52 protein-coding genes and 1 riboswitch (2 of these 53 cut by a window edge) are annotated in these 55,840 nt (G+C 65.8%); of the genes, 27 read left to right on the forward strand and 25 right to left on the reverse strand.

Translation table 11 applies throughout. The features are described 5' to 3' along the window. Nucleotides 1–934, forward strand: the 3' portion of a protein-coding gene (locus tag HOP59_RS04580) for a GMC family oxidoreductase (RefSeq protein WP_234252993.1). Its footprint begins 698 nt before the window's first position; 934 of the gene's 1,632 nt are visible here — the last part of the coding sequence; its start codon lies off the left edge, out of view; it ends in the stop codon at nt 932–934. A gap of 79 nt (nt 935–1,013) precedes the next feature. Here the strand turns inward: HOP59_RS04580 and pta are convergent, their stop codons facing one another. After that, nucleotides 1,014–3,188: a phosphate acetyltransferase gene (gene pta / locus HOP59_RS04585; protein WP_234252994.1), complete on the reverse strand. Its 2,175-nt coding sequence runs from the start codon at nt 3,186–3,188 to the stop codon at nt 1,014–1,016. After that, on the reverse strand, nt 3,185–4,363 hold the full coding sequence (locus HOP59_RS04590; RefSeq protein WP_234252995.1) for an acetate/propionate family kinase: 1,179 nt from the start codon (nt 4,361–4,363) through the stop codon (nt 3,185–3,187). Before HOP59_RS04590 ends, pta begins: the two co-directional genes overlap by 4 nt. A gap of 160 nt (nt 4,364–4,523) precedes the next feature. Here HOP59_RS04590 and HOP59_RS04595 point away from each other — a divergent pair, with 160 nt between their 5' ends. Further along, entirely contained in the window at nt 4,524–5,459 is a 936-nt protein-coding gene (locus tag HOP59_RS04595) for an EamA family transporter (protein ID WP_234252996.1), read from the forward strand. A 120-nt stretch (nt 5,460–5,579) separates the two neighbouring features. Then, nucleotides 5,580–6,203: a porin family protein gene (locus HOP59_RS04600; RefSeq protein ID WP_234252997.1), complete on the forward strand. Its 624-nt coding sequence runs from the start codon at nt 5,580–5,582 to the stop codon at nt 6,201–6,203. Between the two features lie 88 nt (nt 6,204–6,291). Here the strand turns inward: HOP59_RS04600 and HOP59_RS04605 are convergent, their stop codons facing one another. The 7 genes from HOP59_RS04605 to HOP59_RS04635 all read right to left on the reverse strand — a co-directional run bounded on the left by HOP59_RS04605 (nt 6,292) and on the right by HOP59_RS04635 (nt 15,771). Next, a complete protein-coding gene (locus HOP59_RS04605; RefSeq protein WP_234252998.1) occupies nt 6,292–7,542 on the reverse strand; it encodes a PDDEXK family nuclease in 1,251 nt (416 codons plus the stop codon). A gap of 129 nt (nt 7,543–7,671) precedes the next feature. Continuing rightward, a complete protein-coding gene (gene thiC, locus HOP59_RS04610; RefSeq protein WP_010629369.1) occupies nt 7,672–9,561 on the reverse strand; it encodes a phosphomethylpyrimidine synthase ThiC in 1,890 nt (629 codons plus the stop codon). A 41-nt stretch (nt 9,562–9,602) separates the two neighbouring features. Next, nucleotides 9,603–10,271: a thiaminase II gene (gene tenA, locus HOP59_RS04615; protein ID WP_010629368.1), complete on the reverse strand. Its 669-nt coding sequence runs from the start codon at nt 10,269–10,271 to the stop codon at nt 9,603–9,605. A 79-nt stretch (nt 10,272–10,350) separates the two neighbouring features. Further along, a riboswitch (TPP riboswitch) is annotated at nt 10,351–10,484 on the reverse strand. A 66-nt stretch (nt 10,485–10,550) separates the two neighbouring features. Then, the gene (locus HOP59_RS04620) at nt 10,551–13,946 is read right to left on the reverse strand and encodes a hypothetical protein (RefSeq protein WP_234252999.1); all 3,396 of its coding nucleotides are present in this window, start codon (nt 13,944–13,946) and stop codon (nt 10,551–10,553) included. Between the two features lie 57 nt (nt 13,947–14,003). Next, the gene (locus tag HOP59_RS04625; RefSeq protein WP_234253000.1) at nt 14,004–14,933 is read right to left on the reverse strand and encodes a lysophospholipid acyltransferase family protein; all 930 of its coding nucleotides are present in this window, start codon (nt 14,931–14,933) and stop codon (nt 14,004–14,006) included. Nucleotides 14,934–14,936: 3 nt separating this feature from the next. Next, nucleotides 14,937–15,311 carry a DUF4870 family protein gene (locus HOP59_RS04630; protein ID WP_234253001.1) on the reverse strand — a complete coding sequence of 125 codons (375 nt, stop codon included), beginning with the start codon at nt 15,309–15,311 and terminating at the stop codon, nt 14,937–14,939. A gap of 67 nt (nt 15,312–15,378) precedes the next feature. Continuing rightward, the gene (locus tag HOP59_RS04635; RefSeq protein ID WP_010629364.1) at nt 15,379–15,771 is read right to left on the reverse strand and encodes a VOC family protein; all 393 of its coding nucleotides are present in this window, start codon (nt 15,769–15,771) and stop codon (nt 15,379–15,381) included. Nucleotides 15,772–15,825: 54 nt separating this feature from the next. Here HOP59_RS04635 and HOP59_RS04640 point away from each other — a divergent pair, with 54 nt between their 5' ends. The 6 genes from HOP59_RS04640 (at nt 15,826) to HOP59_RS04665 (ending at nt 23,639) form a co-directional block, all read left to right on the forward strand. Further along, nucleotides 15,826–16,461 (forward strand): class I SAM-dependent methyltransferase, encoded by a 636-nt coding sequence (locus tag HOP59_RS04640; RefSeq protein ID WP_234253002.1) that lies wholly within the window; start codon nt 15,826–15,828, stop codon nt 16,459–16,461. Nucleotides 16,462–16,700: 239 nt separating this feature from the next. Beyond that, the gene (locus HOP59_RS04645; RefSeq protein ID WP_234253003.1) at nt 16,701–18,110 is read left to right on the forward strand and encodes an MFS transporter; all 1,410 of its coding nucleotides are present in this window, start codon (nt 16,701–16,703) and stop codon (nt 18,108–18,110) included. 159 nt (nt 18,111–18,269) lie between these two features. Further along, the gene (locus tag HOP59_RS04650) at nt 18,270–20,051 is read left to right on the forward strand and encodes an acyl-CoA dehydrogenase (protein WP_234253004.1); all 1,782 of its coding nucleotides are present in this window, start codon (nt 18,270–18,272) and stop codon (nt 20,049–20,051) included. Between the two features lie 81 nt (nt 20,052–20,132). Further along, nucleotides 20,133–21,764 (forward strand): acyl-CoA synthetase, encoded by a 1,632-nt coding sequence (locus HOP59_RS04655; protein ID WP_234253005.1) that lies wholly within the window; start codon nt 20,133–20,135, stop codon nt 21,762–21,764. Nucleotides 21,765–21,778: 14 nt separating this feature from the next. Beyond that, nucleotides 21,779–22,627 (forward strand): 3-hydroxybutyryl-CoA dehydrogenase, encoded by an 849-nt coding sequence (locus HOP59_RS04660; RefSeq protein WP_234253006.1) that lies wholly within the window; start codon nt 21,779–21,781, stop codon nt 22,625–22,627. A 238-nt stretch (nt 22,628–22,865) separates the two neighbouring features. Beyond that, the gene (locus tag HOP59_RS04665; protein WP_010629358.1) at nt 22,866–23,639 is read left to right on the forward strand and encodes an enoyl-CoA hydratase-related protein; all 774 of its coding nucleotides are present in this window, start codon (nt 22,866–22,868) and stop codon (nt 23,637–23,639) included. Between the two features lie 75 nt (nt 23,640–23,714). On the opposite strand, the gene HOP59_RS04670 is transcribed toward HOP59_RS04665, so the two are convergent. The 3 genes from HOP59_RS04670 to HOP59_RS04680 all read right to left on the reverse strand — a co-directional run bounded on the left by HOP59_RS04670 (nt 23,715) and on the right by HOP59_RS04680 (nt 25,435). Further along, nucleotides 23,715–24,596 carry a DMT family transporter gene (locus HOP59_RS04670; protein ID WP_010629357.1) on the reverse strand — a complete coding sequence of 294 codons (882 nt, stop codon included), beginning with the start codon at nt 24,594–24,596 and terminating at the stop codon, nt 23,715–23,717. Nucleotides 24,597–24,717: 121 nt separating this feature from the next. Beyond that, nucleotides 24,718–25,089, reverse strand: a complete 372-nt coding sequence (locus HOP59_RS04675; protein ID WP_010629356.1) for a Rieske (2Fe-2S) protein — start codon at nt 25,087–25,089, stop codon at nt 24,718–24,720. Between the two features lie 73 nt (nt 25,090–25,162). After that, nucleotides 25,163–25,435: a DUF5666 domain-containing protein gene (locus HOP59_RS04680; RefSeq protein ID WP_010629355.1), complete on the reverse strand. Its 273-nt coding sequence runs from the start codon at nt 25,433–25,435 to the stop codon at nt 25,163–25,165. A 109-nt stretch (nt 25,436–25,544) separates the two neighbouring features. On the opposite strand from HOP59_RS04680, the gene HOP59_RS04685 reads away from it, so the two are divergent. Beyond that, nucleotides 25,545–26,384, forward strand: coding sequence for an MOSC domain-containing protein (locus tag HOP59_RS04685; protein WP_234253007.1), 840 nt, complete (start codon nt 25,545–25,547; stop codon nt 26,382–26,384). A gap of 284 nt (nt 26,385–26,668) precedes the next feature. Continuing rightward, a complete protein-coding gene (locus tag HOP59_RS04690) occupies nt 26,669–27,109 on the forward strand; it encodes a YtoQ family protein (RefSeq protein ID WP_234253008.1) in 441 nt (146 codons plus the stop codon). Nucleotides 27,110–27,166: 57 nt separating this feature from the next. Here the strand turns inward: HOP59_RS04690 and HOP59_RS04695 are convergent, their stop codons facing one another. The 6 genes from HOP59_RS04695 to HOP59_RS04720 all read right to left on the reverse strand — a co-directional run bounded on the left by HOP59_RS04695 (nt 27,167) and on the right by HOP59_RS04720 (nt 31,548). Next, entirely contained in the window at nt 27,167–27,610 is a 444-nt protein-coding gene (locus tag HOP59_RS04695) for a DUF411 domain-containing protein (protein WP_234253009.1), read from the reverse strand. Further along, complete coding sequence (locus tag HOP59_RS04700) at nt 27,607–27,759, reverse strand: hypothetical protein (protein WP_234253010.1); 153 nt, start codon at nt 27,757–27,759, stop codon at nt 27,607–27,609. The genes HOP59_RS04695 and HOP59_RS04700 overlap by 4 nt, the downstream gene beginning before the upstream one ends. Nucleotides 27,760–27,791: 32 nt before the next feature. Beyond that, nucleotides 27,792–28,058 carry a hypothetical protein gene (locus tag HOP59_RS04705; RefSeq protein ID WP_234253011.1) on the reverse strand — a complete coding sequence of 89 codons (267 nt, stop codon included), beginning with the start codon at nt 28,056–28,058 and terminating at the stop codon, nt 27,792–27,794. Then, nucleotides 28,055–30,334 carry a heavy metal translocating P-type ATPase gene (locus HOP59_RS04710; protein WP_234253012.1) on the reverse strand — a complete coding sequence of 760 codons (2,280 nt, stop codon included), beginning with the start codon at nt 30,332–30,334 and terminating at the stop codon, nt 28,055–28,057. The genes HOP59_RS04705 and HOP59_RS04710 overlap by 4 nt, the downstream gene beginning before the upstream one ends. Nucleotides 30,335–30,404: 70 nt before the next feature. Beyond that, entirely contained in the window at nt 30,405–31,040 is a 636-nt protein-coding gene (locus HOP59_RS04715) for a Spy/CpxP family protein refolding chaperone (protein ID WP_234253013.1), read from the reverse strand. Nucleotides 31,041–31,149: 109 nt separating this feature from the next. Continuing rightward, nucleotides 31,150–31,548, reverse strand: a complete 399-nt coding sequence (locus HOP59_RS04720; protein WP_234253014.1) for a hypothetical protein — start codon at nt 31,546–31,548, stop codon at nt 31,150–31,152. Between the two features lie 703 nt (nt 31,549–32,251). Between HOP59_RS04720 and lgt the strand changes: the two genes are divergently transcribed. From lgt to HOP59_RS04735, 3 genes are all read left to right on the forward strand, one after another. Beyond that, the gene (gene lgt, locus HOP59_RS04725; RefSeq protein WP_234253015.1) at nt 32,252–33,067 is read left to right on the forward strand and encodes a prolipoprotein diacylglyceryl transferase; all 816 of its coding nucleotides are present in this window, start codon (nt 32,252–32,254) and stop codon (nt 33,065–33,067) included. After that, the gene (gene cls / locus HOP59_RS04730) at nt 33,067–34,533 is read left to right on the forward strand and encodes a cardiolipin synthase (protein ID WP_234253016.1); all 1,467 of its coding nucleotides are present in this window, start codon (nt 33,067–33,069) and stop codon (nt 34,531–34,533) included. The genes lgt and cls overlap by 1 nt, the downstream gene beginning before the upstream one ends. A 112-nt stretch (nt 34,534–34,645) precedes the next feature. After that, nucleotides 34,646–35,722, forward strand: coding sequence for a L,D-transpeptidase family protein (locus HOP59_RS04735; protein WP_234253017.1), 1,077 nt, complete (start codon nt 34,646–34,648; stop codon nt 35,720–35,722). Between the two features lie 51 nt (nt 35,723–35,773). On the opposite strand, the gene HOP59_RS04740 is transcribed toward HOP59_RS04735, so the two are convergent. After that, complete coding sequence (locus tag HOP59_RS04740) at nt 35,774–36,535, reverse strand: c-type cytochrome (RefSeq protein WP_234253018.1); 762 nt, start codon at nt 36,533–36,535, stop codon at nt 35,774–35,776. 1,039 nt (nt 36,536–37,574) lie between these two features. On the opposite strand from HOP59_RS04740, the gene HOP59_RS04745 reads away from it, so the two are divergent. After that, complete coding sequence (locus tag HOP59_RS04745) at nt 37,575–39,218, forward strand: multicopper oxidase family protein (protein ID WP_234253019.1); 1,644 nt, start codon at nt 37,575–37,577, stop codon at nt 39,216–39,218. A gap of 57 nt (nt 39,219–39,275) precedes the next feature. Here HOP59_RS04745 and HOP59_RS23585 read toward each other — a convergent pair whose 3' ends face one another. Genes HOP59_RS23585 through HOP59_RS04765 form a run of 4 tightly spaced genes read right to left on the reverse strand, consistent with a single transcriptional unit; the run spans nt 39,276 to nt 42,825 of the window. Continuing rightward, nucleotides 39,276–39,908 carry a response regulator transcription factor gene (locus HOP59_RS23585; RefSeq protein WP_234253020.1) on the reverse strand — a complete coding sequence of 211 codons (633 nt, stop codon included), beginning with the start codon at nt 39,906–39,908 and terminating at the stop codon, nt 39,276–39,278. Continuing rightward, the gene (locus tag HOP59_RS04755; protein WP_234253021.1) at nt 39,905–41,485 is read right to left on the reverse strand and encodes a PAS domain-containing sensor histidine kinase; all 1,581 of its coding nucleotides are present in this window, start codon (nt 41,483–41,485) and stop codon (nt 39,905–39,907) included. Before HOP59_RS04755 ends, HOP59_RS23585 begins: the two co-directional genes overlap by 4 nt. Further along, a complete protein-coding gene (locus tag HOP59_RS04760; protein WP_234253022.1) occupies nt 41,485–42,144 on the reverse strand; it encodes a 2OG-Fe(II) oxygenase in 660 nt (219 codons plus the stop codon). The genes HOP59_RS04755 and HOP59_RS04760 overlap by 1 nt, the downstream gene beginning before the upstream one ends. 36 nt (nt 42,145–42,180) lie before the next feature. Beyond that, nucleotides 42,181–42,825, reverse strand: coding sequence for a CoA pyrophosphatase (locus tag HOP59_RS04765; RefSeq protein WP_234253023.1), 645 nt, complete (start codon nt 42,823–42,825; stop codon nt 42,181–42,183). A gap of 70 nt (nt 42,826–42,895) precedes the next feature. Here HOP59_RS04765 and HOP59_RS04770 point away from each other — a divergent pair, with 70 nt between their 5' ends. The 11 genes from HOP59_RS04770 (at nt 42,896) to xylB (ending at nt 54,204) form a co-directional block, all read left to right on the forward strand. Continuing rightward, nucleotides 42,896–43,453: an NUDIX hydrolase gene (locus HOP59_RS04770; protein ID WP_234253024.1), complete on the forward strand. Its 558-nt coding sequence runs from the start codon at nt 42,896–42,898 to the stop codon at nt 43,451–43,453. Nucleotides 43,454–43,523: 70 nt separating this feature from the next. Further along, nucleotides 43,524–44,483, forward strand: a complete 960-nt coding sequence (locus tag HOP59_RS04775) for a sugar-binding transcriptional regulator (RefSeq protein WP_234253025.1) — start codon at nt 43,524–43,526, stop codon at nt 44,481–44,483. 201 nt (nt 44,484–44,684) lie between these two features. Continuing rightward, nucleotides 44,685–45,989 carry an ABC transporter substrate-binding protein gene (locus HOP59_RS04780; protein ID WP_234253026.1) on the forward strand — a complete coding sequence of 435 codons (1,305 nt, stop codon included), beginning with the start codon at nt 44,685–44,687 and terminating at the stop codon, nt 45,987–45,989. Between the two features lie 69 nt (nt 45,990–46,058). Beyond that, nucleotides 46,059–46,949 carry a carbohydrate ABC transporter permease gene (locus tag HOP59_RS04785; protein WP_234253027.1) on the forward strand — a complete coding sequence of 297 codons (891 nt, stop codon included), beginning with the start codon at nt 46,059–46,061 and terminating at the stop codon, nt 46,947–46,949. Nucleotides 46,950–46,964: 15 nt separating this feature from the next. Next, nucleotides 46,965–47,870 carry a carbohydrate ABC transporter permease gene (locus HOP59_RS04790; protein ID WP_010629335.1) on the forward strand — a complete coding sequence of 302 codons (906 nt, stop codon included), beginning with the start codon at nt 46,965–46,967 and terminating at the stop codon, nt 47,868–47,870. Nucleotides 47,871–47,882: 12 nt separating this feature from the next. Next, entirely contained in the window at nt 47,883–49,025 is a 1,143-nt protein-coding gene (locus HOP59_RS04795; protein ID WP_234253028.1) for an ABC transporter ATP-binding protein, read from the forward strand. Nucleotides 49,026–49,036: 11 nt separating this feature from the next. Next, nucleotides 49,037–49,756 (forward strand): HAD family hydrolase, encoded by a 720-nt coding sequence (locus tag HOP59_RS04800; RefSeq protein WP_234253029.1) that lies wholly within the window; start codon nt 49,037–49,039, stop codon nt 49,754–49,756. Then, the gene (locus HOP59_RS04805) at nt 49,753–50,535 is read left to right on the forward strand and encodes an L-iditol 2-dehydrogenase (protein WP_234253030.1); all 783 of its coding nucleotides are present in this window, start codon (nt 49,753–49,755) and stop codon (nt 50,533–50,535) included. Before HOP59_RS04800 ends, HOP59_RS04805 begins: the two co-directional genes overlap by 4 nt. A gap of 4 nt (nt 50,536–50,539) precedes the next feature. Beyond that, entirely contained in the window at nt 50,540–51,163 is a 624-nt protein-coding gene (locus HOP59_RS04810) for a nucleoside triphosphate hydrolase (RefSeq protein ID WP_234253031.1), read from the forward strand. 66 nt (nt 51,164–51,229) lie between these two features. After that, the gene (locus HOP59_RS04815; protein ID WP_234253032.1) at nt 51,230–52,705 is read left to right on the forward strand and encodes a mannitol dehydrogenase family protein; all 1,476 of its coding nucleotides are present in this window, start codon (nt 51,230–51,232) and stop codon (nt 52,703–52,705) included. An 11-nt stretch (nt 52,706–52,716) separates the two neighbouring features. Beyond that, the gene (gene xylB, locus HOP59_RS04820; protein ID WP_234253033.1) at nt 52,717–54,204 is read left to right on the forward strand and encodes a xylulokinase; all 1,488 of its coding nucleotides are present in this window, start codon (nt 52,717–52,719) and stop codon (nt 54,202–54,204) included. A 29-nt stretch (nt 54,205–54,233) separates the two neighbouring features. Here the strand turns inward: xylB and HOP59_RS04825 are convergent, their stop codons facing one another. After that, nucleotides 54,234–54,545 (reverse strand): YqfO family protein, encoded by a 312-nt coding sequence (locus tag HOP59_RS04825; RefSeq protein WP_010629326.1) that lies wholly within the window; start codon nt 54,543–54,545, stop codon nt 54,234–54,236. Between the two features lie 205 nt (nt 54,546–54,750). Here HOP59_RS04825 and HOP59_RS04830 point away from each other — a divergent pair, with 205 nt between their 5' ends. Further along, nucleotides 54,751–55,257 (forward strand): fasciclin domain-containing protein, encoded by a 507-nt coding sequence (locus HOP59_RS04830; RefSeq protein ID WP_010629325.1) that lies wholly within the window; start codon nt 54,751–54,753, stop codon nt 55,255–55,257. Between the two features lie 67 nt (nt 55,258–55,324). On the opposite strand, the gene HOP59_RS04835 is transcribed toward HOP59_RS04830, so the two are convergent. Continuing rightward, nucleotides 55,325–55,840 carry the 3' portion of a lysophospholipid acyltransferase family protein gene (locus tag HOP59_RS04835; RefSeq protein WP_234253034.1) on the reverse strand. Its footprint extends 144 nt past the window's final position, so the window shows 516 of its 660 coding nt (coding positions 145–660); the start codon falls outside the window, past its right edge; it ends in the stop codon at nt 55,325–55,327.

Raw genomic sequence — 55,840 nt, forward strand, 5'->3', positions numbered from 1 at the left:
GAGCGTGGTAGGGGTCGAGTACGAAGAAAATGGTAGAGTGCATCAGGCTTTGACTCGTCTAGAGGTGATTCTGAGCAGTGGGGCGATAGGCTCACCACAAATCCTGCAATGCTCCGGTATCGGTAACCCTGAACATCTGCAACGTGTTGGCCTCCCTTGCCGGCATGAGCTGCCTGGTGTGGGGGAAAATCTGCAGGACCACTTGCAAGTCAGGTTGGTTTTCAAGACACGCTGTCGAACGCTGAATGACGAAGTTCGTCACCCCTTGCGTAAGCTGGCGGTAGGTGCACAGTACCTGTTCTCCCGAACCGGTCCACTGACACTCGCTGCAAGCCAAGTTTGTATCTTTACCCAGTCAAGGGAAGGCCTGGAGCGCCCTGACATCCAGTTCCACATGCAGCCTCTGAGTGCCGATAAGCCGGCTGAAGGCGTTCACCCCTTCTCGGCATTCACCTCATCGGTTTGCCAACTGCGGCCACATAGCCGCGGATACGTACGAGTCACCAGCCTAGATCCCAAGAAGTACCCTTCGATTCAGCCAAATTATCTGAGTGCTGAGGAAGATTGCCGAGTGGTCGTGAATGCTATCAAGGTGGCGCGCAAGATTGCGGCCGCCAAGCCGCTCGCAGAGGTGATCACGGAAGAATATATCCCCGGTGAGGCATATGCCTCAGACCGGGAGTTGCTGGAGGCAGCGCGCCAATACAGCCAGTCAATCTACCATCCGGCGGGTACCTGTAAGATGGGGCATGATGACCTGGCAGTAGTGGATGACGAGCTGCGTGTCCACGGCCTGAAAGGGTTGAGGGTGGTCGATGCATCTATCATGCCCACCATTGTCTCGGGCAATACCAATGCACCGACCATCATGATTGCCGAAAAGGCGGCTGACTTGATCAAGGCGGCTCAAGCTCAGCAAGCCCGAGCCTCCTGAGTATTTGCAGCCCATCGATGCCGATAGCGGTTGCCCCGGGCCGGAGAAGATCGAGCAGAGTCCTTGCCCCTACCAGTGCCTAACCGCGCTGGGCGGCCTGGATCGCCGTCAGCGCGATGGTGTAGACGATGTCGTCGACCAGGGCACCGCGTGAGAGGTCGTTGACCGGTTTGTTGAGCCCCTGCAGCATCGGCCCCACGCTGACTACCCGCGCACTGCGCTGCACCGCCTTGTAGGTGGTGTTGCCGGTGTTGAGGTCGGGGAACACGAACACCGTGGCGCGTCCCGCCACCGGCGAGTCGGGCGCCTTCTGGCGGCCCACGCTCTCGATGGCGGCGGCGTCGTACTGCAGCGGCCCGTCGATCAGCAGGTCCGGCGCCTGTTCCCGAGCCAGCCGCGTGGCCTGACGCACCTTGTCGACGTCGGCGCCGCTGCCGGACTCGCCGGTCGAATAGCTGATCATGGCCACCCGCGGCTCGATGCCGAAGGCCTGGGCGGAGCGCGCGCTCTGAATGGCGATCTCGGCCAGCGCCTCGGCGTCGGGGTCCGGGTTCACCGCGCAGTCGCCGTAGACCACCACCTGCTCCGGCAGCAGCATGAAGAAGATCGACGACACCTGGCGATAGTCGGGCGCGGTCTTGATCAGCTGAAAGGCGGGGCGCACGGTGTTGGCGGTGGTATGAACGGCGCCGGAGACCAGGCCGTCCACTTCATCGAGCTGCAGCATCATGGTACCCAGCACCACGTTGTCCTGCAGCTGATCCTCTGCGGTCAGCTCGTTCACCTTGCCGCGTCGGCGTTCCACCATGGGCGCCACGTAGCGGCTGCGAATGTGCTCGGGGTCGAGGATCTCGAGCCCTTCCGGCAGCTCGATGCCGCGGTTGCGAGCGACCTCCTCGACCTCCTCGCGGCGGGCCAGCAGAATGCAGTTGGCGATGCCGCGGCGCTGGCAGATGGCGGCGGCCTCCACGGTGCGCGGCTCGCTGCCCTCAGGCAGGATGATGCGCCGGTTGGCGCGCTGAGCCAACTTGACCAACTGATGACGGAACGCCGAGGGCGACAGCCGACGGGTGAAGCCCCGGCTCAGGTGATCCCTGAGCCATTGCAGATCCAGATGCCCGGCCACGAAGCGGGTCACCTGCTCGGCGCGCTCCAGATCGTCCATGGGAATGTCGTTGCCCATCCGGCCCAGGTTCTTGGCGGTGGTGAAGCTGTCGGTATCCACCGCCAGCACTGGCATGCCGGTCTTCAGCGCCGGGCGGCACATCTCGATCATGTTGTCGTTGGGCATGAAGCCGTTGGTCAGCAGCACGCCGGCCATGGGCACGCCGTTCATGGTGGCCAGCGCCGAGGCCAGTACGATGTCGCCACGGTCGCCGGAGGTCACGATCAGGCTGCCGGGGCGGAACACGTGCAGGGCGTTGGCGGCGCTACGGGCGCACAGGCTGGTGGAGAGCACGCGGCGGTTGGCGGCGTCGCCCTCGTGCAGGAACCTGGCGTCGAGCGCCCGTGCCACGTCGATCACCCGTGGTGCGATCAGTGCCGGGTTGTAGGGCACCACGCCGATCAGATGGAAACGGTCGGTGGCCAGCGCCGGTGAATGGCGGCGCAGTTCGTCCAGGAAGGTGTCGTCGAGCATGACGCTGCTGGTACCGGGCGCCAGCGTGGGCTCCTCGCCGCCGGGCAGGTTCTGCATGCGCATCAGGATGCAGCCCAGGGTACGCGCCGAGCCCACCCCGCCGAAGGCACTGGCATGCATGTCGAGCTGTTCGGCCAGTGCTTCGGGGGCTGCGGCGTCGCCACTGCCGACCAGAATGACTCGTGCGTTGAGCGCATGGGCCAACTGAGCGTTGAGCTGGGTGGCGTAGGTGCCATGGGCGGTGGGGACTACACCCTCCACCACGATCAGGTCGGGTGTGGTACCGTCTTGGCCGTCCATGGCCTGATCGAAGAGCTCGATGACCTGCTCCATCAGTACGTCGAGACGGTCCTGGCGCAGCAGGCGCTCCATGTCAGCCTGGGCGATGGGGGCCGGCGGGCGCAGATCGAGGGTGCTGCTCACCAGCGCGGTGGAGCGGTCGGGGCCGGGTCCGTTCAGCTCGTCCTGGCGGAACGGCTTGAGAAAGCCCGTTTTCAGGCCGATGGTATCCAGCGCCTGCATCAGGCCCAGGCTGGCGGAGGTCAGCCCGACTCCCACCGCGGTAGGCACCATCAGCAGCACCTTGGTATGTGAACGTGCGTCGTGCGGCGTCATGCAGCGGTCTCTTCCAGTCGCTGGCGGGTTTCGGTGGCGATCTGCCCCTCTTCGTCGGTGGGAATGACCCACAACTGGCGGCCGCCGGCGTCGATGCGCCCCTCCTGGCCGCGGATCGTCTCGCTGTTGACGGTGCGGTTGAGCTGTAATCCGAAGTGGGGCAGCAGAGCGATGATCTGCTCGCGTACCAGCGGCGAGTTCTCACCGATGCCGCCGGTGAAGACGAGACCGTCGAGACGGGGCAGGGCGCAGGAGAGCGCGGCCAGCGACTTGGCGACGCTATAGCAGAACACCTTGATGGCCAGTGCCGCGCCGGGATGACCTTCTGCCTCGGCGGCTTCCAGTTCGCGCACGTCGTTGGTCAGTCCCGATAGTCCCAGTAGGCCGCTGCCGCGGTTGAGGACCTCATAGATGCGCTCGATGGTCCAGCCGAGCTGGCGCGACAGGTGAGCGTGTAGGCCCGGGTCGACGTCGCCGCTACGAGTACCCATTACAAGCCCTTCCAGAGGCGTTAGCCCCATGCTGGTGTCCAGGCTCTGGCCCTTCCATACGGCACAGGTCGAGCAGCCGTTACCCAGATGGGCGGTGAGCCAACCGCCACCCTCGAGCCCGCTCAGGGCATCGGCGCGCCGACTGACATAGGCATGACTGGTGCCGTGGAAGCCGTAACGGCGTATGCCGTGGTCGCGGTAGAGAGCCTCCGGCAAGGCGTAGCGGTAGGCTCGCGGCGGCAGGCTCTGGTGAAAGGCGGTGTCGAACACTGCCACCTGGGGCAGGTCGGGAAACAGGCGGCGAGTCGCGGCAAGCCCTGTCAAATTGGCGGGGTTGTGCAGCGGGGCCAGGGTGGCAGTCTGCTCGATGGCAGCGACCACCTCGTCATCGATCAGCGTGGCGCGGGTGAAACGCTCGCCGCCGTGCACGATGCGATGGCCGACTGCCACCGGCAGGCGCCCCTCCAGCCGCCCGAGGATGGCTTCCAGTGCCTCGGTATGGTCGGCGGCGCCCAGCGACTGCTCGAATGTCTCGCCGTTGCTGTCGGTTCCCTTCAGGCGTGCATTGCTGCTACCCAGACGTTCTGCCAGCCCCGACAGGCGCGGGCGGGCAGGATCCTTGGGCACGAGGGCATACTTGATCGAAGAGGAACCGCAGTTGATGACCAGAACCGAAGTCTCCATCCGTTCTCCCGTTGGCAGGCTGTAGGCGCAGCATAGACGTAAGACTTTAGTCTATCATGTCCTGCTTCGCAGGCTTATTGTTAAGTCATTTTGCGGCAGCCTGTTGGGGCTGGGCAAGAACGCTGGCATGCTGAGCGCTTCGTCCCGACCGGAATCCGTCATGAGCACTGCGCTATCCGACCATTCAGCCTCCCACCCAGGCCTGTTGCCCCGCCATCTCGCCATTGCCATTCTGGTCGCCGTCGCGACGTTGTTTGCCAGCAATCACGTCGCGGCGCGCCTGGCTTTCGACGAGGGCACCGGCTTGCTACTGGCCGTGCTGGTGCGCTCGGCGACGGCGCTTGCCGTGCTGGTCGTGCTGTTTCTCTGGCAGCGCAAGCGCTTCTCCTTTCCGGCCGGTGCCGGGCGCTGGCAGCTGCTGGCCGGTCTGATGGTGGCCATCCAGAGTCTGTGCCTCTATGCGGCGGTGGCGCGCATCCCCGTGGTCGTGGCGCTGCTGCTGATGAACACCTTTCCCATCCAGTTGGCGCTGCTGACCTGGGCGCTGGGTGGGCCGCGGCCAACGCTGCGCGCAGCGCTGATCATGGCGGCGATTCTGGTCGGTCTGGTGGTAGTGCTCGATATTCCCGCCTGGCTGGCTGCGCCCGAAGCGCTTGGTCCGGAGTGGCTGACGGGCATCGGCTTCGGCCTGGGGGCTGCGGCCGCCTTTTCCGTGGCGCTGTGGACCACCGAGCACCATCTTGGAGAGGTGGGCAGCACCCTGCGCAGCCTGCTGACCATGCTCACGGTGTTGGTACTGATGGTCGTGGCCGGTGGACTGCAACTGGTGCCGGGCGGCATGGCTCTGCCGGCGAGTCCTGTGGGTTGGGGCGCGCTCGCTGCACTGGCTCTGCTCTACAGCGTGGCTTTCTCGGTGCTGTTCATCAGCGTGCCGCGGCTGGAAATGGCGCGCAATGCGCCGGTAATGAACGTGGAGCCGGTGGCCTCGCTGCTGCTGGGCTACCTGGTGTTGGGGCAGATGCTGTCTGGTACTCAACTGGCCGGTGGGGCGATCGTGCTGGGCGGCATCGTGGCGCTGAGTCTTTCTCCACGCTGAAGGTCGGCTCTTCGTTACGAATCGAAACTATCTGCTGCTCATCCGACTTGCATGGTCGAAAACCCTGTACCACACTGGAGGCGGTGTAAGGAAACACCGTTTCTTAATGGAGGTGCAGACATGAAACTGCTAGCCGTTCCCGCTGCAGCACTGATGGCAGGTACATTCATTTCCTCGGCCCAGGCTCAGCAGACTCAGCCTCAGCCTCAGGCCCAACCTCAAACTCAAGCTCAAACCCAGGCCCAAGCCCAGACCCAGCAGCGTACTCAGGCTCAAGGGCAGGGGCAGGCTCAGCCGCGCACCCAGCAGCAGGCTCATATGCCGATGTACCCGCAAGGCTATATCGGCGCAGATGCCATGTTCTGGGATCTCAGCAACGATGTCGGGCCTTCGGGCGATTCCGCCGGCCTGCGCCTGCGCGGTGGTGCTCAGTTCAACGAATTCTTCGGTGTCGAAGCGCATCTGGGCACGGGTGGCTCGGATGGCCCGGTCGAGCTGGATCATCTCATTGGGGCCTACGGTAAGGGTATTTTGCCGCTCTCCGATGAATTCCGCCTCTACGGCCTGGCCGGTATCACCGAGGTCGACTTCGATGTGGGGCGTGAAGACGGCCTCTCCTACGGTGCGGGTGCCGAATTCGATATCGCGCCCAACTTCTCCGTCGGCGCCGACTACATGCGCTACCTGGATCGCTCCGATCATACCTTCGATGCGGCAAGCGTCGGTTTGCGTTTCCGTTTTTAAGCCGGCCTCTTAGATGTATCGCGATAGTGACGCGCCCCGGCCCATGGCCGGGGCGCTTCCCGTCGTTCGTCCTGCCTGGCCGTAAGGCTCAGCCGCCGGGCCACCTGCCATGTTCCTTCCACTTGGCCAGCAGTGCGGGTAGGTGCTTCAGCTCTGCGCTTTCCACCACCTCGACGCGCAAGCCCTGTCGGCGCTGCAGTTCGGTAAGGCGCTGCTTGGCCTTGTCGAACTCGCCGCAGGCGAGCAGGACGCGGGTGGCCGAGAGCCCGGCGGAGTGATCGAGGATTTCATGTAGCCGCTTCAGGCCTTGCTCGAGGCAGACTTCTGCCCCAGGGCGGGCGATCAACCATTCGACGAACAGGAGCTGGTTGCGCTCGACCGCCAGGCAATCCGACACAACGGGCTCGTGATTGTGTTGAACACTCAGGTCGAGTAGGTGGGCCTCGCAGCAGGCGTGGGCCAATCCGGCCTCCTGCGTGCTGAGCCAGGTGTATTCGGTGAGCCAGCCGCCACCCAGGTAGAGGGCACCTTCCAGCGTGTCGATGACGACGCTGTGCGGATCGTCGCTCGCCCACTGCAGCAGCCGGGCCTCGCTAAGGACCTTTAACGCATCGGTGGCGGGAAAGTGCGGGGAGGCCCGCAGTCGCTGGCGTTCGCCACCGGGGCGTAATTGTGGCCCCGCACGAGGATCGGGTTCTGCCAGCACGCCATCGGTGCCATGCACCATGTCGTGCAGTTCACCGAGCAGGGCGGCCAGCCGGTCGGCATGATGAGCAAGGTAATACGTAAGGGGCTTGCGGAGCTGGCAGGCATCGCGCCAGGCGGCAGCGTCGGAGAGTGCACGCATCCGTTTGCGCCCGTTGGCCTGCAGGTAGCGGTCGACATTCAGCACCGGCTCGATGGCGATGGTATCAGGCTGCCTGTCGGTGCTGTCGCAGTCCATGCGGTAAAGCACTCCTGCCTGAGTGTCCACATACAGCCAGTCGGCCGAGCACTGCTGCATGGCCTGCTGAAACAGCAGTGCGGTCAGGGTGCCGCACTCGCCCAGGTCCAGCGTCACCGAGAGGTTCGTGGCGTCGAACTGCTCACGATAGAGGCTCTCGGCCAACTCGTTGGCATAGATGGCGCAGCGCATCGGGTCCAGAGTGGCGAGCGTTGGACACACCTCGACCTCTATTTCACCGCTCATTTCGTGACGTAGCAGGATGGCCAGGCGTTCGGCGGCCTGGGGCGATGCCTGGCACGGCACCAGCACGACCCGCTGTGGGCGCAGCTGCAGTATCGGGATCAGGCTCACTTCGGGGCGCTCGGTCACCAGCGCGACGTGCAGGTGTGACATGGGCTCGCTCCCTCCGCACTTCTCCTTGCAGATTCCTACAGGCTACATCCGAGCGTTCCCCGATGTCGCCTATGGCGGCAAAAAAACACGCCGGCCACTTGGGCCGGCGTGGGCGGAATCAACGGGGGCCTACACCTCCTTGTAGAGCTTCGCGCCTTGCTTGCGGAACTTCTCGGCCTGCTCCTCCATGCCTTTCATCACCACATCGGCATCGCCGGTGAGGCCGTGCTCGGCGGCATAGTCGCGCACCTCCTGGGTGATCTTCATGGAGCAGAACTTGGGTCCGCACATGGAGCAGAAGTGGGCCACCTTGGCGGAGTCCTTGGGCAGCGTCTCGTCGTGGTACTCGCGGGCGGTGTCCGGGTCCAGGCCGAGATTGAACTGGTCCTCCCAGCGGAACTCGAAGCGCGCCTTGGACAGGGCGTTGTCACGCCTTTGCGCTGCAGGATGCCCCTTGGCCAGATCCGCCGCATGGGCAGCGATCTTGTAGGTGATGATGCCGGTCTTGACGTCGTCCTTGTTGGGCAGGCCGAGGTGCTCCTTGGGCGTGACGTAGCACAGCATGGCGCAGCCGAACCAGCCGATCATCGCCGCGCCGATGCCGGAGGTGATGTGGTCGTAGCCGGGAGCGATGTCGGTGACCAGCGGGCCGAGGGTATAGAAGGGCGCCTCGTCGCAGTACTCCAGCTGCTTGTCCATGTTCTCCTTGACCAGGTGCATGGGCACGTGGCCGGGGCCTTCGATCATCACCTGCACGTCGTGCTTCCAGGCGATCTTGGTCAGCTCGCCCAGGGTCTTGAGCTCGGCCATCTGTGCTTCGTCGTTGGCGTCGGCGATGGAGCCGGGGCGCAGACCGTCACCCAGCGAGAAGGCGACATCGTACTGCTTGCAGATCTCGCAGATCTCCTCGAAGTGGGTGTAGAGGAAGCTCTCCTGGTGGTGGTAGAGGCACCACTTGGCCATGATCGAGCCGCCGCGGGAGACGATGCCGGTGACGCGCTTGGCGGTGAGCGGCACGTAGCGCAGCAGCACACCGGCGTGGATGGTGAAGTAGTCCACGCCCTGCTCGGCCTGCTCGATCAGGGTGTCGCGGAACACTTCCCAGGTGAGGTTCTCGGCTACGCCGTTGACCTTCTCCAGGGCCTGGTAGATCGGCACCGTACCGATCGGCACCGGCGAGTTGCGAATGATCCACTCGCGGGTCTCGTGGATGTTCTGGCCGGTGGAGAGGTCCATGATGGTGTCCGCACCCCAGCGGATGCCCCAGGTCATCTTGTCGACCTCCTCCTCGATGGAGGAGGTGACCGCCGAGTTGCCCAGGTTGCCGTTGATCTTCACCAGGAAGTTGCGGCCGATGATCATCGGCTCCGACTCCGGGTGATTGATGTTGCAGGGGATGATGGCGCGGCCGGCGGCCACCTCGGCGCGCACGAACTCAGGAGTGATCTCCTCGGGCAGGCGGGCACCGAAGCCCTGGCCGGCATGCTGATGGCCGAGGATGCGCTCCACCTCGGCGGTACCCAGGGCCTGGCGGCGCTGGTTCTCGCGAATGGCGATGAACTCCATCTCCGGCGTGACGATGCCCTGGCGGGCGTAGTGCAGCTGAGTGACGTTCTTTCCGGATTTGGCGCGGCGCGGCGTGCGGGAGAGGTCGAAGCGCAGCTGGGCCAGCGTCGGGTCGTTGGCGCGGCGCTTGCCGTACTCGCTGGTGGGGCCGTCGAGGAACTCGGTGTCACCGCGCTCTTCGATCCAGGCGCGGCGCAGCTCGGGCAGACCGCGGCGCAGGTCGATCTCGGCCTGCGGATCGGTGTAGGGGCCGGAGGTATCGTAGACCAGCAGCGGCGGGTTCTCTTCATCGACACCGGAGGTCTTGGTCGGCGACAGCGAGATCTCGCGGAAGGGTACGCGAATGTCGGGGCGCGAGCCTTCGACGTAGAGCTTGCGCGAGCCGGGCAGCGGCTGGATGGCGGCCTCGTCGACCTTGGCGGTCTCGGCGAGGAAGTGGGCGGTCTTGCTCATAAACTGGAATCCTTGATGCGTTGTTGTCGGTCAGGGGAGCGTCAGAGGCTGCGGTCGAGCCCCATCTGCCAGAAATCGATCTCGAGCCGGGTGGCATCGCGGAACACCTCGACGAGCTCGTCGAAACGTGCCGGGGTGACGTCGGCCAGGCGGTCGTCGAGCCATGCCAGTTCCGCCTGCATGGCGGCCTGGAACTCTTCGCCTTCGTACATGGCGATCCAGGCCTCAAAGGGGTTGGCGCTGCCGCGCACGGTAGCGTCCCGGGCATTGAGCCAGTTGGCGATCTCGCCGTAGCCCACCAGGCAGGGAGCCAGGGCCACGTGAAGGTCGAGCAGGTCGCCGCGGTTGCCGGTATCGAGCACGTAGCGGGTGTAAGCCATGGTGGCGCGGGCCTCGGGCAGCGCGGCCAGCTCCGCCTCGGAGATGCCCCATTCGCGGCAGTAGCCCACGTGCAGGCCGAGCTCCACATCGACGATGGCCTTGAGCCCTTCATGAGCCTGGCGCAGATCGGCCAGGGTGCGGCTCTTGTAGGCGGCCAGCGCATAGGCGCGGGCGAAGTGGATCAGGAACAGGTAGTCCTGCTGCAGATAGTGGCGAAAGGCGCCTTCATCCAGGGTGCCGGTGCCCAAGCCACGGACGAAGTCGTGCTCGATGTAGGCGCGCCAGTCGTCGTGGCAGGCGCGGGTCAGGTCGGTGAAGCGATAGCCCATCTTGCCTCCGGGTGTGAAGGGATCCGGAGCGCGGGCGAAGGGGGAAGAGTGGGTCAGGGCTGAAGCAGGAGGAACTGGTGCCTGGCCACCGCTTGATTCCTACGCCGGTACGAGCCGGATCAGGTTCAACGGGCCCCGCCGTGACGACGCGTCTGCAGCAGACATGTCGTATGGCGATCTCAGCCGGTTCCACCGGCACCCCGTCAAGCGTTGTGGCCAGTCTAGCAGGTCGGCGGCCGCTTTCCAGCCATCCGGGCCATTTGCTTCATTCCATCTGTTTTATTCCACCTGCACGTCCAGCCGTTCGAACCAAGCTTCGCTCTCAGGCAGCACCAGCTCGCTCTCGGGCAGTACCATCTCGCTGGCGGGCACCCCGCTGGCGTACCACGAGCGGGCGTTGCGCAGCTGCCAGCGGCGTCTGCCCTCGTCGATCTCGATGCCCAGCCGAAGCGGGCCATAGCGGGCGAAGGCGCGACCGGCAAGCTGGGAGTCGCGCAGAGCGAGGTTGGCCAGCAGCTCCAGGCGCTCGCCGCCCTGCACGGCGAGATTCTCCAGCCGTACGGTGTCGTCGTTCAGCATGACCCGAGCCTCGCCGTGTACCTCGCCGAGGGTGAGGCGTTCACGCAGCCAGCGTCGTTCGCGGGCGGCATCGACGAGCAGATTCACCAGCAGGCCGCTGTCGCGCATGGCCAGTTCCAGTTGGGCGTCGAGCTCCAGCGGCCGCTCCCAGCGCATGCGTCCCTCGGGCAGCTCGAGCCGCGCCCACCAGCCGTGGCTGAGACTGCCGCCGGCGTCCGCCAGGCGCACACCGTCGAGACTGAGCCGCGAGCCGGAGACGTCGAAGTCGAGACTCTCCAGGTCGCCGTCGGTGAGCCGGGTCTCCAGATGCAGAGCGCCCGCGAGAGTCTGCTCGTGCAGGGCGAGGCGGGCGTCCGGTGCATGCAGCTCCAGCCGGCCGCTGGCGCGCATGCCTTCGAGCTGCAAGTGAGTGGCGATGCGCGCCTGGCCGGCGAGCAGCTCGATGGCGCCGCCCTGGGGCAGGTAGTCGTTGAGCGCGGCGAGATCCGGCGCCACCAGGTGGGGAAGGTCGATGCGCGTACTCAGCTCGCGCAGCCCCTCGGGCAGATCGAAATGGCGTGCGCGGCTGTGAATCTCCAGCAGGCGGCCCTCGATCAAGGCGCCTTCGTCCGACTGACGGCGTAGGCCGAAGCGGGGCAGCGACAGGCTGAGCTCGGCGCCGGGGTCGTCGATCGTCACGATCAGCGAGCCGTCGCCGAAGGCCTCGTAGTGCATGAAGCGGGCGCCGAGCCGCTCGGAGTGAACGCGCAGCTGGCTGCCGGGCGTGGCTTCGCCGTCGCTGAAGCGTAGGTCGGCGCTCAGGCGTCCGCCACCCTGAATGGCCAGGCCGTGCTCGTCGGGCAGGAAGGCGTTGAGAAAGCTGAGCCGGTCGACCAAGCCGTCCAGCCGCAGCGTGCCGGAAAGCGGTCGGCGCGGCGCCTCGCTGCCGGGCCAGTCGAAGCCGCCCTGGAGACTGGCCTGACGGGCCACCAACTGGGTACGCAGGGGCTCGGCGCCGTTGGTCGCAGCATCGAGAGTCAGGCGACTACCGGAGAGGTCCAGGCGCTGGCGGGCGGGGTGGAGGTCGCGTAGCTCGAGGATCAGCTCCAGTTCCCCCTCGAACGCTTCCTGCAGCAGGCGACCACGAATGGCATCGCCCGACAGGGTGACCTGCCCTCGGGCGCGCTCCTCGTCGATCAGCAGTCGCCCATTGCTCCCGGCCTGGCCGCCGTGCAGCCGCAGCGGGGCCGTTGACGGCAGGTAAGCGTCGAGCACGCTGACGTCGGGGATGCGCGCGCCGCGCCACTCGATCTCAGCGGTGTCGGGGCGTGTGGCCTGTGAGTCCGCCTGAGCGGCGGCGGCAAGCGCGAGGTGCTCGGCTTGGAACAGCCGGCGGCCATCGCTGAGGCGGGTGAGGTCCACCTCGCCGAAGACGAGCTCCACGCTTGCCTCGGGGTGGGGCTCGCCGGAGGTCAGGGCCAGATGGGCGCGACCGTCGCCCTGGGTGTGAAAGTCGAGAAAGCGGGCGCCCAGCGCCTCGGATCGAACCTCGAGGCGGCTGCCGGGCAGCGGCTGGCCGTCGCGAACCTGGAGCGCGCCATCGAGCCGGCCGCCGCCCTGCAGGGCGAGGCCGCGCCCACCGAACAGCCCGCTGAGAAAAGGATCGAGTACGGCGAGATTGGCGACATGACCGCGCAGCTCCAGCTCCGCTTGCCATGGTGTTTCTCCATCACGCAGAGCGTCGTCGTCCAGTTCGCGCCACGCCAGCGGTGAGCGAAAGCGGGCGGTGGCCAGCGACAGGGCCGTGCTGAGCGGCTGCGCCTCGCCAGGGGCGGCCGCCTCGAGCTCGAAGCGCGTGCCGGAAACGTCCACTGCGCCGCGTTCCACGTCGAGCTCGACGATGGGCAGGTGCAGGCCGAGCCAGCCGGTCAGCGGCTGCTCGCCGAGGCGCACCGAGATGGCCTCTCCGGTGAGGTCGAAACCGCCGGCCAAGCGCTCGTCGTCATAGACGAGCCCGCCCTGTAGCCGTGCCGAACCGCCTTCCAGCGTCAGCGGTACGGGTGGCGGCAGGTAGCGCTCGAAGGCGGCGATGTCGAACGCCTCGGCGTTGCGCCAGTGCAGTTCGGCACGCCGCAGTTCGTCCGGCGGAGCGTACAGGCGCAGCACGGGGGTCTCAAGCGCCAGCCGGAACCCTTCGCCGCCGAGCAGCGGTTGGGCCGTGGTGGCGAGCGAAGCGTCGGGTGTCGCTTCGGTCATCTCGATGTCGTCGAGCTCAAGCGCCAGACGCGCGCTTTGCGCCACCTCGACCTCGACGGCGCCGGAGCCGTCGATGCGGTAGAGCGTTCCCGCTTCCAGCCAGTGGCGCTCATCGAGCCGCACGCTCAGGCGAGGGGAGTCCAGGCGCAGACGGCTGCCCGGCAGCACCTCGCCGCGCTTGATGGCGATGTCGCCGGTGAGGTCGCCGCGCCCGTCGATCTCGAGCCAGCCCAGCGCAGCAAGGTAGGGATTGAAAACGTCGTAGGCGTCACTGCGCCCGGCCAGGGCGAGGCTGCCGGAGACGAAGCGTGCCGCTTCGCTGCCGGGGTGTTCGGCCAGGATCAGCGGTGCCAGGCGCAGGTCGGCATCAAGCGTTACGCCTTCCACCAGTAGCGTATCGCCATGCAGCACGCTGCCCTCTTCCAGCTGCAGCGAGAAGCGCTCGGCGCCGATCTCGCCGGCGCGCCAATGAAAGCCGGCCAGCTTTAGGGTACCGCTGCCTGCAAGCCGGTAGGCGTCGAGGCTGGCCTGACGGATCCCCTCGGCTTCCAAGGTGCGAATGCTGACTTCACGGTCGAGCAGGGGAGTGAGGGCGAAACGCAGAGAGGCGCGTTCGGCCGCCAGCGTGAAGCGCCGCTCGGCGGTGCGGCCGGCCAGGTGCAACTGGGTGACCTCGAGGTGGCCGGGGAAGAGCGTCCAGGCACGCTCCCACTCGAGCGAGAGACGCGGCGAACGCTCGAGCTGATCGCGGCCCCAGGCGCTGGCGAGCAGGGCGTTTGCGGTGGCGAGATAGAGCGCGTAGAGCAGTGCCAGAAACAGCACGAGCCAAGTCAGCGCCTTGAGCGGCCTGGGCAGGATCATGGATGGCGTACTCGTCCTTGAGGCATTCACCCCCCTGCGTATGAACGGCGGCGGCGTTCAGTAGAGCCGAAACTCCCGGTGGTTCGGCACGCCCTGTTGTTCCTCGATCACCTTGCGGTAGCGCTTGTACTCCCACTGGTACTGGGCCGGGTCCAGGGCGATGGCGTCTTCCACGCAGGCGTTGACGCCGGTGGCCGACTGCTCCTCGTCGGTGGCGTAGACGCGCTCGTCGGCGGCGAGGAAGTGGATGGCGAAGCCGCGCCCGGGAATGCGCCGGGCCACGCCGGTGACGACCCGCGCGTCGGTGCGTGCCACCAGCTTGGGCAGCAGGGTCGCGGTGTAGGCCAGGCGATGGTAGAAGGGCGCGAACACGCCGCTGCCCCAGTTGGGCTCCTGGTCGGGCAGGATGCCCACCGCTTCACTGCGTTTGAGCGCCTTGAGCAGGGCAGCGACGCCGCGCGGATTGGTCGGCACCAGGCTTGCGCCCATGCGCTCGCGCCCTTGCCGGATCACCGCATCGAGTTCGGCGATCTTGGGCGGCTCGTACATGGCGGTGAAGGGAAAGTGACTGGAAAGCCAGAAGTTGAGCACCTCCCAGTTGCCGAAGTGCGGTGCCAGCACGATCACGCCGCGCCCCTCGGCGCGGGCTTCGTCGAGCAGTTCGCGGCCGTGGATCTCGAGAATCGAGTCCTCTACCCGCTGCGGCTCGCCCATCCAGGCGAAGCCCAGCTCGAGCATGGTGGCGGTGGAGTGGGTCAGGCTCTCCCGGGCCAGCCGGCGGCGCGTGGCGGCATCCTGTTCGGGGTAGACCTCGGCGAGATTGATCTCGGTGACCTCGCGCTCGCGCCGGCTGAAGCGATGCACCAGCGGGCCGGAAACACGTGCCAGGCGCCACAGCATGGCGGGGCGACGCCCGGCCAGGGTGCGCCACAGGGCGGCGATGGCGCGGCCTTGCAGGGTGGCGGAGGGGGGCTGCGACTCGCTCATGGTTCAGATCAGCCAGGCATCCACGTTGTCGGGCTCGCGATGCTCCTGCAGGCGCTTGATGCCCTTCACGCAGCGCACCACCAGCCATACCACGGCCAGCAGCCAGGTCACGAAGCCGATCATCACCAGGGTGAGCACGCCGGAGATGGCAAAGTAGAGCACGGAGAGCCAGAAGGTACGGATCTGGTAGCGGTAATGCTCGTCGAACCAATGGGGACCCTGGCCGCGATAGACATAGGCGATGACCACGCCGACGATGGCCGTCAGCCCACCGCTGACCACGCCGGCCAGAAGCAGGGCATAGACGACGATAGGTAGGGTGATGTCGGGAGTGCCGTTCGGTTCGATGACGTTGCGGTTATCGGGGCTGTCGTTCATGGGCCATCCAGTCAAACACGGTTTGCCCCAATGATACCGGTCACGCGCGTCATTGCCAGCGGGGCCATTATTCCAGCGTTTCTTTCAGTGGCCGGCTGAGTTCGAGCAGGTTACCGTCGGGGTCGCGCAGATAGAGCGATTCGATGGGGCCGGTGGCGCCCTGGCGTGAGACCGGGCCGAGCTCGACCTCCACGTCCAGCGCCTCGAGGTGGCGCTGGACCTCGTCCAACGGCAGCAGGCTGCGCAGGCACAGATCCAGGCTGCCCGGGGTGGGCGTGGCGGCACGCGGCTCGATGTCGGTCGCCGTCCAGTGCAGGCGCAGGGCGATGTCGCCGAGCAGCAGATCGACTCGCTCACGATCGCGATAGCGCACCTCGAGCCCGAGTACGCGAGAATAGAAATCCACGGCGCGGGAGATGTCGGTCACGGTGATGACCAGGTGGTCCAGACCTGACAGCATTGCCGGCCTCCTCGTTGTGAAGTGTTTTTTCGTCAGGCCATGAAGGATACGACGATGCCGACCTGCCCGCTATGCGCTTGCCCGCATTCGCGCCATTTTCATCGCGATGCACGACGCGACTACTACCGCTGCGACAATTGCCGGCTGGTCTTCGTGCCGCCTGAGCAGCGTCTGTCGCCCGAGCAGGAGCGGGCGGTCTACGACCAGCACCAGAACCGCCCCGACGACCCCGGCTATCGGCGTTTCCTGTCGCGCCTGTTCGAGCCGCTGCAGCACCGGCTGGCGCCGGGAGCCAGCGGCCTCGATTTCGGCGCCGGCCCCGGCCCGACGCTGTCGCTGATGTTCGAGGAGGCGGGCCACCCGATGGCGATCTACGACCCGTTCTATGCGCCCGATGCCAGCGTGCTCGAGCGCCGCTACGACTTCATCACCGCCACCGAGGTGGTGGAGCATCTGTTCGCCCCCGGGCGTGAGCTCGGGCGGCTGGCGGCGCTGCTGCCCTCGGGCGGCTGGCTCGGGCTGATGACCAAGCGGGTGACCGGCGAGGCGGCATTCGCCCGCTGGCACTACATTCTCGACCCCACGCACGTGTGCTTCTTCAGCGAGGCGAGCTTCGAGTGGCTGGCCGCGCACCTGGGCATGAGCGTCGAGTTTCCCGGCGCCGATGTGGCCCTGCTGCAGAAGAAGTAATTCGGGCTCTCTTGGCCTGTCTTGCTGTTTTTCCGATCTAGAATGGTGAATTGTTCTGGCCGAGAGGTGGGGATGGGATTAAGCGTTTGACACCGGCGCTGTCAGGCGTATGATTCGCGCCGCCCCACCCAAGCGTTGGCCGTTCGAATGCCAAACGCCAGGGCGATGGGCAGCGTTCCACGGCGTTTTCTGCCATCTTTCTCCCTTTACATTCTTCGGTTCTGTCGAGAGGCGCGCTGATGTCGCGGCAACTGCTGGCCATGGCCCTGGCTCCCCTGCTGGGTCTCTTCATCCTGGGTATCGGTAACGGCTTCCTGGCCACGCTGATCACGCTGCGGCTCGACGCTGCCGGCGAATCGCCGGTCGTGATCGGCTGGGTCTCCTCGGCCTACTTCATCGGCCTGGCGCTGGGGGCGATGTTCAACGACCGGCTGCTGTTGCGCATCGGCCATATTCGCGCCTACGGCAGCTTTGCCTCGCTGGTGGCGGTCACGGTGCTGCTGCAGGCATTGATCTTCGACCCCTGGGCCTGGTTCGGCCTGCGCCTGATCGGCGGCTGGGCCACCGTGGGGGTCTATCTGGTCATCGAGAGCTGGCTGCTCACCTCGGGCGATCAGAAGGTGCGCGGGCGCCTGCTCGCCCTCTACATGATCTCGCTGTACGCGGCCGGTGTGCTCGGTCAGCTGCTGCTCGGCGTGACCGATGCGATGGGCGAGGCCGCGCCGTTCATGGTCATCGGCATGCTGGCCTCGCTGTCGGTGCTGCCCATGGCGATGATTCCGCGGGTATCGCCGCTGATCGAGCACGCCGAGCCGCTCTCGCCGATGCGGCTGATCGTCATGACCCCCACCGGGGTGATGGGCAGCTTCGGCTCGGGCCTGGCGGTCGCTGCCGTCTACACGCTATTGCCGCTCTATCTACAGCGTATCGGCCTGACGGTGGCGCAGGTGGGGCAGATGATGGCGGTGGTGATCCTCGGCGCCATGCTGCTGCAGTATCCCCTAGGGCGCTGGTCCGACCGCCACGATCGTCAGATCGTGCTGATCATGATCGGGGCTTTCTGCACACTGATCTCGGCCGGCATGCTGCTGCTGCCGCTTACCACCTGGGTGTTGGCAGTGCTGCTGTTCTTGCTCGGCGGCGGCGTCTTCGCCCTCTATCCGGTGGCGGTGAGCCACGCCGCCGACCGGGCCCCGGCCGGGGCGCTGGTGCGCATGAGCCAGGGCCTGCTGCTGATCAACGCCATCGGCTCGACGGTCAGCCCGCCGCTGATTTCACCGGCCATGGCCTGGGTGGGCGATGCCGGCCTGTTCTGGGCCTTCGGCGCCCTGGGGCTGTTCCTGGTCGGTTTCTTCACCTGGCGCCGCAGCGTGCGCCCGGCGCCGGTACCGGTGGCGCCGTTCTCGCCCAATACGCCCATGTCGCCGGTGGGTGCCGAGCTCACCGTCACCGAGGAGCTGGTGCAGGGGGCCATCGAGCACGAGCACATGGAGGATCTCTCCAACGTGGTGCCTGAGGTGGAAGTGGCCGAGCCCCTGGTCGGCCCGCCGCCGCCGGACGAGCCGCATATCGCCTTCTATCACGGTGAGGATGACGTGGCGTACGGCGACCAGGAAAAGGAAGCGCTCGACAGCGACGCCCGACGCTGAAGCCCCGGCCACCGCCCATGACGCCCGATGCCCTCGCATCGGGCGTTTTTTTCGTGCCCGAGCGTGGGGCGCTGGTCACCAGGCTGCGACCTAGTGATAATGGCCAACGAAAAGTAGTATATCTACTATCGCCGTTATCATTTTTCCTGAGGTGTCTCCATGTTTCCCTTCGTCGCCCCCGTTCGTGACCTTCGCTTCGTGCTCGAGGAATTGCTCGAATACCGCTCCCTCGACCTGCCCGGCTTCGAGGAAGCCAGCCCCGACCTGGTCGAAGCGGTACTGGAGGAGGCGGCCAGGCTCGCCGGTGAAGTGTGGGCACCGCTCAATGCCAGCGGCGATCGCCAGGGTTGCGTACGGCGTGAGGACGGTGGCGTGACTCTGCCGGACGGCTTCGCCGAGGCCTACCAGGCTTATGCGGAAGGCGGCTGGAACGGTATCGGGGTGTCCCAGGCGCTGGGCGGCCAGGGCCTGCCCGAGGTGGTGGCGAGCAGCGTGCAGGAGATGCTCCACGGCGCCAACATGGCGCTGGGGCTGTGCCCGATGCTCACCGCCGGCGCCATCGAGGCGCTGGCCCACCACGGCAGCGATGCGCTCAAGGCGACCTACCTGCCCAAGCTGGTCGAGGGCAGCTGGACCGGCACCATGAACCTCACCGAGCCCCAGGCCGGCTCCGATCTCTCCAAGGTGCGCACGCGGGCAGTGCCCGAAGGTGACCACTACCGCCTGTACGGCCAGAAGATCTTCATTACCTGGGGCGAGCACGACGCCAGCGAGAACATCATCCACCTGGTGCTGGCGCGCAAGCCCGACGCCCCCGAGGGCAACAAGGGCATCTCGCTGTTCCTGGTGCCCAAATATCGGGTCGAGGCCGATGGCTCGCTGGGCGAGCGCAACGACGTCACCTGCGCCTCCATCGAACACAAGCTGGGCATCCACGGCTCGCCCACCTGCACCCTGAGCTTCGGCGAGAACGACGGCGCCATCGGCTACCTGGTGGGCGAGGAGGGGCGCGGCCTGAACCACATGTTCACCATGATGAACGAGGCGCGTCACAAGGTCGGCATCCAGGGCATCGGTGTGGCCGAGCGTGCCTGTCAGCATGCCTTCGCCTATGCGCTGGATCGCATACAGGGCAGGGCGCGGGGCGCCGAGGCCACCATCAGCGAGCATCTCGACGTGCGCCGCATGTTGCTCTCCATGCGCGCTCGCACCGATGCGCTGCGGGCGCTGGCACTCTACTGCGCCGCCCAGCTGGACGTGGCGCGCCACGCGGCAGACGCCGCCGAGCGCGACGCGGCCCAGGCTCGGGTCGACGTGCTGATCCCGGTGGTCAAGGCGTTCTCCACCGATCAGGCGGTGGAGATCGCCTCGCTCGGCGTGCAGGTGCACGGTGGCATGGGCTTCATCGAGGAGACCGGCGCCGCCCAGCTGCTGCGCGATGCCCGCATCGCACCGATCTACGAGGGCACCAACGGCATCCAGGCGCTCGACCTGGCCGGGCGCAAGCTCTCCCGTGACGGCGGCGCGGCGCTCGCCGAACTGATCGATGAGGTCGAAGCCACTGCCGGCGAGCTGCGCGCGAGCGCTGAGCTGGCCGCCCTGGGCGAGAGCCTGGCCGCCGGCGCCGCCGATCTACGTGCCGCCATGGCGCTGGTGCTCGAAGCGAGCCGCGACCCGCAGCGCGGCGCCGACGCCGTGCAGGCCTACGCCACGCCGTTCCTCAGCCTGGCCGGCCATGTGCTGTGCGCCTGGCAGATGGGGCGGGCCGCACTCAAGGCGCGTGCCGCCCAGGAGGGTGGCAACAGCGAACCTTTCTATCGCGCCAAGCTGGCCGCGGCGGATTTCGCCCTGCGCCAGTGGTTGCCGGTCGGTCGTGCCAACCGCAGCGTGATCGAGGCCGGCATGCAGAGTCTGGTCGACTATCAGGTCACGCTTTCCTGAGCCGTTACTCCACCGGCCGCCACATCGGCGGCCGGTGATCTGGACAGTACCTATAAGAACGATACCCACTCGGAGCCCACCATGAACGACAGCATCTTCGAACAGGACCTGCCCAAGACGCAGGCCAACCATGTGGCGCTATCGCCGCTGACCTTCATCGAGCGCAGCGCTTCCATCTACCCCGACTACCCGGCGGTGATCCACGGCGATATCCGCCGCAGCTGGCGCGAGACCTGGGCGCGCTGCCGGCGGCTCGCCTCGGCGCTGGAGAAGCGCGGTATCAAGCCTGGCGAGACGGTGGCCGCCATGCTGCCCAACGTGCCGGCGATGTTCGAGGCGCACTTCGGCGTGCCGCTGGCCGGCTGCGTGCTCAATACGCTGAATATCCGTCTCGACGCCGAAGCCATCGCCTACATGCTCGAGCACGGCGAGGCCCAGGCGGTGCTGGTCGATCCGGAGTTCACCGGGGTGATCGAAGACGCCGTCTCGCGGCTGGCGATCAAGCCGCTGGTGATCGACGTGGACGACGCCCTGTACGAGGGCGAAACACGCCATATCGGTGAGCTGGAGTACGAGGCGCTGCTGGCCGAGGGCGACCCGGAGTACGCCTACCAGCTCCCGGAGGACGAGTGGCAGGCGATCTCGCTCAACTACACCTCGGGCACCACCGGCAAGCCCAAGGGGGTGGTCTACCACCATCGCGGCGCCTATCTCAACGCGGTGAGCAACATCCTCGAGTGGGCCATGCCGCATCACCCGGTCTATCTCTGGACCCTGCCGATGTTCCACTGCAACGGCTGGTGTTTTCCCTGGACCATCGCCGCCAATGCCGGCGTCAGCGTTTGCCTGCGCAGGGTCGATCCGAAGAAGATCATGGACCTGATCGTCGACGAGAAGGTCACCCACTTCAGCGGTGCGCCGATCGTACTCAACGGCCTGGTCAACCTGCCGGCGGAGCAGAAGCGTGCTTTCGACCACCCGGTGAAGGTCACCACCGCCGGTGCCGCGCCGCCCGCCTCGGTGATCGCCGGCGTCGAGAAGCTCGGTATCGAAGTGACCCATGTCTACGGTCTCACCGAGGTCTACGGGCCGGTCACCGTGTGCGCCTGGCGCGAGGCGTGGGACGAGCTGCCGCTGGAGGAGCGGGCCAGGATCAAGGCGCGTCAGGGCGTGCGCTACCACATGCTGGAAGCGCTCTGCGTCGCCGACCCCAACACCCTGGAGCCGGTGCCCAAGGATGGCGAGACCATCGGCGAGATCCTGATGCGCGGCAACAACGTGATGAAGGGCTATCTCAAGAACGAGGCCGCCACCGAGCAGGCGCTGGAAGGCGGCTGGTACCACACCGGCGATCTCGCCGTGTGGCACCCTGACGGCTACATCGAGATCAAGGATCGCTCCAAGGACATCATCATCTCCGGTGGCGAGAACATCTCCACCATCGAGGTGGAGGATGCCATCTACTCCCATCCCGCCGTGGAGGAGGCCGCGGTGGTGGCCAAGCCCGACGAGAAGTGGGGCGAGACGCCCTGTGCCTTCGTCAAGCTCAAGGTGGGCTATGGCGAGGTCACCGAAGCCGACATCATCGAGCACTGTCGACAGCACCTGGCGCGCTTCAAAGTGCCCAAGACGGTGATCTTCACCGAGCTGCCCAAGACCTCCACCGGCAAGATCCAGAAATTCGTCCTGCGCGAAGAAGCGCGCAAGCAGTGAACGGGAGCAAGACAATGACACGACAGGCAATCGGTGTGGTTGGCGCCGGCACCATGGGGCAGGGCATCGCGCAGGTACTGGTGGCAAGCGGCTTTGCCACACGACTCTACGACGTGGCCGACGAGCAGCTGGGCCGCGCCCAGGCCGCCATCGACAAGGGCCTTGGCAGGCTGGTGGTCAAGGAGAAACTCAGCGAGGCCGAAAAGGCCGAGGCCATGGCGCGTCTGGAGACGACCACGTCGCTCGAGGCCCTGCGCGACTGCGAGGTGATCATCGAGGCCGCGCCCGAGCAGCCGGCGCTGAAGGAGAAGCTGTTTCGCGACCTGAGCCGGCTGAGCCACGATGCCATTCTCGCCTCGAACACCTCGTCGCTGTCGCTGACCCGGCTCGCCGCGGTGTGCGAGCGACCCGAGCGGGTGGTGGGCATGCACTTCTTCAATCCGGTGCCGGTGCTCAAGCTGGTCGAGGTGATCCGCGCCGAGCAGACCTCTGACGCCACCGCGGCGCGAATCGAGGAGCTGACTCGGCAGCTCGGCAAGACGCCGGTGGCCATTGCCGACTCGCCCGGGTTCGCCGTCAATCGCCTGCTGATTCCGATGATCAACGAGGCCGCCTTTCTGCTGCAGGAGGGTGCTGCCAGCGCCGAGGACATCGACCAGTCGATGCAGCTCGGCGCCGCTCACCCCATGGGGCCGCTGGCCCTGGCCGACCTGATCGGACTGGACGTCTGCCTGGCGATCATGGAGGTGCTGCAGGAGGGCTTCGGCGATCCGAAATATCGCCCCTGTCCACTGCTCAGGCGCATGGTGGCGGCCGGTTATTTGGGGCGGAAGAGTGGGCGCGGCTTCCATATATACCAGTAAGCGACGATTCACTACTGCGCTCGATATTCTGATTGCCGGCGGTCCTCGCTCTCCTCATGTAGCAGGCTACACTCCGGGAGCTGCGGTCCGGCGGCAACCAGCCTCTCTTCGCTCGTGACGTGAATCGAGCGCTTCCTTTGCGCTAATTCACTCGACTTCACCTAACAGGGGATTGCCGACCAACCAAGCGTTCGCTAGGGTTGGTCGGTATCGTTCTGACTGCAAGCAAGGAGCCCCCATGAGCGAAAAGCTGATCGAGATGGTCGACAACGCCGGCGTCGTGCGCCTGACCATCAACCGCCCCAAGGCGCTGAACGCCCTCAATAGTGCCGTACTCACCGAGCTGGAAGCGCTGCTCACCGAGCTGGAGAAGCGCAGCGACCTGCGTGCCCTGCTGATCACCGGGGCGGGTGAGAAGTCCTTCGTGGCCGGTGCAGACATCACCGAAATGCGCACCAAGACCCCGGAGGAGGCGCGCGCCTTCGCCAGTCAGGCCCTGCGTACCATCAAGCGACTGGAGACGCTCCCGGTGCCGGTGGTCGCCCTGGTGAACGGCTTTTGTCTTGGCGGCGGCTGCGAACTGGCGCTGGCCTGCGACTGGGCCGTAGCCAGCGACAACGCAATCTTCGGCCAGCCCGAGGTGCTGCTCGGGGTGATTCCCGGCTTCGGCGGCACTCAGCGCCTGCCGCGTCGGGTAGGACCGGCCATGGCGCTGGATCTGGTCACCACCGGGCGCAAGATCGATGCCCAGGAGGCCCTGCGTATCGGCCTGGTCAACCGCGTGATGCCCCAGGCCGAGCTCGAGGCCTACGCCGAGGAGCTGACCAAGCAGCTGGCCGGCAACGGCCCGCTGGCGGTGCGCAGCGCCAAGCAGGCGGTGCACGATGGCATGGATCAGGACCTCGACAGTGCACTGGCGCTGGAGACCAGCCTGTTCGCTCTTGGCTTTGCCGGCAGCGAGCAGAAGGAGGGCATGAGCGCCTTCGTCGAGAAGCGCAAGCCCAACTTCTGATTCATCAGCGGTGCAGTAACGAGAGAGCGGCAGCGTAACGACGCTGCCGCTCTCGTTCGTTTACGCCGTGTCGGTTCAGGCCAGCTCGCGGCGCCGCCAGCGAAGCATGCCGGTGGCAATGGCGGTACCTGCCAAGGTAATGGCCATGCCCACCAGCACCTGCAGGCTGAGCCGTTCGTCCAGCAGCAGGTAGCCCCACAGCAGGGCGCTCACCGGCACCAGGAAGGTGACCGTCGAGGTGGCGGTAGCGCCGGCGCTGGAGATCAGCCCGAAGTAGAGCAGGAAGGCCAGGGTGGTGCTGAAGATGGCCAGGCCCAGGGCGTTGCCCCACGCCAGGCCGCTTATCGGCTCGCTGGGCCACAGCCACAGCCCGGGGATCAGCAGAATCAGCGCCGACATGGCGGTACTGCCGGCGGCCAGCACCCGTACCGGCAAGTGCGACAGGTAGGTCTTGGAGTAGTTGGTCGCCACCCCGTAGCAGAAGGTGGCGCCTACGGCGGCCAGAATGAACCAGCCGTCGCCGCCCAGGGCGAAGTCCAGCCGGTTGGCCGAGAGCACATACACGCCGAAGAAGGCCAGCGCCAGGCCCAAGTACTGCTGACGCTGTACCGGGGTGGTGAAGAACAGGGCACCGAGCAGGGCGGTGAATATCGGCGTGGTGGCGTTGATCAACGAGGTGAAGCCGGCCTCCAGGCGAATGGTGGCCATGGCCAGCAGCACGAAGGGCAGCACATGGTTGACCAGTCCAAGCAGCAGCAGGCCGCCCTTGTTCTCCCACACCAGCTTGAGATAGCGCAGGCTGAGCAGCAGCGGAAGCAGCAGCAGCGCACCGATGCCCATGCGCACCAGGATGAGCGGTACCGGGCCGAACTCGGGTACTGCCACGCGCATGAAGATGAACGACATGCCCCATAGCGAAGAGAGCAGAATCAGGCGCAGAGAATCGGCCGGCGTCATGCAACGGTCCTTGGTGTGCTGTGGCTGAATGACGAGCGTAAACGAAACGGCCGGGTGATAGATAGCCTTCTATCCATCAATAAACATGATGGTACACATCAACGCTTACCAGCTCGCTGGCTCAACCGATGACGATCCAGCCCTCGGCATCGACGCTCACCGGCACCGGGTCGAGCGCACAATCAATACCAAAGCCGCCTGTGCCCTCACCGGTACGGGTAGAGAAGGTGGCATCGTGATTGGTGCAGCGAAGTGACTCGCCGTCCTGGCTGAGAATGCGCGAGCCGCGCTGGTCGAGTGGCAGGTACTGGTGAGGGCAGGCGTTGACATAGCCGAGCAGCACATCGTCGAGGCGCACCAGCAGCAGCGGGAAGCTCCCTTTTTCACCCTGCAGGGTCAGGCTGTGGGTAGTGCCCACCGCCAACTCGTCGTGTCGAACGAGGCGCGTGCCAAGTGCGGGTGCGCTACGATACTGTTGCCAAGCCTGGGTCATGATGGTGTCCTGAAATGCAAACGGGCCGACATTGTCGCCAATGCCGGCCCGCCTGTCAGTGCTGCGAGTGCGGTCAGTCCTCGAGCTCGATCTCCTTGGCGAGGTGACGTTCGCCGTCGTAGTCGAAATCGATCTCGACTCTTTGTCCTTCTTCGAGATCGTCGAAGCTGCTCAGGCCGTCGTCATAATCGGTATCGTCATCGGTATGGAAGACAATGCCTTGAACGGTGAGGGTGCGCGCTTCGCGATCGAGCGACTCGATCTCGCCTTCGAGATCGTTGGCATGAGCGGCTGTCGAGAAGGTCAGAAGCAGGGCGGCAGCCAACAAGGCAAGACGTTTCAGCATGGTTCCTCTCCTTGGTCCACTGAGACTTGTATCGGTTCAACTTGCGTCATCAGCTTATGCGGGGCGTCTCGCCAAGGCGAGTTAAGAAATGTTCAGCAGAGGAAGCAGAGTGAAAATCTCGAAACTCAACGTTTATCCGGTCAAGTCGCTGGGCGGTATCGGCCTGGAGCAAGCCACGCTGGGGGTGCGCGGTCTGGCCTATGACCGTCATTGGATGGTGGTCGATCAGGTGGGTCGTTTCGTCACCCAGCGGCAGCTGCCGGGCATGGCGCGAGTCTCGGTGCGTCTCGAGAGCGACTGGTTGGTGCTGGAACATCCCGAAGCGGAACCGTTGGCCATCGAGCTGGCGCATCGAGCCCGGCCGCGGCTGACCGCCTATGTGTGGGACGACGCCTGTCAGGCCCTTGACGAGGGGGCTGAGGCCAGCGACTGGCTGACGGCGGTGCTGGGCGACCTGCGCGGCAGCAGCCTGCGTCTAGTGCGCTTCGACGAGGAGCATCGCCGCCCGGTCGAGTCGCGTTATCTGCAAGGCGAGGAGGCCCATACCGCCTTCGCCGACGGCTATCCGTTCCTCATTGCCTCGCAGGCCTCTCTCGACGCTCTCAATCGGAATCTGGCACAGAAGGGGCTCGCACCGCTGCCCATGAACCGCTTCCGTCCGAACATCGTGCTCGAGGGTGCTCACGGCTTCGCCGAGGATGGCTGGAGCGAGGTGGCCGCTCATGATGGCAGGTATCGCTTCGGTCTACGCAAGCCCTGTCAGCGTTGCAAGATCACCACCGTCGACCAGGCCAACGGCACCATCGACATTCCCGGTGAGCCGCTGCAAACGTTGATCGAGATGAAGACCCAGCCGCTGCGCCCTGGCGCCTACTTCGGTCAGAACGCCACGCTTCTCGGCGGTGCGGGAGAGAGTCTAGCGGTGGGGGATGAGCTGCAGGTAGGCTAGGGAGCGATAAAAAAGAAGCCCGCTCTTTGAGCGGGCATAAGCAAGGGACTCACGACTGCTGTGCAAGAACCGGCGTGAGTAAATTCAAGGTAGCGCTTTTTCATCAGTGAGAATGTCATCCATTCACTCTCTGTCTTGTAAGAGATTACCTACAACTTGTGTAGGGAACCGTCTCGCCGCCGCGGTTCGCTGCGACTGAGAGGGCCTCGAGTACAGTACACAAGGCTTGTATACAGATAGTGGCTGGCTATGATGGAGGCCCATTTCTCTTCAGGAGCGCTCCGATGAGCTTCTACGTTTATCTATCCGGCGAGATCCATACCGACTGGCGTGATGAGATCGAGCGCGGGGCCAAGGCCGCCGGCCTGGACATCGTGTTCACCGCGCCTGTCACCGACCATGATGCCAGCGATGCCGCAGGCGACCACTTGGGTCGCGAAAGCGACGCCTTCTGGCGCGATCACAAGTCGGCCAAGGTGAATGCCATTCGCACCAAGACCCTGATCGAGCAGAGCGACCTGGTGGTAGTGCGCTTCGGCGACAAGTACAAGCAGTGGAACGCGGCCTTCGATGCCGGCTATTGCGCTGCCCTGGGCAAGCCGTACGTGACCCTTCACGGCGAAGAGATCGTACACCCGCTCAAGGAGGTCGATGCCGCCGCCATGGCTTGGGCGACCACCACCGAGCAGGTGGTCGAGATCCTGCGCTATGTGATTCGTGACTGAGCGGATACCAATCGCATGTGACTGGTAAGGCGCCGGACGAGCCGGCGCCCGTCAGCCTTACAGCGTCATGAACGGCATCGGCTCCTGATCGGTGAACTGGTAGACGTCCCAGTCGCCGCGCTTGGGCCCGGGCATGCCGGGGGTGCCGATGGGCATGCCGGCCAGACCGATGCCGCCGATCCTCGGGCGCTCCTGGAACAGTCGCTCCACGGCTTCGAAGGGCACGTGGCCCTCGATGGCGTAGCCTCCCATCAGCGTGGTGTGGCAGGAGCCCAGGCCGAAGGGCAGGCCGACCTGCTGCTTGATCTTGCCGACTTCCACGTCGTCGATGATGGTGACCGAGACGCCTTTCTCTTCCAGTTGGCGGGCATATTCGTGGCAGCAGCCGCACTCGGGGTTCATGTAGAGGGTGGCTTCGCTTGGCAGCGTGGCGTGTGCGGCGCCGGCGGCGCCCAGCAGCAGGCTGGCGGAAAGCAGCAGGGATGAGGTGCGACGGTTCATGAGCTTGCTCCCGTGGTGGGCTTGGCAGAGGTAAACAGGTACTTGAGCAGGGCGGCAATGCCGAGACCCAGCAGAGCGAGGAGGGCCAGCGGCATCAGCCAGCCCAGCCAGCCCATGTGGCCCATCAGGGCGAAGCAGTCGGTCATCATGGCGTTTACTCCTGTGCGGTTAAGCGGGTGTGTCACTCGTCGCGGTGATGATGGCCATGACGGTGCATTAGGAAATGCATGCCCAGGCACAGCAGCATTGGCAGCAACAACAACAGGCTGCCGCCCGTCTGTCCACGCCACAGCACGAACACGAAGGCGCCCCCCATCAGAACTAGGCAAAGAGGCATCATCCACTGATGCAGCCCACCCGAATGCTTGCCTGGCGTCTGCGCTGGGGTTTCGTGACCCACCTCGGCAGGAGGCTTGTGAAGTTCGGAGTTGGAACGAGACCGGTTCATGAGGCTTCTCCTCGGGGTTGTAGGCGGGCATAACGGCGCTTGAGCAGCAGCGAATTGCCGATGACCGAGAGCGAGCTGGCGGTCATGGCGATGACGCCGATCATCGGGTGCAGCAGACCGGCGGCGGCCATGGGAATAGCGGCCACGTTATAGCCGCTGGCCCACAGCAGGTTCTGCACGATCTTGCTGAAGGTGGCGCGGGAGAGGTGCATGGCCTCCACCACGCCGGTGAGCTCGCCGCGTACCAGGGTCACGTCGGCGGCCTCGATGGCCACGTCGGCGCCGGCGCCGATGGCGATACCGACGTTGGCCTGCTTGAGGGCGGCGGCATCGTTGATACCGTCACCCACCATGGCCACGTGGGGGCCGTGCTTCTCCTGCAGCTTGCGAATGGCCTCGACCTTGCCTTCGGGCAGCACGCCGGCCTGGACCTCGTCGATGCCGACCTCGGCGGCCACCGCCCGGGCGGCGCGCTCGTTGTCGCCGGTGATCATTACCACGTGCAGGCCGAGCGCGTGCATCCCGCGAATGGCCTCGACTGACTCGCCCTTGAGCGTATCGGCGACTGCCAGGACACCTCGGGCACGGCCCTCGGCGGCGACGATGACGGCGGTACGCCCCTTGCCTTCGAGCTCATGCATGGCCGCGTCCAGCGCTTCCAGCCCTGTGATGCCCTCCTCCTCGAGCAGCCGGCGGTTGCCGATCAACACCTGCTTGTCTTCGACTCTGCCGGAGACGCCGCGGGCGCCAGTGGAGCGAAACTCGCTGACCTCGCCGGGCTTGATGCCGCGCTCGACGGAGCCGTCGACGATGGCGCGAGCGATGGGGTGCTCCGAGGCGTTCTCGACGCTTGCCGCCAGTCTCAGCAGCTCTTTCTCTTCGACTCCTTCCGCCGTGACCACCTCAGTGAGCTTCGGCTCGCCGCGGGTGATGGTGCCGGTCTTGTCGAGCACCATGACCTTGATGTCCTTGAAGGTCTGGATCGCCTCGCCGGAACGGATCAGGATGCCGCGCTCGGCGCCGATGCCGGAGCCGACCATCAGGGCCGTCGGCGTTGCCAGACCCAGCGCGCAGGGACAGGCGATGACCAGCACGGCGATGGCGGCAATGAGTGCCAGCACCGGTGTACTGGCTTCCGGGTTCACCCAGGGCAGGAAGTTCGCGCCCCAGTCGAGGATTGGGCGCAAGACGTCGGGAAGCAGCAGCCAGGCGACCAGGCTGGCCAGCGAGATCAGCAGCACCGCCGGCACGAAGCGGCCGGTCATGCGGTCGGCGAACTCCTGGATCGGCACCCGCGAGCCCTGGGCCTGATCGATCAGGCGTACCACCTGGGAGAGGAAGGTATCGCCACCGACCTTGGTGGCCCTCACTCGCAGCCGCCCCTCCTTGTTGATGGTGGCGCCGATCACGCTGTCGCCGACGCTCTTGTAGACGGGGATCGATTCGCCGGTGGCGATGGATTCGTCGAGGTGGCTCTCGCCCTCGATCACCTCGCCGTCGGTGGGAATCTTGTCGCCGGGGCGCACGACCATGATGTCGCCGGGCTCGAGCTCCTTCACCGGCACTTCGACCTCTTCGCCACCGCGTTCCACTCGAGCGGTCTTGGCGCCGAGGGTCAGCAGGCGACGAATGGCTTGCGAAGCGCGCCCCTTGGCCAGGGCCTCGAGATAACGACCCAGTAGATGGAAGGTCATGATGGTGGCGGCCATCTCGACGAAGGAGGTCATCGGGTAGACGAAGCCGACCAGACCGATCAGGTAGGGCGGTAGGCTGCCCATGGAGATCAGCACGTCCATGTTGAAGGTGCCGTTCTTCAGCGAGCGCCAGCTCGAGCGATGGGTGGCCGCACCGCCATGGAGAAACACCACCGGAAAGGCGAGCAGCACGACGATGGCCAGGTAGCCGGGAATCGGCTGCCAGAACATGTGTGGCATCATCAGGATCATGATCAGCGTGGTGGGCACGCCGGCGATCCACAGCCGCTTACGGGCCTGACGCAGGTAGTCTTCCTCGATGACGGCATCTGCCTCGCCATCCGCCTCGGCTTCGCCGCTTACCGCCGCGACGTCATAGCCGGCCCCCTCCACCGCCTGCTTCAAGGCATCGGCGTCGGGGCCGCCCTGCGCGACGCCGACGCTGACTCGGTGGCTGGCGATATTGGTCTGGATTTCGCCGACGCCATCGAGACGCTGGAGCGTCGTGCGTACGATACCGGCACAGTGGTCGCTGCCCATGCCGGGCACTGTCAGGGTGATCCGTTTCGTCGCTGTGGTCATCGCATGCTCCCTCGCGCCGTGTTCCCGGGCGGCCGTGGCCGGCCGCCCGATACCAGGCGGCTATCGACGATCAGTGGTGGGCCGCGTGGTCATCCGACTCGTCGGCTTGCGGTGTGGCCTGCTGCAATTGTTCGCGTTGCTCATCGGTGAGCAGGTCGTGCATGGCGTTTCGCATGCGCACCATCTCCGCCATCATCTCGCCATGGAGTTCCGCCATCTGAGCATGAATGGCTTGGACCTCTTCGGGGTCGGGACGCTCGCCATGCATGGCAGCCATCAGGTCATCGCGCAGATTCATCAGCTGCCCCATGCGCTCGAACTGGGCGGGGCGATGCTCGCGCATGAGTTCGCGCATCTCGTTGCGCTGTTCGGGCACGAGCATCTGCATCATGCCTTTCCCGTCATCCATCATCGGGCAGGGCATCATGCCACCGCCCATCATGCCGGGGCCCATGCCACCGCCCATCATGCCGGGGCCCATGCCACCGCCCATCATGCCGGGGCCCATGCCACCGCCCATCATGCCGGGGCCCATGCCACCGCCCATCATGCCGGGACCCATGCCACCGCCCATCATGCCGGGGCCCATACCGCCGCTCATCATGCCTCCGCCTTGCCCCATACCCTGGGCAAAGGTCAGGCTGGAAGCGGTGCTACCGATAGCCAGGGCGAGGCCCGTGGCAATAGCGAGCTTGCGCAGTTTCATGTCTTACTCCTATGAGCGTGAACGCTCGTGGTTTGCTGCCGGAATTGGCGAGCGTCCAGTGGGACGTCACCGGGAATTGCCGCAAGACAGGTGGGGCATTGCAGAGGAGTCAGGGACGCAGGCGCTGCGTCAACAGATAGAGTGGTGGGTTGGCAAGCGTGGGAGCGGCACTGGGCAGGCCGATGGTGACGGCGACGGGAGGCGGTGTCACCGCGGGAACAGGGCGATGGCAAGGAGTGCCATCGACGTCCAGGCGCTCCGCACGCAGCAGGAGCTCTGCGGCATGTTCCCCGCTGTGGCCGTGCTCGCAGTGTGGCGCAGGTGCTGGCGGGTTTGCTTGCGCAAGGCTTTCGACGACGGAATGTGGGGATGCCGGCGCTGGATGCGCCATTGCCTGAACGCCGAACGCCACGGCCATCGACAGCAGCAGCAGGCTGAAAAGCCAGCTGCGGCACCACCCGCGACGGGTGATGCAGTGCTGTGAGGGTGTAACGGCCCGCTGCAGCATGGCGCGGTGCTCCGACATGATAGGCAATATCAGAATAGACGAACCCGCTGAGCCTCCCTTTGACTTGTATCAATCAGCATCGCTTTTCTCAACCTGGGTGCCGCACATAGGTTGTTGTTTTCTTGCTTTTTTTGGGCATGAGAACAGGGGCGCTTGCGACGCGCTTGCGAGCATGGAAGACTAGGCACGACCCTGACCTACACTCGGTTGATCCATTTCGATGCGTTCTCGCCCCTTCGCCTGGCTGCTCTGTCTCCTCTTCGGCATCGTGCTTACCCTGCCGCAGGTGGCCCTGGGCGACTGGAAGTACGCTGACGCGGATTGCCAGACGGGCACCTCTTCGTCTCTGGACGCTGGCCTCGTGTTCGAGGCCGACAACGGCCAAGCCCAGGGGGGCGAACAACCCGCCTGTACCAGTGCAACACCGGTTTGCTCCAGTGCCGGCCTAGCGCTTGCCTCAGTGGCCCCTCGCTCACTCGAGCCTCGTCGGCCCGTCGACACGACGCTTCTCCACGCCCCTCGCGAGCGACCGGAGCGTCCTCCGCGGGCGTAGCGCCTGCCCCTTTCTGAATGATGCTTGCCCGCACAGCGGTGTCGCTGTGCCCGGCATTGGATTCGGAATGTCGATGCTCAGCGGCATTCACACTCAATTCGCCGCAGGTGCGATGGCTCCAGCCATGTGCCTGCAAGGAGCACAAGCGAGATGAACTATCCCGATATCGATCCGGTGGCCATCGCCATCGGGCCGCTGCAGATCCACTGGTATGGGTTGATGTACGTGGTGGGCTTCGTCGCCGCCTGGCTGCTGGGGCGTCATCGCGCCCATCGCCTGGGGCTCACTCATGACGATATTGGCGATCTGCTGTTCTACGCCGCCATTGGCGTGGTGGCCGGAGGACGCCTGGGTTATGTGCTGTTCTACGGTATGGAGCAGTTCCTGGCCAACCCGCTGTGGGCCTTCCGGCTCTGGGATGGGGGAATGAGTTTTCATGGCGGCCTGATCGGCGTGCTGCTGGCGGCGCTGCTCTTCGCACGCAAGAAGAATCTCACTTTCTTCCAATTGACCGATTTTATCGCACCGCTGGTACCGATAGGCCTGGGCGCCGGGCGCATCGGCAACTTCATCAACCATGAACTGCCGGGACGTGTCAGCGATCTGCCCTGGGCCATGCCGTTCCCGCACCTGGGGCCGGAGCCGCGCCACCCTTCGGCGCTCTACGAGTTTGCCCTCGAGGGGGTGGTGCTGTTCGTGGTGCTGTGGTGGATTTCGAGTCGCCCCCGGCGCAGAGGCTTGGTGTCAGGGCTATTCCTGCTGCTCTATGGTGTCTTCCGCTTCGCCGTGGAGTTCGTGCGCCTGCCCGACGCTCATATCGGTTTCATCGCCTTCGGCTGGGTGACCGTGGGCATGCTGCTGACCCTGCCGATGATCGCTGCCGGCGTAGCGCTCGTTGCATGGTCGCGGCGCCAGGAGCGCGATGAGCAAGTCGCGGCGTCGACTTCCGCGCAAGAGGCGAGTTGATGGTTGCCTGGTTGACGAAGCGTGCACGGCCCCGTGGGCGTCGCTCCTGGGGCAAGCTGGCCATTTTCATGCTGGTGGCGCATGTGGTGGGGTTGTTCTCGTCGGTGGAAGCGCTGATGTCGAGCCGCACGTCCCAGGGGGCAATTGCCTGGATCGTCTCGCTCAACACCATTCCCTATGTCGCGGTGCCGACCTACTGGATCTTCGGGCGCAACACATTCGAAGGCTATGTCACCTCGCGGCGTGACGAAGATTCCGAGCTGGCCCGAGCCTTGGCGGACAAGCTGGGCGAGCTGCGGGCGCATGGCGTCGCGTGGCCGCAGGAGCATCGACACTTGGCCGGCGTGGAGCAACTGGCCAAGCTGCCTTACCTGGGCGGTAACGAAGCCACGCTGCTGATCGACGGTGAGGAAACCTTCGCCAGCATCTTTGCCGGCATCGACGCCGCAGAGCGCTACCTGCTGGTGCAGTTCTACATTGTGCGTGACGACGATCTTGGGCGTGAGCTTCAGCAACGCCTCATCGCCAGGGCCAGCGAAGGTGTCGAGGTCTATTTCCTGTACGACGAGATCGGTAGCTACAAGCTGCCGAACGCCTATCTGCAGGCGCTGCGCGACGCCGGGGTGAACGTGCACCGATTCCACTCCACACGTGGGCCGGGCAATCGCTTTCAGCTCAACTTTCGCAATCACCGCAAGATCGTGGTGGCCGACGGTGCGAAGGCCTGGCTTGGCGGCTTCAACATCGGCGATGAATATCTGAAAGGGCATGAGGATCTTGGGCCTTGGCGCGACACCCATCTCAAGCTGGAAGGACCGGCGGCACTGGCTTTGCAGCTCGTCTTCATCGAGGACTGGCACTGGGCCACCGAGGAGGTCCCCGACCTGCCCTGGGAGCCGTCCGTGCCTTCGGTCAATGGAGTGCCGGCGCTGATCCTGCCTACCGGCCCGGCGGATCGCTTCGAGACCGCCAGCCTGATGATCCAGCAGGCGATCCATTCCGCGCGCGAGCGGATCTGGATCTCGAGCCCTTATTTCGTGCCCGACGAGGGCGTGCAGAGCATGCTCAAGCTGGCAGCGTTGAACGGCATCGATGTCAGGATTCTGATTCCCGAACGACCGGACAATCTGCTGACCTTCTATGCGGCCTACGCCTTTCTGGGGCCGTTGATCGACGCCGGGGTCGAAATTCATCGCTATCAGGAGGGCTTTCTGCATGGCAAGGCGTTTCTGGTGGACGACGCCTGGGCCGCCGTGGGCACCGTCAACCTCGACAACCGCTCCTTCCGCCTCAACTTCGAGGTGACGGCGCTGATCATGGATCGGGAGTTTGCCAGCGATGTGGAGGCCATGTTCGAACGGGATTTTTCCAGATCGCGCCAAATGACGGTCGAGGACTTACTCGACCGGCCGCTTTGGCATCGCGTCGCAGGGCGGGGCGCCTATCTCTTTGCCCCCGTATTGTGAGCCCGAGAGTGGTGAACCTGGAACCCGTGAGGTGTCGAATTTTGCAGAGGATCGTTATGATAGGGGCAATTTTCATTAGTTTACTAAAGATAGACAGGCAAGAGGCAATGCTATGAATCTTCATGCAGTGGTACATGGGCGCAACTGGCCCTTGCGACGCCAGACCTGGCTGTCCCTTGGCCTGGGCATATTGGCCACCATTCTGCTGGCCGGGATGAGCTGGGCCGAGGAAGATTCGGCGGAAAACGGCAATGAGGCGGAGCAGGAGTGGCCCAAGGGGCACTACCCCTTGCCCGAGCGGGGCGATGTCATCGGTAAGGACTACGTCGTCGAGGCGCGTGAAGACGAGACGCTGATCGACATCGCACGTGCCAACAACGTCGGCTACGAAGAGATCCGCCGTGCCAACCCCGACGTCAGCGTGTGGATGCCGGGCGAGGGCACCGAAGTGCTGATTCCCGGCCGCTTCATCCTGCCCCCGGTGGAGCGTAAGGGCATCGTGATCAACGTGGCCGAACTCAGGCTCTATTACTACCCGCCGACGAGAGAAGGTGAGACACCGCGAGTCGAGACCTATCCCATCGGTATCGGTCGCGAAGGCTTCGACACGCCGCTGGGTATCACCAAGACCACCATGCGGCTCAAAGACCCGGCCTGGTATCCGCCGCGTTCGGTGCGTGAGGAAGCTGCCGCTCGCGGCGAGACGGCGCCCGCGGTGGTGCCGCCGGGGCCGGACAACCCCTTGGGCAGGCATGCCATCCTGCTCGACATCCCCGGCTATCTGATTCACGGCACCAACCAGCCCGATGGGGTCGGCATGCGGGCCAGCCGTGGCTGCGTGCGCATGTTCCCCGAAGACATCGAGTCGATCTTCGACCGTGTGCCGGTCGGCATGCAGGTGCATCTGATCAACCAGCCGATCAAGGCCGGTTGGGATGGCGACACGCCCTATGTGCAGGTCTACGAGGCGCTGGGCGAACAGGAAACCGGCATGGCCAACCTAATGGAAACGCTGGCCATGCTGCAGCGTGACGACGACGAGCCGGCCACGGCCCTGAACTACGAAATGCTGCGTGAGCTACTCGAGAACCCCAGCGGTGAGGTCATTGCCCTCACGCCCGCTCCGGAGCCGGAACCGGAGCCTGAGGAAGAAGACGAGAGCCTGCTCTGGCGAGAGCTGGCGGTCTAGCCTTGATCTAGCCATGAACGAATCGGGCGCCCTTGGGCGCCCGATTGGTTTTCAGTGCTGGTGTGCCTGGGCGTACTGCTCGTCCTGCTCATCCGACAGGCCATGGCGAATGTAGTGCACCACGGACCAGATCTCGTTCTCGTTCAGTTTGGTGCCGAAGCGTGGCATGGCGCTCTGCGGATTGCCCGCATTGATCACCCAGGCGTATTCCGCAGCGCCATGGGCCGGGCCGTGCTGCGCCAGGTCGGTGGGGCTGGGGTCGAAGTAGGCGACGGCAGGTGCCACTCCATCGCCCCGGCCTGCCGGGCCATGACAGGCAGAACAGAACTGCTCGTATACCCGCTGTCCCTCTGCCAGAGTCGCTGCGTCGAGCGGCAGGGGATTCTCCTGCGTTGCCCACTCGTCGGGAATGTCCCTGTCGTGAGCATGCTCATGAGCATGATCTGCGTGGCTGGCTTCCTTGTCGTGGTCGTGATCATGCTCGTCATCGGCGTGGTCGTGGATGGCGTCGCTGCTTGCGCTGGCATGATCGTGGTGGTCGTGGTCGTGGTCGTGGTCGTGGCTCGCCTCGCTCACATGCTCTTGCAGGCCATGATCATGTGCATGGTCTGCATGGTCTGCATGGTCTGCATGGCTCATGCTCTGCTGCGTGGCATGCGTATGCTCCGGCTCGTCGTGCGCGAAGACTTGAGGGGCCAGTACTCCGGTCAGCAGCATGCCGACCATGAGCGCGGTGGCCCGTCCCGTCATTCTTGTGCTGGTGTAGTGCTGCCCCGACAGGAAGGGGCTTGCGTCATTAAGGATGGTGGCCATGGTGGGCTCCTGATAAACGGCATACGAGGTCATGGCGCTGTCGCGCCGGGTCGCTAGCGGCAAAATCAGGCAGCTCTGGGTGGTCGCTCATCCATGAAGCAGGGCGGAATCGGGCGGGCCCCGGTAAGGCAAGGGGGACGCGTCGTCAGGGCAGGCACGTTCAGGGTCGCAGCGAGCGGCATGGCCCCACTCATGCAGTGGCTGCTGCTCAGGCAGCTGACCTGACACTCGTTCACATCGGTGTGGGCTGTCTGGCCGCAGGCGGGCTGCTCGTCTCGAGCGCCGTCATGCTGGGCATGGGAAGCATCGCGCACAGCGTCGAGGCCAGCCAGAGCCGTTGAGCCTGCCGACAACGACAGGACCAGGCACAGGCTGACCAGGACAAGCAGTATTCTGCGCATGAGCGGCTGATATCCGATGGAGTGCTACCCCCTCATCATCGCGACGCGAAGCAGGGCAAACAAGCGCCACCCGCGCGTGAGCCGCGAAAAGTCACGATTTCCTGATCTCGGTCAGCCGTCCATCCCGAACGCACCGACTTTTCAAGAAAGGTGTGTGCAGGACCCAGGTTGCGGCCATTCTCCCGAGCATGAAATACTCCGCTCACCACTGGCTCATAAGTCTCTACATTTCATGCGTCGATTCTCCTGGCACTGGCTGCTAAGCCTGTCCATGGCCCTCATGCTGGCCATCGTTCCGCCCGTGGTTGCCGGTGGGCACCACGGCGATGCCGACTGCCTGCAGAGCCTGGTTGGTGAGGAGCAGCCAATGGCTTGGGAAATGACCGATCCGGATGAGCCGCATCCCTCCGCAGCGTCTCCCTGCTGCCTACCCTGCTTGCATTGCGGAACCGTCGTGATGTCGTCGGACGGTCACGCCTTGGCGTCCTCATTGGTCTTGTTCGGTGCCGTTCCCGACAGTCCTTTCGGGCCGCCGGATCCCATCGAACGTCCTCCTCGGGCCTGAACCTCTTTTCCCCCTGATGGCGCCGCGAACGATCGCTTCGCGGTGAGAGCGTACATGACTCGAGGACAAGTCAATGAAACGTCGTGAATTCCTGGGCTACTCGGCGCTGGGCGCGCTGTTGCTTTCCACAGCAGGCACCATGGGTTACGCCCTGTCTCGCCAGCATCCCCATGGAGCACCGCCTGCTAGCCTTGCCGCCTTGCCGAAGGGCGGCCAGCCGCTGCAGCCGCTACCCCGAATCGTCAACTTGAGCGAATCTGCCGGCCGCTTTCGCAGCGTGCTGACCCCTGGCCCCCACAGCGTGCCCCTGAGCGATGAGCTCGAGGCCAGGCTGTGGCTCTACAACGGCAAGGTGGCGCCGCTGATCGAGGTGCGAGAGGGTGATGAGCTGGATGTCACCCTGATCAACGAGCTGGAGCAGGAGACCACCTTGCACTGGCATGGCGTGCCGGTGCCGCAGGCGCATGACGGCGCTCCCTGGGACGCCGTGGCGCCGGGTGAATCGCGCCAGTACCGCTACGCCTTCCCCAGCGGGAGTGCGGGTCTGCACTGGTTCCATCCCCATCCGCACGAAGGCACGGCCTGGCAGGTGGCGCATGGCCTGGCGGGTGCGCTGCTGGTGCGGCCCGCTGAAGAGGGGCTGCCAGCCGAGGTGGAGGAGCACCTGCTGGTGATCAGCGACCTCCGCCTGAGGGCGAATGGTGAGGTCGCGCCCCACACTGCCGAGGACTGGATGAATGGCCGCGAAGGCGAGCTGCTGCTGGTCAATGGCCAGCGCGAACCGCGGCTCGATGTAGCGCCGGGCACCACCTTGCGCCTGCGGCTGATCAATGCCTGTGCGGGGCGCTATCTGCGCCTGCGTCTGGATGAGCATGAGCTGATCCTGATCGGCACCGACGGCGGACTGATCGAGCGGCCGCAGCCGCTGGAGGAGCTGCTGCTCACCCCGGGCGAACGGGCCGACCTGCTGGTGCGTGTCAGTGAGCGGGCCGAGGGACACTTCCAGCTGGCCAGCCATCCCTACGAGCGTGGCTGGATGGGCGACAGGCCGCCCCATCTGGACGAAGTGGCACCGCTGCTGGCGATTCACACTCTCGACTCGGACGTTCGTGCCCCAGTCTCGCTGCCTGAGCGCCTGGGCCGTGTCGAGCCGTTGGGTGAACCGACAGTCCAACGCCGGGTGGAGCTCACCGAGGTGATGCCGGGCCATGAAGACCATGCTGTCGGCGATAGCGATCCGCATGCCGGTCACGGCGACCCACATGCCGGTCACGGCGATCCACATGCCGGCCACGGCGGCGGCAGCGCCAGCCATCATGGTACCCATGGCCCGGGGCATGGGGCTGACCATGCCATGGATGAAGCAGCTGAGCGGCCCGAGGTGGATTTCCTGATCAACGGTCGTGCCTTCGCCATGGATGAGATCCTGTTCGAAGGCAAGGTGGGCGAGGTCGAGGAGTGGGAGGTTTTCAACAACTCACACATGGACCACCCCTTCCATGTGCACGGTACCCATTTCCAGGTGATCGCCACCCGCGATGCCGAAGGCGAGTGGCAGGAGGCACCTTGGCTGGCCTGGAAAGACACCATCAATCTGGCGCCTTATCAGCGCCTGAAACTGCGAATGGTATTCCGTGAGCCCGGCGACTGGCTGTTCCATTGCCACATCATCGAGCACGAGGAGCTCGGCATGATGGCGACGATTCGCGTGAGCTGAGCCATTGGCACCTCTGGCGCCATGTCGCACCCACGCGTGGCGCCAGAGCAGCCATCCTTATTTCGGCAACGGCTCTACCAGCCCAAGCGCCACGCAGATGCGTACCAGCTCGGCCAGGTTGCCGGCGCCCAGCGCCTTCATGCCTCGCAGGCGGTAGATCTCCACCGTCTTGGCGCTGACGTCGAGGCGCTCGGCGATCTCGCGGCTGGTCAGGCCTTCGGCCACCAGCACCAGGATGTTTCGCTCCTTGGGGCGCAGGGCGTCGTAGCGTGCGCGCAGGGTGTCGATGCGCTCGCTCACGGCGCGCTGGCGCTGATACTCGGCGAGCGCCTGCTGCACGGCATCGATCAACTGCTGCTGGTTGAACGGCTTCTCGATGAAGTCGAAGGCGCCGGCCTTGAGGGCAGCTACCGCCATGGGCACGTCGCCGTGGCCGGTCATGAAGATCACCGGGGCGATATCGCCGCGCTCCAGCAGGCGCTGCTGCACCTGCAGGCCGGAGAGGCCGGGCATGCGTACGTCGAGCAGTACCGCATCGAAGCTTTCGGGGTCGGCGGCGAGAAACGCCTCGCCGTCGGCAAAGGCGCGGGTGGCCAGGCCTACGGAGTCGAGCAGCCAGGCCAGCGAGTCGCGCAGCGCCTCGTCGTCGTCGACCACGGCGATACAGGGGGCGGCGCTGGGCTGGGTCACGGCTGGCTCCGGGGCGGCTTGCTGCGGTGAATGGGGTTCGCTTCGGCCAGCAGTGTACCGGTAAAGGTGGCGCCCTCGGAACCGTCGGTGAGGTCCAGGCTGCCGCCCATGGCTTCCATCAGCGAACGGCTGATGGCTAGGCCCATGCCGAGCCCTTCCGGGCGGCTGGAGTGAAACGGCGTAAAAATCGCCTGGGCCTGTTCGACGGCGATGCCGGGGCCCTGGTCGCTGACGCTGAAGGTCACTTCACGCTGGCCACTGCGCCGTGCGCGGATTTCGACCCGCACGGCGGCAGGCCGTTCGCGGCTCGCTTCCAAGGCGTTGAGCAGCAGATTGACCAGCACCTGCTCCAGCGCGATGGGGTCGGCCATCACGCGGGGCAGCGTTTCCGGCAACTGGTACTCGAGAGTGATGCCTGCCTGCTGATACTGCCACTCGCACAGTCGGCAGGCGGCATCCACCACCTCGAACAGCGCGACCGGGCGCGGGCGGGTCTGCCCCTTGCGCACGAAGGTGCGAATGTGACGCAGCCGCTGCGCCAGTCGCTGTACCTGGGTATCGATCCGCTCCAGCGGCAGGGCGAGGTCGCTGGCCGGGCGATTCGGATCGGCACGCAGCTGCAGCAGCGCGCCGCTGATGTAATTGGCGATGGCGCCCAGCGGCTGGTTCAGCTCATGGGCGATGTTGGAGGCGAGCTCGCCGGTGGTGGCCAGGCGGTTGGCGTGGGCGATCTGTTCCTGGTGGCGTCGTGCCTGAGCCTCGGCGGCCTTGCGCAGGCCGATGTCGCGATTGAGCAGCGAGAGGTGGTCGGGCTCGGCGCCGGGGCCGCGGTGGGCCAGCACCACGCTGAGTACCGGCACCGGCCCCTTGGGGCCCGGCATCTCCAGCTCGCCGCTCCAGGAGCCGTAGCGGGCCACGGCGGGCAGCACGATCTCACGCAGGATGGCAAGCGATGCCGGGGTATAGGCCCGTTCGAGCCGGGCATCGAGCCCTTCGCGCGGCAACCCCAGCAGGCGTCGCGCCGCCTCGTTGGAGTAGAACAGCCGCTCGTCGCCGTCGCAGAACAGCACGTAGTCGGTGGTCGATTCCACTACCCGGGCCAGGCGCTCGCGATTGGCCTCGGCGCGAATGCGTCGGCCCACGTCGCGGGAGACGCAGAGCACGTCGATCAGCTCGCCGGTGGCCGGGTCGCGGCGGGTGCGGCTGGTGGTCTCGAACCAGACGTAGTGTCCGTCCTTGGCGCGGAAGCGGTAGGTCTGCTGATAGAAACCGTCGTGATAGTAGACCCGCGGCGACTTGTTGAGCAGGTCGGCGAGGTCGGCAGGGTGGAACAGGTCGTAGGCCGAGACGCCGATCAGCTCCTCGGGCTCGTAGCCGAGCAGGTCGCGGGCGGCCTGGGAGGCGTAGAGGAAGGTGCCGTCGCGGGCGTGGCGCGAGATCAGGTCGGTGGTGCTCTCCGCCAGCCAGCGATAGTGGCGCTTCTCCTCGTCGAGCTCGGCGACTCTCGCTTCGAGAGCGGCCTTGTGGGCCTCGAGTTCGGCCAGCCGGGCGCGCAGCGCCTCGCGTTCGTCGGCCATCAGCGCGCCGGGTCGACCAGGCCGCCGAGCGAGGCGTTGCGCCGGAACCAGCCGGCGATGCTGGCTCGCGGCAGGCGGGTGGGCAGCACCTCGTGGGGCACGGTCTCGGCGAGAAAGCAGGCGAAGTTGCCGGCTTCCGGGCGTACCCGGGCCACTTCGCGTTCCGGTTCGTCGGCGGCGAAGATCGCCATTTCCCCGCCGCCGTCCGCCGGCCAGTCGGGGTTGAGGTAGCCCACCGTGGAGACCACCCGGTTGGCGCGTCCGCGAAAGCTGTCCAGATGCTTCTTGTAGAAGGCCCCGGGCGGGTAGTGGGCGAAGTGCGCCTCGTATTCGAACAGCCCCAGGAACAGCGCCTGATTCAGTTCGCGCTGCAGCTCGCCCATGGCTTCGAGGTAGCGGCGCTGGGCCAGGCTCTCACGGTCGAGCCAGCGGATGGCGTCGCCGCGGATGTCGCGACGCAGCTGGTGCTCGTCGCCGCGGCCGATGCCGGCGGCAGCCAGGGCGTCGCGCTCGGCCATTTCCATCAGCTCCCGATGCAACTCCTGGCACAGCTCGGCGTCGAGAAATCCCTCGCCGACGAACCAGCCCTTTTCGACCAGGGCATCGACCAACTGAGGCAGGGCATTGGCCGCAAAGGCCGGGCGGGTGAGCAGCGACATGAATGCGACGAACCTCCAGGAAGGCGGGCAGCAGGATCAGGAGCGGCGCGTGGCGGTATCCGGACTGCGCAGCAGACGTTCGGGAAAATAGCATAGCCGACCCTGCGGCGGCTCATCGAACAGGCTGATGGGACGCTCGAAGCCCTCCGCCAGCAGCTCCACCAGCATCATGGCCGAGAGCCCCCAGATCACCTGGCCCTGGGTGTGGTAGCTGGGCACGTAGTGGGGGCGTCCGTCGACCGGGATCACGTCGGTATGGTGACGGCGGTCCTCGAGGAACAGCTCGAGCGGCACCTCGAAGATGGCGTCCAGCTCGGCGGGGTCGGGCGTGAGCGGCAGGTCCGGCGGGATCAGCCCCACATAGGGCGTGACCAGAATGCCGTGCAGCGAAATCACGTCCGACAGGCGGCCGAGCAGCTCGACCCGCTCCGGCGGCAGGGCGATCTCCTCGTGGGATTCACGCAGCGCGGTGAACAGCAGGTCGCGGTCGTCCTCCTCGCGCTTGCCGCCGGGAAACGCCACCTGGCCGCTGTGCGTATTGAGATGCCCTGCACGGCGGGTGAACAGCAGCGTCGGTTCGGGGCGCTCGACGATCGGCATGAGTACCGCGGCACGCGGCATGTCGAGGCGCAGATGGCGGGGCTCGTGCGCTTGCAGGCGCTTGCGAAGTTTCTCTAACATGGGGTTTCCGTCGGGTTTGATTCCTTCTACCCGGGGGCCTTTGCCGACGTCAAGCCTGCCAGGGAGACTCATGAACTTCTGCAGCCACTGTGGCCAAACCGTGCGTTTCGCGATTCCGGCAGGAGACGATCGGCCCAGGTACTTGTGCGACGCCTGCGGTTCGATCCACTACCAGAACCCGCGCATCGTGGCCGGCACGCTGCCGGTGAGCGGCTCGCGCATCCTGCTCTGTCGCCGCGCCATCTCGCCGCGCAAGGGCTACTGGACCCTGCCGGCGGGCTTCATGGAGAACGCCGAGACCACCGTGCAGGCAGCGGCCCGCGAAACCTGGGAAGAGGCCTGTGCCGAGGTCGATATTCATGGACTCTACACCCTGATCAACCTGCCGCACATCAACCAGGTCTACATGATCTTCCGCGCCGAGCTCACGGGCGGCTTTTCCGCCGGCCCGGAGAGTCTCGAAGTGGCCCTGTTCGAAGAGCACGAGATCCCCTGGGACGAGCTGGCCTTCCCCACCATCGAGCGCACCCTGCGCCATTTCTACGCCGACCGTGGCGATGGCCATTATCCCCTGCACATCAGCGACATCACCGCCGAGGACCGCGAACGCTACTTTGGCTCTGCATGACGAGGCTCCGCGTAAGGGGGCGGCATGACTGGGGTTCGGCTTGATGGGCATTCGATGAGGAACGGGTAACGTGGACAAGTTCGAGCTGAAGCTGGACCAGGCGGCCCGTGCGGCCTGGCTCTCCTACGTGGGCGGGCGAACCCAGGACGAGATCGCCAGCCAACTGGGGGTGTCGCGCCCCGGCGTGCAGCGGCTGCTGGCCCTGGCGCGCCAGGAGGGGCTGGTCAAGGTGCACATCGACCACCCGCTGGCCAACTGCATGGTGATGTCGGATGCCATCCTCAAGCGCTTCGGGCTCGAGTTCTGCGATGTGGTGCCGGCCGACCCGGAAGCTCCCGAGAGCAGCGCCCACTACCTGGCGGTGGCCGGGGCAGAGCGCCTGGCGAGGTTGATCGAGCGCTCCGAACCGCTGACCCTGTCGCTGGGTACGGGCCGCTCGGTGCGCGCCACGGTGGAGGCGCTCAGCCGCATCGAGCGTCCCCAGCACCGCTTCGTCTCGCTGGTGGGCAACGTCGCCCGTGACGGCTCCGCCAACCGCTACGACGGGGTGATGGTGCTGGCCGACAAGACCGGCGGCGAGCGCTTCCTGTTGCCGGCGCCGGTGGTGGCCGGTTCGGTGGAGGAGAAGGAGGCGATGCTCGGCCAGCGCCTGTTCCAGGCCATCGTCGAGGTCGCCAAGGAGGCCGAGGCGGCCTACATCGGCGTGGGCCGCATCGACCGCCAGGCCACCCTGTTCCAGGACCACTTCATCAGCGAGGCCGAGCTCGACGAACTGCTCAGTCGCAACGCCGTGGGCGAGCTGCTCGGCTGGCCGCTCGACCGCAACGGCGCCGTCATCGAGTGCTCGATCACCCGCCGCGTCACCAGCCTGCCGCTGGAGATGTTTCGCGACCAGAGCCTGGTGGCACTGGCCGGCGGTCGCGAAAAGGGGCCAGCGATTCTCGCCGCGCTGCGCGGCGGCTGGCTCAAGGGGCTCATCACCGACGAGAGTGCCGCACGCTTCATCCTCGAAAGCGAAGGGCTTTCCTGACCCGATTCGACCTGGCTTAACCTAAAGTCTAAGGGCCTTGCCTTTGCCTTTTGCTGCGCGCTGTCCGATCATTTGATCGTAAGATGAGTAAATGATCAAAACCGCGACTCCCGGCACCCAACAACAATTCCCGGCACCCAACAACAATTTCCACCAACAACAACGCCCCCAGCGGGTACGCCAAGCACACAGGAGCCCGACATGAAGTTCGCCTACGCCTTTCCCCTGGCCGGCCTGGCACTTGCCGCCACTAGCGCCGCCCAGGCCGAGACCATCACCGTGGCCACGGTCAACAACAACGACATGGTGATCATGCAGAGTCTGACCAGCGCCTTCGAGGAAGCGCATCCCGGTATCAGCGTCAACTGGGTGGTGCTCGAGGAGAACGTGTTGCGCCAGCGCCTGACCACCGACATCGCCACCGGCGGCGGTCAGTTCGATGTCATGACCATCGGTACCTACGAGGCGCCGATCTGGGCCGAGCGCGGCTGGTTGGTCGCTCTCGACGATCTGCTCGAGGCGTACCAGGCGGAGGACCTGCTCAAGCCGGTGCGCGACGGCCTCTCGCACAATGGCTCCCTGTACGCGCTGCCGTTCTACGCCGAGAGTTCGATGCTCTACTACCGCACCGACCTGTTCGAGGAAGCCGGCATCGAAATGCCCGAGCAACCGAGCTGGGAAGAGGTGCGTGAATGGGCCGCCGAGCTGCACGACCCCGCCAATCAACTGGCCGGTATCTGCCTGCGTGGCAAGCCGGGCTGGGGCGAGAACATGGCCTTCGTCTCCACCCTGGTGAACACCTTCGGCGGGCGCTGGTTTGACGAGGAGTGGAATCCCGAACTCGATTCGCCGGCCTGGCAGGAGGCCATCGGCTTCTATGTCGACCTGCTCGGCAACTATGGCCCGCCGGGGGCCAGCTCCAACGGCTTCAACGAAAACCTGGCGCTGTTCTCCCGCGGCAACTGCGCCATGTGGGTCGACGCCACCTCGGCGGCGGGCAAGCTCTACAACCCGGACGAATCCCAGGTCGCCGATCGTCTCGGCTTCGCCCCGGCGCCGGTGGCAGAGACGCCCAAGGGAGCGCACTGGCTGTGGTCCTGGGCGTTGGCGATTCCCGCCTCTTCTGACAAGCAGGAGGCCGCCCAGACCTTCCTGACCTGGGCCACGTCCCAGGAGTACATCGAGCTGGTCGGCGAGACCCAGGGCTGGACCAGCGTGCCGCCGGGTACTCGTGAATCCACCTACGCCAACGAGAACTACCAGCGCGAGGCGCCCTTCGCCGGCTTCGTGCTCGATGCCATCAACAGCGCCGACCCCACCGACTCGACGCTGGAGCCGAGCCCCTACATCGGTGTGCAGTTCGTGGGCATTCCCGAGTTCCAGTCGATCGGTACCCAGGTGGGTCAGACCATCGCCGCGGCGCTGACCGGCGATACCGGCGTCGAGCAGGCGCTGCAGAACGCCCAGCGCGCCACCGCGCGCACCATGCAGCGCGCCGGTTACTGAACCGCGCCACCCGCCCTGCCGCCGGGGTAGTGCCCGGCGGCCAACCTTTCGACCTTCCGTGGTGATGCTATGAGCAAGACACGCGCCTCCGGGCGTACCGTCGGCGGTCTGCGCTCGCTGTCGCTGCAGGCGCCCGCGGTCACGCTGCTGCTGCTGTGGATGCTGGTGCCGCTGGGCATGACCGTATGGTTCTCTCTGCAGCGCTACAACCTGCTGATGCCGGAGATGGTCGGCTTCGCCGGCCTGGAAAACTACGAATTCCTGTTCACCGACCCGGCGCTGTGGCGCGCCATGGGCAACACCCTGGTGCTGGTGGGCTCGGTGCTGACCATCACCGTGGTCGGCGGCGTGCTGCTGGCGGTGCTGTTCCAGCAGGAGTTTCCCGGTCGCGGCATCGCTCGGGTGCTGGCCATCTCGCCGTTCTTCGTCATGCCCACGGTCAGTGCGCTGGTGTGGAAGAACATGATGATGCACCCGAGCAACGGGGTGCTGGCGTGGCTCGCCGGGGTGTTCGGGCTGCCGGCGGTGGACTGGTTCTCGTCGCTGCCGATGACCTCGATCATCATCATCGTGGCCTGGCAGTGGCTGCCGTTCGCGCTGCTGATCCTGCTCACTGCCATGCAGTCTCTCGACGAGGATCAGGTCGAGGCGGCACGCATGGACGGGGCCGGCCCCATCGCGGTGTTCTTCTACATCACTCTGCCGCACCTCAAGCGTGCCATCAGCGTGGTGATCATGATCCAGATGATCTTCCTGCTGACGATCTTCGCCGAGATCTACGTCACCACCTCGGGTGGCCCGGGGCTCGCCACCACCAACCTGGCGTTCCTGATCTACATGCAGGCGCTGCTCGACTTCGACGTCGGCCTGGCCTCCGCGGGTGGGGTGGTCGCCATCATCCTGGCCAACATCGTCGCCATCTTCCTGGTCCGGCTGGTGGCCAGGAACCTGGAAAACTGAGGCGAGGAGCCGCTCATGACCACACTCAAGACCAAGGTGCTGCCGGCCGAGGGCCACCTGGCCGCCACGTCCAGCGGAGCGCGGGCCCGGCATACGCCGCTGATGCCAAGCGCCGGGATGCGGCGGCTATGGCTCACGCTGCTGGGCTGGGGCATTGCGCTGATCATTTTCTTTCCCATCCTGTGGATGGTGCTGACCGGCTTCAAGACCGAGGCCGAGGCGATTGCCGACCCCAGCCTGATCTTCACTCCGACGCTGGAGAGCTACGTGGCCGTTCAGGCCCGGGCCGACTACTTCAAGTTCGCCATGAACAGCGTGGTGGTGGCCTTCGGCTCGACCCTGCTGGCGCTACTCATCGCCATCCCCGCTGCCTACGCCATGGCCTTTCTGCCCACGCGGCGCACCAAGGCCACGCTGCTGTGGATGCTCTCCACCAAGATGCTGCCGCCGGTGGGCGTGCTGGTGCCTATCTATCTGATCTTCCGCGATCTGGGCCTGCTCGACACCCGCTCCGGGCTGATCATCGTCTACACCCTGATGAACCTGCCGATCGTGGTATGGATGCTCTACACCTTCTTCAAAGACCTGCCGCGGGACATCCTCGAAGCGGGGCGCATGGACGGCGCGAACACCTTCCAGGAAGTGGTCTACCTGCTGTTGCCGCTGACCCTTCCCGGCATCGCCTCCACCGGGCTGCTGTCGGTGATCCTGAGCTGGAACGAGGCGTTCTGGAGCCTCAATCTCACTTCGTCCAACGCCGCACCGCTCACCGCCTACATCGCATCGTTCTCGAGTCCCGAGGGGCTGTTCTGGGCCAAGCTCTCGGCCGCTTCGACCATGGCCATCGCGCCGATCCTGATCTTCGGTTGGTTGACCCAGAAGCAGATGGTACGCGGTCTCACCTTCGGCGCCGTCAAGTAACGAGGTTTCCCCATGGCAACGCTACAACTGCACGACATCGTCAAGCGCTTCGATGACACCGAGGTGATCAAGGGCGTCGACCTGGAGGTCAACGACCGTGAGTTCGTGGTCTTCGTCGGCCCCTCCGGCTGCGGCAAGTCGACCCTGCTGCGCATGATCGCCGGCCTCGAGAGCGCCACCAGCGGCGACATCCTGATCGACGGCGTACGCATGAACGAGGTCGGCCCCGCCGAGCGCGGCTTGGCGATGGTGTTCCAGAGCTACGCGCTCTACCCGCACATGACCGTCGAGGACAACATGGGCTTTAGCCTCAAACTCGCCGGGGTATCCAAGGAGGAACGCCGGCGCAAGGTGCGTGAGGCGGCATCGATCCTGCAGCTCGAGCCGCTGCTCGAACGCAAGCCCAAGGCGCTCTCCGGTGGGCAGCGCCAGCGGGTGGCCATCGGCCGCGCCATCGTGCGCAACCCCAGCATCTTTCTGTTCGACGAGCCGCTCTCCAACCTCGACGCGGCGCTGCGGGTGCAGATGCGCATCGAGCTGGCGCGCCTGCACGAGGAACTCGACGCCACCATGATCTACGTCACCCACGACCAGATCGAGGCCATGACCATGGCCGACAAGATCGTCGTGCTGCAGGGCGGCGTGGTCGAGCAGGTGGGCTCGCCCATGGAGCTCTACCACCACCCGCGCAACCGCTTCGTGGCCGGCTTCATCGGCTCGCCGAAGATGAACTTCCTGGAGGTGCAGCGGGTGAGCGCGGCGGCTACCGGCGTCGAGGTGCGCCTGCCCGGCGGCGACACCTGCACGGTGCCGGTGGACGGCAGCGGCCTCGACGATGACGCCCTGACCCTGGGCGTTCGCCCTGAGCATCTGCAGCTCGACCCGGAGGGGCCGCTCTCGGGACGCATCGAGGTGATCGAGCGTCTGGGCGGGGTGACCTCGCTCTACGTGCGCATGCAGGACACCCTGGTTACCGTGAGCGCCGACGGCAACGTCGCCAGCCGGGTCGGCGATACTCTGCGCTTCGGCTTCGAGCGCGACTGCGCGCATCTCTTCGACGGCGAGGGGCTGGCGCTGCCCAGTCTCGCCCGACACCCCCTGGCCGGGCTCAACCGCCAGGACAATCGTGCTCCTGCCGCGGCGGGTCGCCTATGAGTGGGGCAGGCATGGAAACGCTGATCTTCGACTGCGATGGCGTGCTGGTGGACAGCGAGGTAATTGCCGAGGCGACGCTGATGCAGCAGCTCCGCCAGTTGCTGCCGGACATTCCCGATGACGTCGCCCTGCGCCAGGCGCTGGGCATGACCACTGGGGCGATTCTCGCACGGCTGGAGCGGCAGAGCGCCCACCGTCTGCCCGCCGATGCACTGGAGCGTATCGACAGCGCCATCGAGGCGCGCCTGGCCGAGGAGCTGCGTGCCGTCGAAGGCGTGGCGGATACCCTGGCCGGCATCGAGCTGCCGCTGGCCATCGTCTCCAACAGCCGCCGTCGGCGGGTGCTGGCTTCGCTGGCCGTCACCGGTCTCGACGCCCGACTGGGCGAGGTGCCGCTGTTCACCGCCGACGAGGTCGAACGGCCCAAGCCGGCGCCCGATCTCTACCTGCTGGCGGCACGCCGCATGGGGCGGGCGCCGGGCGACTGCCTGGTGGTGGAAGACAGTGTTTCCGGCGTGACCGCGGCCCACGCCGCCGGCATGACGGTGATCGGCTTCACCGGTGCCAGTCACATCGAGGAGGGCCATGTCGCACGACTGCTGGAGGCCGGGGCGTGGCGGGTGCTGCCGGCCATGCGTGGCCTCGAGACCTTGATTCAGCTGTGGCGTGAACGGCGCCGTGCCGGTGCAAAGGCGGCCACGAATGAAACCAACGAGGAAGGCCCAAGATGAAACTGCAAGATAAGGTCGCCGTGATAACGGGTGGCGCGCGGGGCATCGGCCTGGCCATTGCAGAGCGCTATCTCGCCGAAGGGGCCCGGGTGGCGATTGCCGACATCGACAGCAGCGCCATCGACGAGGCATTGGTAGGGCTGCGTGCGGTGGCCGCCGACCGCGTCATGGGAGTATGCCTCGACGTCTGCGACGTCGATTCCATCCAGGCCATGGTCCAGGCGGTCACGCAACATCTCGGCGCCATCGATATCCTGGTCAATAATGCCGCGGTATTCGACATGGCGCCGGTGCTGGAGGTGAGCGAGGCGAGCTTCGACCGTCAGTTCGCGGTCAACACCAAGGGGCTGTTCTTCACCCTGCAGGCGGTGGCGCGGCAGATGGTGGCCCGCGGCGAGGGCGGGGCGATCATCAACATGGCCTCCCAGGCGGGGCGGCGCGGCGAGGCGCTGGTGAGCACCTACTGTGCCACCAAGGCGGCGGTAATCAGTCTGACCCAGTCCTGTGCGCTCGACCTGATCAAGCACGGTATTCGCGTCAACGGCATCGCCCCGGGGGTGGTCGACACGCCGATGTGGGACGAGGTCGACGCGCTGTTCGCCCGCTATGAAGATCGCCCGCTGGGCGAGAAGAAGCGCCTGGTCGGCGAGGCGGTGCCCTACGGGCGCATGGGCAAGCCGGAGGATCACGCCGGAGCGGCGGTATTTCTGGCCAGCGACGATAGTGAGTATGTGGTCGCTCAGACAATCAATGTGGACGGCGGTAACTGGATGAGCTGAAAAAATGAACCCCAATATCCACGATATGGCGGTGCGTTTACTGGAGACTGCGGAGAACCGGCAGCGCTTCATCGTCGCCCTGGCCGGGCCGCCGGGGGCGGGCAAGTCGTTCCTCTCTGAGTGGTTGTGCCGCGAACTCAACGAGCGCCAGGCCGGCATTGCCGCCGTGGTGCCGATGGATGGCTATCACCTCGACAACGCCATTCTCGAACCGCTGGGCCAGCTACCGATCAAGGGCGCGCCGGAGACCTTCGATCCCGATGGCCTCAGGCACGACCTGGAGCGCATTCGCCGCGCCGACCGAAACGTGGCGGTGCCGGTGTTCGACCGCCCGCTGGACCTGGCCCGGGCTGGAGGGCGGTTGATCGCCACGACGCACCGCATCGTCATCGTCGAGGGCAACTATCTGCTGCTCGACCGCGACCCCTGGCGCGAGCTGCGCCCGCTGTTCGACATGACGCTGCTGCTCGAGGTGGCCGACGAGGTGCTCGAAGCGCGCCTGATCCAGCGCTGGCTGGGCATGGGCCAGGACCACGAGGGTGCCATAGACAAGGCGCGCCACAAGGACATGCTCAATGCCCGACTGATCAAGCGCGAGTCCGTCGCACCGGACCTCTACTGGCGCTGACCCGCGACTCGTCCGGACCGCCGATCCATTTTTCGTTCATTGCCGCCTGCGGCAAGGAGTGCCCCTATGCCTGCTCTTAGCAACGCCACGCTCTCCCACCTCGATTCGCGGGTGGCCGTGCCGCGCTACGACCGCCGGAAGGTGACGCCGGGTATCGTGCATATCGGCGTTGGCGGTTTTCATCGCGCCCACCAGGCCATGTATCTCGATGCGCTGATGAACCGCGGCGAGGCCCTGGACTGGGGCATCGTCGGCGTCGGCGTGATGCCCGGCGATCGCCGCATGCAGGAGGTGCTGGCAGCCCAGGATCATCTCTACACCCTGGTGGTGAAGCATCCCAGCGGCGAGCGTGAACCGCGGGTGATAGGCGCCATGCTCGACTACCTGTTCGCTCCCGACGACCCCGAGGCGGTGATCGAGCACATGGCCGACCCCGCCATTCGCATCGTCTCGCTGACCGTCACCGAAGGCGGCTACAACTTCCACCCGGTCACCGGAGAGTTCGACCTCGGCAACCCCGACGTGCGCCACGACCTCGACTCGCGCGAAGCGCCGCGCACCACCTTCGGCCTGGTGGTGGAGGCGCTGGCTCGCCGCCGAGAACGAGGTCTGGCGCCGTTCACGCTGATGTCCTGCGACAACATCCAAGGCAACGGCGAAGTGGCGCGGCGCATGTTCGTTGCCTTCGCCCGGGCCCGCGACCCGGCGCTGGCCGAATGGATCGAAGCCGAGGTGCCGTTTCCCAATGCCATGGTCGACCGCATCACACCGGTCACCCAGCCGGTCGACATCGAGGAGCTGGCGCACGAGTTCGGCGTCGAGGACGCCTGGCCGGTGGTGTGCGAGCCCTTTACCCAATGGGTACTGGAGGATCATTTCATCTGCGGCCGGCCGGCGTTCGAGCGGGTCGGCGTGCAGGTGGTCGAGAACGTGGAACCCTATGAGCTGATGAAGCTGCGTCTGCTCAATGCCAGCCACCAGGCACTGTGCTACTTCGGCACTCTCGCCGGTTACCGCTATGCCCACGAGGTGTGCCGCGATCCGCTGTTCGTCGACTTCCTGCTCGGCTACATGCGCCACGAGGGCAGCCCGACCCTGGCCCCGGTGCCCGGGGTGGATCTCGAGCAGTACCGCCTGACCCTGATCGAGCGCTTCGCCAACCCCGAGATCAAGGACACCCTGGCGCGGCTGTGCGCCGAGAGCTCCGACCGTATCCCCAAGTGGCTGGTACCGGTGATTCGCGAGCAACTGGCAACGGGCGGCGAGATCCACCGCAGCGCGGCGGTGGTGGCCAGCTGGGCACGCTACGCCGAGGGCCTGGACGAGCGGGGTGAGCCGATTACGGTGGTCGACCGCCTCAAGCATGAGCTGATGGCCCTGGCTGGCGAGAACCGCACGCGGCCCGGCGCCTTCATCGAGAACCGCGAGCTGTTCGGCGACCTGGCCGAGCATGAGCGCTTTCGCGAGGCCTACCTCACGACGCTGGCAAGCCTGCACGAACGCGGCGCACGCGCTACGCTTGAAACGCTGGTCAGGGAGTGAGGAGCGGCGGTATGTACATCGGGGTGGATTGCGGCACCCAGAGCACCAAGGTGGTTGTGGTCGACGTCGAGAGCGAGGCGATCCTCGGCGAGGCGAGCCGTCCCCATCGCCTGGTCGAGGGGGCGAACGGGCGTCGTGAGCAGGCCCCCCAGGAGTGGCTCGAGGCCTTTCGTGGCGCCTACGAGGAGGCCGTGACTCGGGCCGGCATCGAGCGCCGTGCGATACGCGCCATCGGCGTTTCCGGTCAGCAGCACGGCATGGTGGCGCTCGACGCCGAGGGCCTGCCAGTGCATTCCGCCAAGCTGTGGTGCGACACCGAGACGGCGGCGCACAATGCCGCCCTGGTGGAGCGGCTGGGCGGGGCGGCGGGTTGTCTCGAACGGCTCGGCTTGGTGCTGCAGACCGGCTACACCGCTTCGAAGATCGCCTGGCTGCGCGATACGCATCCGGATGCCTACCGCCGTATCGACACCGTGCTGCTGCCACACGACTACCTCAACTTCTGGCTCACCGGCGAGCAGGTGGCGGAGGCGGGCGACGCCTCGGGCACCGGCTACTTCGATACCCGTACCCGCCGCTGGCGCCATGACGTCTTCGCCGAGATCGCCCCGGAGCTCGACCCGGAGCGCGTACTGCCGCGGCTTATCGACTCCCGCGAGCCCGCCGGCACGCTGCGTCCCGAGCTCGCTCGCGAGCTCGGGCTGCCGCCTGACGTGATCGTAGCCAGCGGGGGCGGCGACAATATGCTCGGTGCCATCGGCACCGGCAACATCGCCCCCGGTATCGTTACCCTGAGCCTCGGTACTTCGGGCACGGTGTGCGCCTATTCACCCGAGTCGGTGCGCGCCGAGAGCGACATGGTGGCCAATTTCTGCGCCAGCCACGGCGGCTGGCTGCCGCTGGTCTGTACCATGAACGTCACCTCGGCCAGCACCCTGGTGCGCGAGCTGTTCGAGCTCGACCTGGTCGCCTTCGGCGAGCGCCTGGCCGCGGCGCCGATCGGTGCCGAGGGGGTGACGGTGCTGCCGTTCTTCAACGGCGAGCGGGTGCCGGCGCTGCCCCACGCCACGGCCAGCTTCCTGGGGCTCGACAGCCGCAATCTGACCCAGGCCAACCTGTGCCGGGCGGTAGTGGAGAGCGCCACCTTCGGCCTGCGCTATGGCCTCGAGCTGCTCGGCCCGCTGGCCGCCGGCGCGAGCCAGATCCGCCTGATCGGCGGCGGGGCGAAAAGCCCGCTGTGGCGTCAGATGGTGGCCGACGTGAGCGCGACCCCGGTGATCTGCCCCCAGGTGACCGATGCCGCGGCGCTGGGAGCGGCGTTGCAGGCGGCCTGGTGCGAGCGGCACGATCTAACGCTGAGCGAACTGTGCGAGCGTCTGGTCCATCTCGACGATGCCTCGCTGGCCGAGCCGAAGGCGGCCAGCGTATGGGCCTATGAGACGGTCTACGCACGCTATCGCGAGGCACTGGCCCAACATCATGGCGTACGGGTGGACTGAGATCCGGGCTCGGTTCACGCCGCCTACTCCTAGAAGGTTTCCAGCTTCCACACGTCGAAGGCCGGTTCCTCATAGGGATGTGCGGCGCGCAGGGCCTCGACGGCGTCGTGGATCAGATCGTCCTGGCAGACCATCTCCACTTTCACCTCCTCGACCTTTTCCAGGTCTCCTACCTGACCGATATGCGGGCTAGCGCCATCCAGCGGGCGAAACTGACCGGTGCCGCGGGTCTCGAAGCAGCACGCCTCGTAGTCGCCGATGCGCCCGGCGCCGGTGACGAATACGGCTTCCTTGACGGCCTCGGCATCCTCCAGCGGTACGAAGAAGGCAAGCTTGTACATCGCTATCTCCCTGTCACGATCTTGAGTGGCTTCCGTTCTCCCCCCTTTTTGCCACAGCTGACAGGCAGCGTCAGCCCCTTGGCTGTTCACACAGCAGTGCAGCGAAAAAATACTTGTCCAATAGCTGTACAGTAACTATTGTCTGTACAGGGTTGGGTTGTTCATGGCGCTCCACCCTATACGTACACACTGAGGAAATGACCCGATGAAACCGATTCATGTGGTAGCCACGAAGTGGATGGGAGCAGGTTTGGTTGGCCTCATGCTGGCGGGCGCCGTTCAGGCCGGCAGTCATGGAGACAAGCAGGACATCGTGGACACCGCCGTGGCGGCCGGGCAGTTCGAGACCCTGGCTGCCGCGCTGGAAGCCGCTGGGCTGGTCGAGACCCTCAAGGGAGAGGGGCCCTTCACCGTCTTCGCTCCCACCGATGAGGCCTTTGCCGCCTTGCCCGAGGGTACCGTGGAGAGTCTGCTGGAGCCCGAGAACATCGAGCAGCTCCAGGCCGTGCTGACCTACCACGTGGTGGCAGGGAAAGTCATGGCCGAAGATGCCATGGGCCTGGACAGCGCCACCACGGTGCAGGGACAGGACATCACCATTACCACCGCCAACGGCACGGTAATGATCAATGACGCCACCGTGATTCAAGCCGATATCGAGGCAAGCAACGGCGTCATTCACGTCATCGACAGCGTGCTCCTGCCTGAGTGATCACAGCCAGCCCTTGCTGTGTCCAGCTTGCCACCCTGCGGGGTGGCCTTTTTATTGGCGGGCGTGCTCATGAGCGGCGCCGACCTTCGCCAGCATGATGCAGTATGACCTCGCAGGCGGCGTGTTTCAGTTTCAGCGCCGCATCCCAATCGCTTCCCTGGGGTTCGAGGGCGGCGCTGATCTGCACCGCCACCTTGCCCGGATGGGGCCGCCACTCCTTGCCTCGCAGCAAGTGCCGCGAGCCGGCGATGGCGACCGGGACCACCGGCACGTTGGCATGGGCAGCGGTGAGAAAGGCGCCCATGTGGAAGTCGCCGAGTCCGGGCTCGGTGGTGAAGGTGCCTTCCGGGAAGATGGCGAGTGTGTCGCCGTTGGCTACTGCCCGCTCGGCCTGCTGCATGTCCTGTTCCGCCTGGCGCGGGTCGAAGCGCTCGACGAACAGCGCTCCCATGCGGGTCAGTGGCAGACGGGTTGCCGGGCGGCTCTCCAGTTCCTCCTTCGCCAGGTAGCGCACGCTGCAGGGCAGGGCCGCGGTGAGAATCAGCACATCCAGGTAGCTGGCATGATTGGCGACTATCACGCA

It is taken from the genome of Billgrantia aerodenitrificans (assembly GCF_021404405.1).
Taxonomy (GTDB): Bacteria; Pseudomonadota; Gammaproteobacteria; order Pseudomonadales; family Halomonadaceae; genus Halomonas; species Halomonas aerodenitrificans.

Bases quoted from the DNA above. Each gene is read 5' to 3' on its own strand.
- pta (WP_234252994.1), bottom strand. From the start codon at position 3,188: ATGACGCCGCACGACGCACGTTCACATACCAAGGTGCTGCTGATGGTG.
- HOP59_RS04590 (WP_234252995.1), bottom strand. From the start codon at position 4,363: ATGGAGACTTCGGTTCTGGTCATCAACTGCGGTTCCTCTTCGATCAAG.
- HOP59_RS04595 (WP_234252996.1), top strand. From the start codon at position 4,524: ATGAGCACTGCGCTATCCGACCATTCAGCCTCCCACCCAGGCCTGTTG.
- HOP59_RS04600 (WP_234252997.1), top strand. From the start codon at position 5,580: ATGAAACTGCTAGCCGTTCCCGCTGCAGCACTGATGGCAGGTACATTC.
- HOP59_RS04605 (WP_234252998.1), bottom strand. From the start codon at position 7,542: ATGTCACACCTGCACGTCGCGCTGGTGACCGAGCGCCCCGAAGTGAGC.
- thiC (WP_010629369.1), bottom strand. From the start codon at position 9,561: ATGAGCAAGACCGCCCACTTCCTCGCCGAGACCGCCAAGGTCGACGAG.
- tenA (WP_010629368.1), bottom strand. From the start codon at position 10,271: ATGGGCTATCGCTTCACCGACCTGACCCGCGCCTGCCACGACGACTGG.
- HOP59_RS04620 (WP_234252999.1), bottom strand. From the start codon at position 13,946: ATGATCCTGCCCAGGCCGCTCAAGGCGCTGACTTGGCTCGTGCTGTTT.
- HOP59_RS04625 (WP_234253000.1), bottom strand. From the start codon at position 14,933: ATGAGCGAGTCGCAGCCCCCCTCCGCCACCCTGCAAGGCCGCGCCATC.
- HOP59_RS04630 (WP_234253001.1), bottom strand. From the start codon at position 15,311: ATGAACGACAGCCCCGATAACCGCAACGTCATCGAACCGAACGGCACT.
- HOP59_RS04635 (WP_010629364.1), bottom strand. From the start codon at position 15,771: ATGCTGTCAGGTCTGGACCACCTGGTCATCACCGTGACCGACATCTCC.
- HOP59_RS04640 (WP_234253002.1), top strand. From the start codon at position 15,826: ATGCCGACCTGCCCGCTATGCGCTTGCCCGCATTCGCGCCATTTTCAT.
- HOP59_RS04645 (WP_234253003.1), top strand. From the start codon at position 16,701: ATGTCGCGGCAACTGCTGGCCATGGCCCTGGCTCCCCTGCTGGGTCTC.
- HOP59_RS04650 (WP_234253004.1), top strand. From the start codon at position 18,270: ATGTTTCCCTTCGTCGCCCCCGTTCGTGACCTTCGCTTCGTGCTCGAG.
- HOP59_RS04655 (WP_234253005.1), top strand. From the start codon at position 20,133: ATGAACGACAGCATCTTCGAACAGGACCTGCCCAAGACGCAGGCCAAC.
- HOP59_RS04660 (WP_234253006.1), top strand. From the start codon at position 21,779: ATGACACGACAGGCAATCGGTGTGGTTGGCGCCGGCACCATGGGGCAG.
- HOP59_RS04665 (WP_010629358.1), top strand. From the start codon at position 22,866: ATGAGCGAAAAGCTGATCGAGATGGTCGACAACGCCGGCGTCGTGCGC.
- HOP59_RS04670 (WP_010629357.1), bottom strand. From the start codon at position 24,596: ATGACGCCGGCCGATTCTCTGCGCCTGATTCTGCTCTCTTCGCTATGG.
- HOP59_RS04675 (WP_010629356.1), bottom strand. From the start codon at position 25,089: ATGACCCAGGCTTGGCAACAGTATCGTAGCGCACCCGCACTTGGCACG.
- HOP59_RS04680 (WP_010629355.1), bottom strand. From the start codon at position 25,435: ATGCTGAAACGTCTTGCCTTGTTGGCTGCCGCCCTGCTTCTGACCTTC.
- HOP59_RS04690 (WP_234253008.1), top strand. From the start codon at position 26,669: ATGAGCTTCTACGTTTATCTATCCGGCGAGATCCATACCGACTGGCGT.
- HOP59_RS04695 (WP_234253009.1), bottom strand. From the start codon at position 27,610: ATGAACCGTCGCACCTCATCCCTGCTGCTTTCCGCCAGCCTGCTGCTG.
- HOP59_RS04700 (WP_234253010.1), bottom strand. From the start codon at position 27,759: ATGATGACCGACTGCTTCGCCCTGATGGGCCACATGGGCTGGCTGGGC.
- HOP59_RS04705 (WP_234253011.1), bottom strand. From the start codon at position 28,058: ATGAACCGGTCTCGTTCCAACTCCGAACTTCACAAGCCTCCTGCCGAG.
- HOP59_RS04710 (WP_234253012.1), bottom strand. From the start codon at position 30,334: ATGACCACAGCGACGAAACGGATCACCCTGACAGTGCCCGGCATGGGC.
- HOP59_RS04715 (WP_234253013.1), bottom strand. From the start codon at position 31,040: ATGAAACTGCGCAAGCTCGCTATTGCCACGGGCCTCGCCCTGGCTATC.
- HOP59_RS04720 (WP_234253014.1), bottom strand. From the start codon at position 31,548: ATGCTGCAGCGGGCCGTTACACCCTCACAGCACTGCATCACCCGTCGC.
- lgt (WP_234253015.1), top strand. From the start codon at position 32,252: ATGAACTATCCCGATATCGATCCGGTGGCCATCGCCATCGGGCCGCTG.
- cls (WP_234253016.1), top strand. From the start codon at position 33,067: ATGGTTGCCTGGTTGACGAAGCGTGCACGGCCCCGTGGGCGTCGCTCC.
- HOP59_RS04735 (WP_234253017.1), top strand. From the start codon at position 34,646: ATGAATCTTCATGCAGTGGTACATGGGCGCAACTGGCCCTTGCGACGC.
- HOP59_RS04740 (WP_234253018.1), bottom strand. From the start codon at position 36,535: ATGGCCACCATCCTTAATGACGCAAGCCCCTTCCTGTCGGGGCAGCAC.
- HOP59_RS04745 (WP_234253019.1), top strand. From the start codon at position 37,575: ATGAAACGTCGTGAATTCCTGGGCTACTCGGCGCTGGGCGCGCTGTTG.
- HOP59_RS04755 (WP_234253021.1), bottom strand. From the start codon at position 41,485: ATGGCCGACGAACGCGAGGCGCTGCGCGCCCGGCTGGCCGAACTCGAG.
- HOP59_RS04760 (WP_234253022.1), bottom strand. From the start codon at position 42,144: ATGTCGCTGCTCACCCGCCCGGCCTTTGCGGCCAATGCCCTGCCTCAG.
- HOP59_RS04765 (WP_234253023.1), bottom strand. From the start codon at position 42,825: ATGTTAGAGAAACTTCGCAAGCGCCTGCAAGCGCACGAGCCCCGCCAT.
- HOP59_RS04770 (WP_234253024.1), top strand. From the start codon at position 42,896: ATGAACTTCTGCAGCCACTGTGGCCAAACCGTGCGTTTCGCGATTCCG.
- HOP59_RS04780 (WP_234253026.1), top strand. From the start codon at position 44,685: ATGAAGTTCGCCTACGCCTTTCCCCTGGCCGGCCTGGCACTTGCCGCC.
- HOP59_RS04785 (WP_234253027.1), top strand. From the start codon at position 46,059: ATGAGCAAGACACGCGCCTCCGGGCGTACCGTCGGCGGTCTGCGCTCG.
- HOP59_RS04790 (WP_010629335.1), top strand. From the start codon at position 46,965: ATGACCACACTCAAGACCAAGGTGCTGCCGGCCGAGGGCCACCTGGCC.
- HOP59_RS04795 (WP_234253028.1), top strand. From the start codon at position 47,883: ATGGCAACGCTACAACTGCACGACATCGTCAAGCGCTTCGATGACACC.
- HOP59_RS04800 (WP_234253029.1), top strand. From the start codon at position 49,037: ATGGAAACGCTGATCTTCGACTGCGATGGCGTGCTGGTGGACAGCGAG.
- HOP59_RS04805 (WP_234253030.1), top strand. From the start codon at position 49,753: ATGAAACTGCAAGATAAGGTCGCCGTGATAACGGGTGGCGCGCGGGGC.
- HOP59_RS04810 (WP_234253031.1), top strand. From the start codon at position 50,540: ATGAACCCCAATATCCACGATATGGCGGTGCGTTTACTGGAGACTGCG.
- HOP59_RS04815 (WP_234253032.1), top strand. From the start codon at position 51,230: ATGCCTGCTCTTAGCAACGCCACGCTCTCCCACCTCGATTCGCGGGTG.
- xylB (WP_234253033.1), top strand. From the start codon at position 52,717: ATGTACATCGGGGTGGATTGCGGCACCCAGAGCACCAAGGTGGTTGTG.
- HOP59_RS04825 (WP_010629326.1), bottom strand. From the start codon at position 54,545: ATGTACAAGCTTGCCTTCTTCGTACCGCTGGAGGATGCCGAGGCCGTC.
- HOP59_RS04830 (WP_010629325.1), top strand. From the start codon at position 54,751: ATGAAACCGATTCATGTGGTAGCCACGAAGTGGATGGGAGCAGGTTTG.